Annotated in this window: 44 protein-coding genes (1 of these 44 cut by a window edge); 22 read left to right on the top strand and 22 right to left on the bottom strand. The window is 58.6% G+C overall.

Translation table 11 applies throughout. The features are described 5' to 3' along the window. The 3 genes in view from SA339_04420 to SA339_04410 are tightly spaced (at most 57 nt apart) and all read right to left on the bottom strand, a layout consistent with a single transcriptional unit that may run on beyond the window. Positions 1–255, bottom strand: the 5' portion of a protein-coding gene (locus SA339_04420) for a hypothetical protein (GenBank protein MDW5562451.1). It extends 1,158 nt beyond the left edge of the window; 255 of the gene's 1,413 nt are visible here — the first part of the coding sequence; the start codon lies at positions 253–255; its stop codon lies beyond the left edge, outside the window. Between the two features lie 57 nt (positions 256–312). Then, positions 313–939 (bottom strand): histidine phosphatase family protein, encoded by a 627-nt coding sequence (locus SA339_04415; protein MDW5562450.1) that lies wholly within the window; start codon positions 937–939, stop codon positions 313–315. Next, positions 932–2,134, bottom strand: coding sequence for a hypothetical protein (locus SA339_04410; protein MDW5562449.1), 1,203 nt, complete (start codon positions 2,132–2,134; stop codon positions 932–934). Before SA339_04410 ends, SA339_04415 begins: the two co-directional genes overlap by 8 nt. 232 nt (positions 2,135–2,366) lie before the next feature. Between SA339_04410 and SA339_04405 the strand changes: the two genes are divergently transcribed. The 3 genes from SA339_04405 (at position 2,367) to SA339_04395 (ending at position 5,668) form a co-directional block, all read left to right on the top strand. After that, positions 2,367–3,605, top strand: coding sequence for an ABC transporter ATP-binding protein (locus tag SA339_04405; GenBank protein MDW5562448.1), 1,239 nt, complete (start codon positions 2,367–2,369; stop codon positions 3,603–3,605). Between the two features lie 66 nt (positions 3,606–3,671). After that, complete coding sequence (gene gmd, locus SA339_04400) at positions 3,672–4,727, top strand: GDP-mannose 4,6-dehydratase (protein ID MDW5562447.1); 1,056 nt, start codon at positions 3,672–3,674, stop codon at positions 4,725–4,727. Beyond that, positions 4,727–5,668, top strand: a complete 942-nt coding sequence (locus SA339_04395) for a GDP-L-fucose synthase (protein MDW5562446.1) — start codon at positions 4,727–4,729, stop codon at positions 5,666–5,668. The genes gmd and SA339_04395 overlap by 1 nt, the downstream gene beginning before the upstream one ends. Here the strand turns inward: SA339_04395 and SA339_04390 are convergent. Continuing rightward, on the bottom strand, positions 5,624–6,241 hold the full coding sequence (locus SA339_04390) for a GNAT family N-acetyltransferase (protein ID MDW5562445.1): 618 nt from the start codon (positions 6,239–6,241) through the stop codon (positions 5,624–5,626). The two genes, SA339_04395 and SA339_04390, sit on opposite strands and share 45 nt — an antisense overlap. Before the next feature lie 572 nt (positions 6,242–6,813). On the opposite strand from SA339_04390, the gene SA339_04385 reads away from it, so the two are divergent. Further along, positions 6,814–8,460, top strand: a complete 1,647-nt coding sequence (locus SA339_04385) for a hypothetical protein (GenBank protein MDW5562444.1) — start codon at positions 6,814–6,816, stop codon at positions 8,458–8,460. A 195-nt stretch (positions 8,461–8,655) separates the two neighbouring features. Here SA339_04385 and SA339_04380 read toward each other — a convergent pair whose 3' ends face one another. After that, positions 8,656–10,785 carry a right-handed parallel beta-helix repeat-containing protein gene (locus SA339_04380; GenBank protein MDW5562443.1) on the bottom strand — a complete coding sequence of 710 codons (2,130 nt, stop codon included), beginning with the start codon at positions 10,783–10,785 and terminating at the stop codon, positions 8,656–8,658. A gap of 502 nt (positions 10,786–11,287) precedes the next feature. Then, complete coding sequence (locus tag SA339_04375) at positions 11,288–12,553, bottom strand: hypothetical protein (GenBank protein ID MDW5562442.1); 1,266 nt, start codon at positions 12,551–12,553, stop codon at positions 11,288–11,290. A gap of 566 nt (positions 12,554–13,119) precedes the next feature. On the opposite strand from SA339_04375, the gene SA339_04370 reads away from it, so the two are divergent. Further along, positions 13,120–13,242 carry a hypothetical protein gene (locus SA339_04370; GenBank protein MDW5562441.1) on the top strand — a complete coding sequence of 41 codons (123 nt, stop codon included), beginning with the start codon at positions 13,120–13,122 and terminating at the stop codon, positions 13,240–13,242. A 119-nt stretch (positions 13,243–13,361) separates the two neighbouring features. Here SA339_04370 and SA339_04365 read toward each other — a convergent pair whose 3' ends face one another. The 3 genes from SA339_04365 to SA339_04355 form a co-directional block, all read right to left on the bottom strand. Beyond that, positions 13,362–14,540 carry a glycosyltransferase family 4 protein gene (locus SA339_04365; protein ID MDW5562440.1) on the bottom strand — a complete coding sequence of 393 codons (1,179 nt, stop codon included), beginning with the start codon at positions 14,538–14,540 and terminating at the stop codon, positions 13,362–13,364. 183 nt (positions 14,541–14,723) lie between these two features. After that, positions 14,724–14,966, bottom strand: coding sequence for a hypothetical protein (locus tag SA339_04360; GenBank protein ID MDW5562439.1), 243 nt, complete (start codon positions 14,964–14,966; stop codon positions 14,724–14,726). A gap of 111 nt (positions 14,967–15,077) precedes the next feature. Beyond that, on the bottom strand, positions 15,078–17,549 hold the full coding sequence (locus SA339_04355) for a PAS domain-containing protein (protein ID MDW5562438.1): 2,472 nt from the start codon (positions 17,547–17,549) through the stop codon (positions 15,078–15,080). Between the two features lie 255 nt (positions 17,550–17,804). On the opposite strand from SA339_04355, the gene SA339_04350 reads away from it, so the two are divergent. From SA339_04350 to SA339_04325, 6 genes are all read left to right on the top strand, one after another. Continuing rightward, positions 17,805–19,541: a hypothetical protein gene (locus SA339_04350; GenBank protein ID MDW5562437.1), complete on the top strand. Its 1,737-nt coding sequence runs from the start codon at positions 17,805–17,807 to the stop codon at positions 19,539–19,541. Positions 19,542–19,845: 304 nt separating this feature from the next. Further along, positions 19,846–20,109 carry a ribbon-helix-helix domain-containing protein gene (locus SA339_04345; protein ID MDW5562436.1) on the top strand — a complete coding sequence of 88 codons (264 nt, stop codon included), beginning with the start codon at positions 19,846–19,848 and terminating at the stop codon, positions 20,107–20,109. 243 nt (positions 20,110–20,352) lie between these two features. Continuing rightward, positions 20,353–20,601: a hypothetical protein gene (locus SA339_04340; protein MDW5562435.1), complete on the top strand. Its 249-nt coding sequence runs from the start codon at positions 20,353–20,355 to the stop codon at positions 20,599–20,601. A 104-nt stretch (positions 20,602–20,705) separates the two neighbouring features. Beyond that, the gene (locus tag SA339_04335) at positions 20,706–21,998 is read left to right on the top strand and encodes an MFS transporter (GenBank protein ID MDW5562434.1); all 1,293 of its coding nucleotides are present in this window, start codon (positions 20,706–20,708) and stop codon (positions 21,996–21,998) included. A 79-nt stretch (positions 21,999–22,077) separates the two neighbouring features. Further along, a complete protein-coding gene (locus SA339_04330) occupies positions 22,078–23,880 on the top strand; it encodes an Ig-like domain-containing protein (GenBank protein MDW5562433.1) in 1,803 nt (600 codons plus the stop codon). Between the two features lie 712 nt (positions 23,881–24,592). Continuing rightward, positions 24,593–24,772: a hypothetical protein gene (locus SA339_04325; protein ID MDW5562432.1), complete on the top strand. Its 180-nt coding sequence runs from the start codon at positions 24,593–24,595 to the stop codon at positions 24,770–24,772. Between the two features lie 20 nt (positions 24,773–24,792). Here the strand turns inward: SA339_04325 and SA339_04320 are convergent, their stop codons facing one another. Further along, positions 24,793–25,344 (bottom strand): HD domain-containing protein, encoded by a 552-nt coding sequence (locus SA339_04320; GenBank protein MDW5562431.1) that lies wholly within the window; start codon positions 25,342–25,344, stop codon positions 24,793–24,795. 51 nt (positions 25,345–25,395) lie between these two features. On the opposite strand from SA339_04320, the gene SA339_04315 reads away from it, so the two are divergent. Both SA339_04315 and SA339_04310 read left to right on the top strand, forming a co-directional pair. Next, a complete protein-coding gene (locus SA339_04315; protein MDW5562430.1) occupies positions 25,396–25,962 on the top strand; it encodes a gamma carbonic anhydrase family protein in 567 nt (188 codons plus the stop codon). A gap of 115 nt (positions 25,963–26,077) precedes the next feature. After that, positions 26,078–27,223 (top strand): hypothetical protein, encoded by a 1,146-nt coding sequence (locus SA339_04310; protein ID MDW5562429.1) that lies wholly within the window; start codon positions 26,078–26,080, stop codon positions 27,221–27,223. A 37-nt stretch (positions 27,224–27,260) separates the two neighbouring features. On the opposite strand, the gene SA339_04305 is transcribed toward SA339_04310, so the two are convergent. The 3 genes from SA339_04305 to SA339_04295 all read right to left on the bottom strand — a co-directional run bounded on the left by SA339_04305 (position 27,261) and on the right by SA339_04295 (position 30,807). Beyond that, positions 27,261–28,430, bottom strand: coding sequence for an ABC transporter permease (locus SA339_04305; protein ID MDW5562428.1), 1,170 nt, complete (start codon positions 28,428–28,430; stop codon positions 27,261–27,263). Then, complete coding sequence (locus SA339_04300) at positions 28,390–29,328, bottom strand: ABC transporter ATP-binding protein (GenBank protein MDW5562427.1); 939 nt, start codon at positions 29,326–29,328, stop codon at positions 28,390–28,392. The genes SA339_04305 and SA339_04300 overlap by 41 nt, the downstream gene beginning before the upstream one ends. Positions 29,329–29,514: 186 nt before the next feature. Further along, complete coding sequence (locus SA339_04295) at positions 29,515–30,807, bottom strand: hypothetical protein (GenBank protein ID MDW5562426.1); 1,293 nt, start codon at positions 30,805–30,807, stop codon at positions 29,515–29,517. Between the two features lie 375 nt (positions 30,808–31,182). Between SA339_04295 and SA339_04290 the strand changes: the two genes are divergently transcribed. The 3 genes from SA339_04290 to SA339_04280 all read left to right on the top strand — a co-directional run bounded on the left by SA339_04290 (position 31,183) and on the right by SA339_04280 (position 35,312). Continuing rightward, the gene (locus SA339_04290) at positions 31,183–32,862 is read left to right on the top strand and encodes a hypothetical protein (protein MDW5562425.1); all 1,680 of its coding nucleotides are present in this window, start codon (positions 31,183–31,185) and stop codon (positions 32,860–32,862) included. A gap of 136 nt (positions 32,863–32,998) precedes the next feature. After that, a complete protein-coding gene (locus SA339_04285) occupies positions 32,999–34,048 on the top strand; it encodes a glycosyltransferase family 4 protein (GenBank protein ID MDW5562424.1) in 1,050 nt (349 codons plus the stop codon). 145 nt (positions 34,049–34,193) lie between these two features. Continuing rightward, positions 34,194–35,312 carry a GNAT family N-acetyltransferase gene (locus tag SA339_04280; GenBank protein ID MDW5562423.1) on the top strand — a complete coding sequence of 373 codons (1,119 nt, stop codon included), beginning with the start codon at positions 34,194–34,196 and terminating at the stop codon, positions 35,310–35,312. Positions 35,313–35,316: 4 nt separating this feature from the next. On the opposite strand, the gene SA339_04275 is transcribed toward SA339_04280, so the two are convergent. Continuing rightward, a complete protein-coding gene (locus SA339_04275; protein ID MDW5562422.1) occupies positions 35,317–36,126 on the bottom strand; it encodes a PIG-L deacetylase family protein in 810 nt (269 codons plus the stop codon). Between the two features lie 173 nt (positions 36,127–36,299). On the opposite strand from SA339_04275, the gene SA339_04270 reads away from it, so the two are divergent. Further along, positions 36,300–37,448 (top strand): glycosyltransferase, encoded by a 1,149-nt coding sequence (locus tag SA339_04270; GenBank protein ID MDW5562421.1) that lies wholly within the window; start codon positions 36,300–36,302, stop codon positions 37,446–37,448. Positions 37,449–37,518: 70 nt separating this feature from the next. Here SA339_04270 and SA339_04265 read toward each other — a convergent pair whose 3' ends face one another. The 3 genes from SA339_04265 to SA339_04255 all read right to left on the bottom strand — a co-directional run bounded on the left by SA339_04265 (position 37,519) and on the right by SA339_04255 (position 45,236). Beyond that, positions 37,519–39,681, bottom strand: a complete 2,163-nt coding sequence (locus SA339_04265; protein MDW5562420.1) for a right-handed parallel beta-helix repeat-containing protein — start codon at positions 39,679–39,681, stop codon at positions 37,519–37,521. A 307-nt stretch (positions 39,682–39,988) separates the two neighbouring features. After that, a complete protein-coding gene (locus SA339_04260; protein ID MDW5562419.1) occupies positions 39,989–41,248 on the bottom strand; it encodes an oligosaccharide flippase family protein in 1,260 nt (419 codons plus the stop codon). A gap of 433 nt (positions 41,249–41,681) precedes the next feature. Continuing rightward, on the bottom strand, positions 41,682–45,236 hold the full coding sequence (locus SA339_04255) for a Ser-Thr-rich GPI-anchored membrane family protein (GenBank protein MDW5562418.1): 3,555 nt from the start codon (positions 45,234–45,236) through the stop codon (positions 41,682–41,684). A gap of 349 nt (positions 45,237–45,585) precedes the next feature. Here SA339_04255 and SA339_04250 point away from each other — a divergent pair, with 349 nt between their 5' ends. Further along, positions 45,586–45,774 carry a hypothetical protein gene (locus SA339_04250; protein MDW5562417.1) on the top strand — a complete coding sequence of 63 codons (189 nt, stop codon included), beginning with the start codon at positions 45,586–45,588 and terminating at the stop codon, positions 45,772–45,774. 119 nt (positions 45,775–45,893) lie between these two features. Here SA339_04250 and SA339_04245 read toward each other — a convergent pair whose 3' ends face one another. The 3 genes from SA339_04245 to SA339_04235 all read right to left on the bottom strand — a co-directional run bounded on the left by SA339_04245 (position 45,894) and on the right by SA339_04235 (position 51,471). Continuing rightward, entirely contained in the window at positions 45,894–48,134 is a 2,241-nt protein-coding gene (locus SA339_04245; protein MDW5562416.1) for a PAS domain S-box protein, read from the bottom strand. Between the two features lie 224 nt (positions 48,135–48,358). Beyond that, the gene (locus SA339_04240) at positions 48,359–48,688 is read right to left on the bottom strand and encodes a DUF6506 family protein (protein ID MDW5562415.1); all 330 of its coding nucleotides are present in this window, start codon (positions 48,686–48,688) and stop codon (positions 48,359–48,361) included. 47 nt (positions 48,689–48,735) lie between these two features. Continuing rightward, the gene (locus tag SA339_04235) at positions 48,736–51,471 is read right to left on the bottom strand and encodes a PKD domain-containing protein (protein ID MDW5562414.1); all 2,736 of its coding nucleotides are present in this window, start codon (positions 51,469–51,471) and stop codon (positions 48,736–48,738) included. A 359-nt stretch (positions 51,472–51,830) separates the two neighbouring features. Between SA339_04235 and budA the strand changes: the two genes are divergently transcribed. Continuing rightward, positions 51,831–52,562: an acetolactate decarboxylase gene (budA, locus tag SA339_04230; protein ID MDW5562413.1), complete on the top strand. Its 732-nt coding sequence runs from the start codon at positions 51,831–51,833 to the stop codon at positions 52,560–52,562. 34 nt (positions 52,563–52,596) lie between these two features. Here budA and SA339_04225 read toward each other — a convergent pair whose 3' ends face one another. Beyond that, positions 52,597–52,740, bottom strand: a complete 144-nt coding sequence (locus SA339_04225) for a hypothetical protein (protein ID MDW5562412.1) — start codon at positions 52,738–52,740, stop codon at positions 52,597–52,599. A 230-nt stretch (positions 52,741–52,970) separates the two neighbouring features. On the opposite strand from SA339_04225, the gene SA339_04220 reads away from it, so the two are divergent. From SA339_04220 to SA339_04210, 3 genes are all read left to right on the top strand, one after another. Continuing rightward, positions 52,971–55,019, top strand: coding sequence for a hypothetical protein (locus SA339_04220; protein MDW5562411.1), 2,049 nt, complete (start codon positions 52,971–52,973; stop codon positions 55,017–55,019). Positions 55,020–55,161: 142 nt separating this feature from the next. Next, a complete protein-coding gene (locus tag SA339_04215) occupies positions 55,162–56,043 on the top strand; it encodes a polysaccharide pyruvyl transferase family protein (GenBank protein MDW5562410.1) in 882 nt (293 codons plus the stop codon). Further along, positions 56,027–56,665: a hypothetical protein gene (locus tag SA339_04210; protein ID MDW5562409.1), complete on the top strand. Its 639-nt coding sequence runs from the start codon at positions 56,027–56,029 to the stop codon at positions 56,663–56,665. Before SA339_04215 ends, SA339_04210 begins: the two co-directional genes overlap by 17 nt. Before the next feature lie 51 nt (positions 56,666–56,716). On the opposite strand, the gene SA339_04205 is transcribed toward SA339_04210, so the two are convergent. Beyond that, positions 56,717–57,520, bottom strand: coding sequence for a methyltransferase domain-containing protein (locus tag SA339_04205; GenBank protein ID MDW5562408.1), 804 nt, complete (start codon positions 57,518–57,520; stop codon positions 56,717–56,719). Positions 57,521–57,671: the final 151 nt, after the last annotated feature.

Here is a 57,671-nt window from a genome sequence, read left to right as displayed (position 1 = left end):
CCGGTCCCGATAGTAGGGGACGTTCTCGAGGGCGTTCTTCAGCGTCCTGGTCAGGAGGACCTCTTGGGCTGAATGGATGGACGCGGAGGACTCATCATTGATGTCCTCCAGCTCCAGGTACCTCTTGGCCTCGAAGTACCTCTCGGACATGATCAGTGATTCCGGAAGCACCCTGCTGGCCCGAGTATATACGCTCTTGAGATGCGGCTGCACCTTGTTCTGCATCTTAATGTACAGCTCCTTGCTGACAGCCATTTTCCTTCCCCTTCGTTTTTCGGTCATCTGCTGGCAACCATGGTGAACGGTGGGAGCTCAGAACTCGTTCTGGGCTCTGCCCATCAGTCGTCTGCGCTCCTCCGATACCACCCTGTCGCCGTCCATCTCGAACATGGTAAGCTCCAGGTTCCCCACATGGGAGCACAGCGCGTCGATCCAGTCCTGTCCCCTAAGGACCCCGTGGTACTGCTGGAGGAAGACTCCATGGGAGACCACCAGCACCCGCCGGCCCCGGTGGTTGTCGAGCATGTATTGGTGGAACCTTTCGGCACGGGCCCTCAGGTCCTCGAACTTTTCTCCTCCGGGGATATCTACGGAATGATAGTCGTTCCCCACCTTAATGAAATGTATGGGCGGCCTAACGCTCTCCACGTCCGCGCTAGTTCGTCCCTGCAGAACGCCGAAATCACGCTCTCTGGCATGCTCGCAGGTGACGACCCGCACGCTGCCTCCGGTCAGTATCTCGGCCGTCTCCACGGCTCGTTGCAAGGGCGAAGCCACCGACACGTCGAATCCGATTCTCATGATCTCTCCGTAGGCCCGCCTGGCGTCCTCCCGGCCCGCTCCGTTGAGGGGGATGTCCATCGTCCCCGCGTACCGGCTTTGCTTGTTGAAGTCAGTCTCGCCGTGGCGTATGGTGGCAAGATACCAGCGTTCAGCCAATGTTCGCCCCCGTCAGCCGGATCAGCTCGTTCAGTCGGAGCACGGATGAGTAATCGGTGTACAGCGGGCCGATCTTCATGTACCTAACCCCGCCGAACACGGTCAAGGGGGAAAGGAAGGTCGACTCCGTGCTGATGGACCTGTGAGAGGTGATGGTGATCTGCCCATGCTTGTTAGCGACCTCCACCGCGCGCAGGACCGCGGTGACCGTCCCCGCCTGGTTGGGCTTGATGATCTCACCGTGGGTAAGGCCCTCTCTGGCCCCGCTCTCGATCCTGGCAGGGTCGGTGGAGTACAGGTTGTCACCGATTATCTTGCACCGGGACTGACCGCCGGCGAGCGCCTTCCAGGCTTCGTGGTCTAGCTCCCGGAGCGGATCCTCCAGGAATCCCAGCCCGAACTCCTTGATGATGTCCATCCAGTAACTGGTCAGGTCCTCCGACGACCTCACCGACCCGTCGGTGACCGAGAAATTATATCCTTCTTCGGTCCACAGATCCCCCGCCGACGCATCGACCCAAATATCATAACGGTCCCCGAGCCCCAGCCGGTCGAGGGTATCCTGGAGGAAGCGGAAGACCTCTCGGTTGTCAGGAGTGTCGAAGCAGAACACCGGATTGCCGTTGACTATCCTGCGCTTGCACTTCGCCAGCCTCTCCCTGATATCAGTCTGCATGGCCGCATGGTCTTGGATGACCTGCCCGACATCGTCGAAGCGCGGCACATAGAGATACTCCGGGAAGTCGCTGAGGATGGGATTGGTATACGCATGGTTCCCACCGTTGACGACATTAAGGCACAGACGGGGGAACCGGGCCACATCCCGGCCGTCCCTGGACCCCCACAACCGGGAGGGTGGGAACTGGGAGGCGTTGAAGAACGCCAGCGATAGCGCCCAGCAGTTATTGCGGCCGAACCGCTTCATCCTCTGCTCCAGGAAAGCGTCGACGTCCGCTTGGGTCACCGGCCGGTCGAACGACCGATCCGCGCGCATCTCCTCGACGATGCCCCCGGCATCGGAGCGAGTGGTCCGATCCTCGAAAATGCTGATGGTCTCCCCCTGGGGCGACGCTCCGATACCGATATTGCCACTCTCGAGCTCGATGATGAACTCGTTGGTGAAACCCATGTGAGAGTTGAGGACCCGTCTCCAGGAGACGTCCTTAATCTTCTTCGCGGACTCGTCAAGTTGCATATCGGTCGACTTATATTAATACAGGGACTATGTAAATCTTTTCTATCAGCACCAGTGCCGTGCGAACGATATTTATAACGATAAGTGAAGCTTAGAACGACGAACCTTGAGGGCGTGCCATATAGTGTTGGGTGTGCGATACCAGGGCACATCCACTTAATAGTTGAATGTCAATCAGTGACCGAATGGCCAGGAGTATCGAGCGCGTTCGGGAGGTGTTCCTTTGGAGCCCATGATCGAGATTCGGAATGTTTCTAAGCAGTATTTCATAAGTCAGAGCAAAGGCTACTATCATGCCGGGGGCGGGAGGCTGGGCGACAATCTGGCCATGGCGGTCCGCCATCCTATCCGCAGCATCAAGAACGTCCGCCAGCCCAAGGAGTGCTTCTGGGCCCTGCAGGACATCAAATACGACGTACAGAAGGGAGAGAGCGTGGGTATCATCGGTCGTAATGGGGCAGGAAAGAGCACGCTCCTGAAGATCCTCTCCCAGATCACCTACCCTACTGAGGGCGAGGTCGTTCTCCGCGGGTCGGTGGGGTCCCTCCTGGAAGTAGGCACCGGATTCCACCCGGACCTGACCGGCAGGGAGAACATCTTTCTCAACGGAGCCATCCTGGGGATGACCAAGAAGCAGATCGAGGCTCGGTTCGACGCCATCGTACAGTTCGCCGAGGTCGAGAAGTTCCTGGATACGCCCATCAAGAGGTTCTCTTCAGGAATGTACCTCCGCCTGGCGTTCGCCGTGGCCGCGCATCTGGAGCCGGACGTCCTCATCGCCGACGAGGTGCTGGCGGTCGGGGATCAGCAGTTCCAGACCAAGTGCCTGGGCAAGATGAAGGAGGTGTCCGAGGAGGGACGCACGGTCATCTTCGTCTCCCACAACATGCACGCCGTGAAGAACCTGTGCCAGAGCGCCCTGCTCCTCAAGTCGGGAAAGGTCGCGGGGAAGGGCGCGGTCGACGATGTCATCGCCGAGTACTCGCAGTCCCTCGACGCTCAGGACGGCATCTTCCCGGTCAGAGCCCAGGGCATCGAGATTGTGTCCATGGAGATCCTCCAGTCGGGACGGGATGCCATACTCATCGACGGGTCGGAGGAGTTCGACATCATCGTGCGTTTCAACCTGTCGGAGAGGGCGGACAAGCTACGCATGGGAGTGTTCATCAACAATTCTCTGGGCGATGAACTGATCCGCTCGTACTTTACCGACTGGGACAGCCGAAACGACAGCCTGGGGCCTGGCAACTTCGAAGCTCGGCTTACCTTCCCCAAGCGGTTGCTGGTCGCCGGTAACTACACCATCACCATCGGCGCCCATAAGATGGGGGGCTTCGATATGCTGGCCGGACACCGGGTGGAGAGGGCGATCAACGTATCCATGCCCTCGGACTTCAACTCCGGCGGTATGGCTGATCCGCTCCGGTCGCAGATCATCCTGGACCGCCGGTGGGACGTCCGCAAGGGCTGAGCGATCCAGAACGGATCGCGACTGACCTGATAACGGTTATATTCGACCACCCTGATTGACCATGTGGTGGAAGATCTGACGAAGAAAGCGCTCATCACTGGCATTACTGGTCAGGACGGTTCGTACCTTGCGGAGTACCTGCTGTCAAAGGACTACGAGGTCCACGGCATAATCCGAAGGGCGAGCACATTCAACACCTCACGCATCGACGGCATCTATATCGATCCGCACGAGGAGGGGGCCAGGCTCCGCCTGCATTTCGGCGACCTATCTGACTCGGAAGCCATCAACAACATCATCTATAACATATGCCCGGACGAGATCTACAACCTAGGTGCGCAGAGCCATGTGCGCGTCTCGTTCGAGGTGCCGGAGTACACCACCAACGTCGTAGCGACCGGGGTCACCAGGATGCTGGAGTCGATCCGTCGGTCCAAGAAGGCGATCAAGTTCTATCAGGCATCCTCGTCGGAGATGTTCGGGGCTGCGGCGCCCCCGCAATCCGAGACCACCCCGTTCGAGCCCCGTTCACCGTACGCCTGCTCCAAGCTCTATGCTTACTGGCTGACGCGCAACTACCGAGAAGGATACGACATATTTGCCTGCAACGGCATCCTGTTCAATCACGAATCACCCCGCCGGGGGGAGACCTTCGTCACCCGCAAGGTGACCCGCGCCATCGCCGCCATCAGGGCCGGGAAGCAAGACGCACTGTACCTTGGTAACCTTGACGCACGTAGGGACTGGGGGTACGCGCCAGAGTACGTTCAGGTGATGCACGAGCTGCTGCAGATGGAGAAGCCGGACGACTTCGTCATCGGGACGGGGGAGACCCACTCGGTGAGGGAGTTCGTCGAGGAGGCGTTCGAATACGCGGGATTGGACCAGGCCCAGTACGTGAGGATCGATCCCAAGTACTTCCGGCCGACCGAGGTCGAGGCCTTGGTCGCCGATGCATCGAAAGCCAGGAAAGTGCTGAAGTTCGAGCCGAAGATCAAGTTCAGGGAACTGACCAGAATCATGGTCGATGCCGACATGCGCGCCGCCGGGCTGGAGCCCATCGGCGAGGGTGATGCCATTCTGAAGAGTAAGTTCCCCAATCGCTGGTGGGGGGTAGACTGATGTCATTCTGGAATTCCAAGAAGGTGCTCGTCACCGGGGGAGCGGGATTCCTCGGTTCGTTCCTGATCGAGGAACTGAAAAAGGCCGGGGGGTCCCCCTCGGACATCATGGTGCCGCGTTCGAGGCACAAGGACCTGCGGGTGTGGGAGAACTGCCTGGATGTGGTCGAGGGCCAGGATATCGTCATTCACCTGGCGGCATCCGTGGGGGGCATCGGCTTCAACCAGGAGAACCCTGCCACGCTGTTCTACGACAACGCCATCATGGGCATCCAGCTCATGGAGGCGGCGAGGCGGAGCGGCGTGAGGAAGTTCGTGCAGCTGGGCACGATATGCGCGTACCCCAAGTTCACGCCGGTGCCGTTCAAGGAGGAGGATCTGTGGAACGGATATCCGGAGGAGACCAATGCGCCGTACGGACTGGCCAAGAAGATGCTGTTGGTGCAGGCGCAGGCATACCGGCAACAGTACGGATTCAATGCCATATATCTCCTGCCGGTGAACCTTTACGGCCCCCGAGACAACTTTGACCCGAGGTCCTCACACGTCATCCCGGCACTGATCAGGAAATTCGTCGAAGCGAAGAAGAACGGCGCGGACAGCGTCACCCTGTGGGGCACGGGAAGGGCGACCCGAGAATTCCTGTACGTCGAGGATGCGGCAAGAGGGATCCGTCAAGCGGCCGAGAGCTTCGATGGCCCGGAGCCGGTGAACCTGGGAGCGGGATTCGAGATCTCCATCATGGACCTGGCGCTGCTGATCAAGGAGCTAACCGGGTTCGATGGAGAGCTGGTCTGGGATACCTCTAAGCCAGACGGCCAACCCCGCCGCATGCTTGACACTTCTCGAGCTAAGGAGAAATTCGGGTTCGAAGCTCACACCGACTTTCGTGAGGGCTTAAAGCGAACGATCGATTGGTACATCGCCGCCGGAAGAGTTTGAGGGGTACATCCTAACGGGCCGCAGATACCTCCGGGACCGGCTGTTCCTGAACCCCCGCCCCAGGATGTTGATGTACACTATGGGATCCTCTCTGGTGAAGCCACAGCTCTCCATGAGCTTCCTGGACGGAGTGTTGGCGAAGGCCACCATAGCGTACATTCGTTCGCCGGGGTGGGTGCGGAGAGACTCCTCTATAAGCCTCTTGGCATACCCCCGGGACCTCATAGGTTTGACGATACCTAGATTGAACATATACCAGCCGTCGAAGGCCACACAGGTGCGGATGTGATTGACGTAATGAGATTCATTGGTCAGATCGAGGCCGCCGATGCGCTGGCCTCCGTCCCAAATCGATAGCAGCTCCTCGTTCGGTCGTGAGGAGGCGATATCATGGCGTACCGTGATGGCGTCCTCGTCTGCCGGAAGAGGTAGTGCCTGGGCCGGGCTGTGAATGGTGTAGACATGGAACAGGGCAACCTTGACGCCCAGTTTACCCGCTACCACGATCAAGAGGCTGACGAGATCGTTCACACGGGTCAAGAGTGCCTTTTTCAAGATGTCAAGGACGCCCATCGATGATCGCGGATGTATTATGTATCAACATCTTTTTATTAATTTGCCCTGCAATAAAAACCGCTTGCTCGATATCTGGAATGATAACGGCGAGCATCTGCTCACACAATTTTGTTCCTGCCCCGATCTCGGCCGCGTTCCTAGCAACCGCCGCCGCATCGCCCCGCCTGACGTCATCGAATGCTTGAGCCAGGAGGGAGCGGAAGCATCACCATCTGGAGTCATGGGGCGGCCACAATGCCGCCGAGCCCAGTGACCAAAGGCGGTCCCCGGCCTCACGACGTTGTGCTGGGAGCCAATCCCAATGTAGGAAGGCCTCGATCGGGCCAGCACGCCGATCATCCCAAATCGCACCGGTGCCATAATTGACCTTGCCGTCGCACACATCCTCGTCGCTCCCTTTCCATCGCACATATGGTCCAGGCGTCGAAGGCTGACAGAGAAGGAGCATCATGGAGAGTGGAAAAGTAGATATATAGCTTGATTAGAATAATGTCCGAAACTATTATTTCGTTGAAAACTAAAGTGGGGGCCTTCAGATAACGAAGAGCAAGTCGTTCAAGCTCATAACAGTGGTATCGGTGGTCGTCGTGATCGCATTGGTGGCGTCAGCCTTCTATCTGATGCAGTCACCAGTTTCCGCCGATTCGACCGCCAAGGACAAGGGCGTCGTCCTGATGGACCAGGCCTATTCGAGCACGGGCGGAATCCCGAGCAATATTTTCATGGGCAATAATCAAAAGTACAACACCACCACGACCCTGAGCTACGATTCTTCGTCGGGAGCCATCAACTACCGCACCGAGGGAGACCAGAGCGGGGCGGTGTTTGTGGGCATCCAGCCCTTCATCAACGGGAACCTGACCATTCGATTAAAGGTCAGTTCTGACAACTGGAACTCCAACGTGTACATTCTCGGGTCAACTTTCTGGATACAGACCCAGAGCCTCAGTAACGGGGGGGCTCGGGTCATCTCGCTGTACCAAACAAGCGAGGCCAAGTACAAGGAAGCGTCCTACGACGTCCCACCCAGTGCCCTGGAGGGCGGCATCAACACGATCCACATCATGGTGAGCGGGACGAACAGGTCCCTCTACGTCTACTTCGACAGCGAGCATGGGGTGACCACTCCACTGAGCCACTGGTCGGTCCAGAAGCTGCCTTACGAGCCCATGACCCTGCCCACGCTCAGGTTCGAGAACGAAAAGAGCGGTTATGCCACCTACGTCACAACCTCGCTGTATGGTGTCAAAGAGACCATCGCCGGCGGAGTGGTAACCGCGGTGCCGGGGAACGATTATGTGCCCTTCGGCATCGACTATCCGCGGGTAGAGGCGAACCAGAACGGAACGAACCTTATGAAGGCGAAAGGACAGACCGGAGTAGCATGGGCTGACCTGCAGTGGCTAGAGTACGAGCCGGAGCAGAAGGCCTATATCCAGTCCCTGCTTGACGCCGGCTGGGAGCTGGGCATCCACTACAACACCTCCCTAAGCAACCACCCCCTGGCCGAAGCCCAGAAGGTGATGAAGGAGCAGTACGACGCCGTTACCAGCATCTTCGGCCGGACCCCGACATCGTGGTGCTCATACCAGAATGGGGACAATGTCACTCATGCCATCTATGCTTACAATCAACTGCACATGATATGGAGGAACGGCTACTCCGGAATAAGCTACATCTCCAACATAGGGAACCTGGAGGAGAGGTGGTGGAGCAGCTTCTGGTCCTCGACATCGAACGGCCAGATCGTCTACCCAAGTTTCACTCACATGACCGACCAGGTAGAGGCGGAGGACTACTCCATCGACATCGGCAACTTCGCCAAGTGGATTCAAAGCTATTCCGGCAAGCACATTGTCGGTTTCAACGAGTACTACCAAAGGGTAATGAACCAGGTGGATACCAGGGTCCAGTACCTCAACGACACGAACTCCACCTCGCTGAAGTTCTCGGTCCAGACCAACGGCTTCCAGGCGAGGCTAATGATCGCTTTCCCGGACGCCCAGAACGCGACCGTGCTGAAGGATGGACATGCCCTGGTCAAGGATGTGGACTACACCGTGAACGGGCAGTACATCGTACTTTATGCCGGGTCGGGGGCGACCTACGAGGTCATCCCCCCTGTGACCGGCAATCTGAAGGTTTCACAGAGCAACCTCCTGCAGATCCTGCCATCACCGCTCGACGGCATCGCCGCGGCCGTACGCGAACAGTAGTGGTCTGGACCAGGGGAGGTTGGGAGAACGCCCGCCCGTTCGCATTAATAGGTCGGAGAAGGCATCGGTTCTCCCACCTCCCTGACAGCAGAACCAGAGATGAAAATTGGAAAAGGGGAAAAAGGGTCTTGGAAGGGGTTTGAGAGTTCACTTCGTCTGAGCAGGCGGTCGCCCGCTCAGACGGTTACCCGGCGATCAGGTGACGGTGTTACTGGTGACGACGTTGTTCGAGCCGCCATTGTAGATCGCGGGATAGCCCTGCGTGCCGCACTTGCTCAGCTGGTTGCCGGATATCGTGTTCCCGGACCCGGTGCAGGAGATGCCCGCTTCCCCGGTCCCGGAAATAGTGTTCCCGGTGCATTGACCATTATCGACCCCGAACTCGATGCCCGCTCCGGACAGGCCGGCGGGACAGGAGATGACGTTGTTGCGGACGATCGTCCCCTTACCATTGGAGGAGAACCCGACATTGATGGCCGGGTGGTCCCCATCCGTCCCGCAGTCGACCAGCGTGTTGTTCTCGATGAGGCCGCCGGAGACGATGTCCTCGGCCCCACGGGGGCTAAGCGACAGCCCGGAGGTCAGAGTGCGCTCCACGCGGTTGTTCCGCATTATGTTGTTGTCGATGTGCTGAACTATGCCGTCGTCTTCGCAGTAGAAGTAGCAGCCGCCCTGCAGGATGTCGTGGATGTAGCAACCCTCGATCAGCGAGTTCGAGCACCACGCCATCATGAAGGAGTCCCAGTCGGAGTGGTCGCTCTCGACGTTGCGGATGACGATGTTGTTGCCGCCCAGGAACTCAATGTTGTCATACGGCCCGTTGGTCACCCGAAGGTTGGCGATAACCACATTATAGCAGTTCTCGAAGTTCATGGGGTTCGAGGAAGACGTAGTGGAGCGGACGTCGCGCTTGCCGTCCCAGGTACCTCCCTGGACCTCGAAGTCGTGTGCCCCGCTGGCGGCGAGCATGTAGCCGGTGCCGGTGTTGCCCCAGGACACGGTGCCGTTAAGCACCAGGACACTATAGTTGGGTATGGTGATCGCCTTGGTTATGGAGAAGGTCCCCTGGAGCAGTACCGCTTGCTTGGCTGTCCGGCCCGAGGTCAACGAGCTGAGAGCGGTCTGGATGGCGGTCGCAGCGTTGGTCCCCGAGTACACCGAGGTCCCTGAGGCACTCTTCGTCGTGTAGGTGGAACCGGAAGCGGTCACCGTGTAGGCGTAGGTGTATGAAGTCGGGGTGGTGGTGGACGGCGGGGTGGTGGTAGTGGCAGCCTTCACGGTGAAGGTCACGGTCACCGAAGAGGCATCATACTGCCCATTGCCGCCATAGGTCGCCGTGAACTTGTAGGTGCCGGCCGTGGTAGGAGAGTAGTCCATGGAGAACCCGCCGGACCCGTTAGTCACCGCTGAAGACCCCTGAGTGGGGTTAACGGTGCTGCCGTCAGGCAGGGTCACCTTGAGGCTGACCGTGGCTCCAGATATGCCCGCCGTCGTCTTCAGCAATCCGCTGGCATGCATGGTGGAGCCCGTCTCAACGCTTGTCGATGTCGGTGTCAGGACCATGGAGGTCGCGGTGAGCGTGGTCGGCAGTGTCGAAGACACCTTGAAAGACGCACTGGTGATTGACGGACCGATGGTGGCGCCTCCTAGGTAGGACGCGGTCAGGCTGTAGTTGCCGATAACCGGCGGCGTGTAGTCGACGCTGAACGCACCGTTACTGTCGGTGACCTTGGAACTCGACAGTGTCGTCACCGTTCCGTTCGGCAGGGTCACATTGACCATCACGGCCGCGCCGGAGACCGCGGTGCCTGCCGAGGATAGCTTACCTTCGGCGTGGATGCTGTTGCCGAGCACGATGCTCGGGGAGGTGATGTTAAGGGCCATGGCGGAGACGGACGTCCCGGTGCCAGTGTTGGTGCTGGACGAAGGTCCCTGCACAGAAACCACCTTCTTCGCTGATGCCGAATATTGGCTTGAGTTGTAGGAAGCGGTGAAGGTGTAGTTACCGGCCACGCGCGGGACGAAGTCCATGGAGAAGCTGCCATCCCTAGCCGTGCTCGTCGTCTTACCCTGAGTGGGATAAGCTACTGAGCCATTGGGCAAGGTAACCGTCAGCGAGATCCTGACATCCGACCTGGTCGAGATCCCCGAGAGGATGCCCGACACGTGGACGTTCTTGCCGACCTGGAGATCGGTAGTGGTGACGTTCAACGTGATAGTAGCGCTCTTCTTCATCAACACAAAACCAGTGCTGGACTGATCCAGGGCCATAGGCGCCAGGACTGCCACCAACAGCAATGTGGCGATAACCGGGATCGCTACCAATTTGTATCTCGGTTTGGTCGTCATAAATTCCTTAAGTCTGTTCATCTCGGATCGCCCCGTGGTCGTTAACCGGCCGGATCGGTCCGCCGCAATGGCGGTTCAACATTCTGTAATTAATATAATTACGAATGTCCGGAAATATTCAACATTTTTTTACTAGTAGAGGCGACGTCTACAACGTTTATAATGTCTGTCGCCTCAGTATCAAGGCCAGGAAATGGGAGCTTATAATTCTGAGACTCGATAACGATGGCGATAGACATCATAGTGTATTTCATTTCTGATAATAAGTTAAATGTAAATTTATAATTAATTTTTCACAATTTGATGTAACCCAATATATTATTATAAAAAATGGAACAATAGCTTGTCCAGCCTGGAAGGGCCCTTTTGGGCGCGCCGAACGGCCCCTTTAGCCGAGGACGTGAAGTTGTGAACCTGGAGCTAATTGATCGATCGTCGAGGGGCCTTTTTCTAGGCTCGAACGCTTCACGGCCGCCTTTTAACTACGGTCCTCGTCGGCTAGGGGTCCATCACGCGAGCTGGGGGCGTTCTTGCGGGATAGGTGCCGCAGGGAACGGCCCACCAGGGTCTGCAGGGCCTCCGTCGCTTGGATCACCGTCACCAGCCAATCCCCGCTCCCCAGCTCCTCGAACACCACCCTGTCGGCCTTGATGTCATTGCGCCACTGGCCTAACGACCGCTTCCATTCGGGGTTGTTCCTTCGACTGTAGATCAGACAGTTGGGCAGATCGTAGAACAGGCGAACGTATCTCACCGTCCCCTTGAACGGGACAACGGCCGCTGGATCGTAACTTCCGGTGAGATCCTGATATGCGATGAGGGGCAGGTCCGCCCCGCAGGCGGGAGCCAAACCACACCACGCCCAGGCCCTCGGGTTCACCTCGATGAGCTTGAACTCACCGCTGTCGGCATCTTGCTTGTATTCGAACTCGACCAGTCCGGTGATGCCCTGCTCATGGATAATCCGCATGACATTGCTTACCAGCTTCTCGGGCAGCACACAGCTCTCGCCAAGGTTGCAGTCGCCATGGTTGCTCAGACAGCCCCTGATCTTGTGCCCGCTCACCGAAGCCAGGACCTTACCGGAGCGATCAATATACGCTCCGAAATCGTAGAGATTGCTAGACGGCCCTCTCACGTATTCTTGGAAGAATAGATGGTCCAGCCATCTCTCTTCACGGGAAAGGAAGCCGTTGAGCTCGACCCTGTTCCGCAACACCGTGAAGCGCAGTCGCAGCATCTGGCGCTGAAGGACCCGCTGGTCTTCGTTGCTCGACCAACGGTGGAGGCGGGGCTTGGCCACGATGGGGAATACCTCGTCCTTGACATCGGCCACGTCCTCATGGGTCCAACACCTCGGGGCCATGTAACCCCGCTCCTGACCCAGCCGGCAGAACGCTCTCTTGTCCATCAGCCGTTCTGCCGCCTGGCGGCCGGCAACACAGGGCGCACACACTTCCCCCATCCGATCACGATGCCTGGAGAGGGCCATCACCCACTGGTCGGACACCGGGATGACGACGGGGCGATCGGCCATCTTCTGGCATCGGTCGTACAGGAACTCGATGGCCCGGTCTTCGTGCAGCGCCGGGTTCACGCACCGGACGTACTTAGCGAACCGGGAGTAGGTCGACGGAGGCCTGTTGTGGACCATCACCGTGCAGTCGATGCCTTTCCGTCCCAGCTCATGCACGACGCTCAGATTGTTGCCCAGTACAATTGCCCCACGTTCGAGATCACTCACTTGAGTTCAACCCCTGGCCGCTGCTGCGGTCTAGCCTCTCGGTCCCTCTCACCAATCAGGGCAGTTATTATGATGATATTTAATATTAAGTCTTTCTGAATAATTTGAACCGTAAGGCACTTCTCATCGCCCGACGATCGATCATTATGTCCGGACCACGCATTGGCTCATGACCCTCGGTCCTGGTCACTGATGCGGGTCGGTCGTTGAACGGCGTTGGATGACTTCGTCGCCTTGGCCACATGGGTACATGGCCGAGTTCCGTCACCATTATCTACCCTGGAATCTGAAGGCCCTTTTCGTGGCGAATGGAACAGGAGCACCGGGCTTAGATGTCCTGGTGCTTCGACCGGGAGAGATGGTAAGAAAGGAGATACTGCCTTTGGAATCCTTCTCGTCGATGGGCGAGGGCGCTCTTCGAAGGGAGCGATTATCTCCCGTGATGGCAGATCATAGGGCGGAGGTCGAGAATGGATCTGGTAGGACATGGTCTGGAATATATTATCGATTGTCTCCAATCACACTTCTGGTTTACCTTGCTTTCGGGCTTGTTGGGGTATTGCCTGATGTGGACCATCTGCTCCCGGGTATGGCCCGGGCAGGACACCTTCCGCTCGCCGTTCTGGGCGGGGGTGTTCTTTGCCTTGCTTTCGCACTGGATCATCGACACGTACACGGACATCGCCTGAAGGACCAAGGAAGACATTGACGCTTGGTCTCGATCATGGCCCTTGTTCCGACAGGCCAGCTAAGAAATCGTACTCATGATCGGACCGCCGTAGGCGATGATGGCCATTCCCATACTCAGTCATTTTCCGATGGGCATGAGCGCGTCATCGTCATTGTACTCGTGAGGTTTGATCACATCCGGCTTTGAACGCTGTGAATCGCTCAAGAGGGACTCGTAGATACTGATCATCCGGTGCGTCACCGCCCCATAGCTGAAGTTGTTAACGATGTGATCCCTGCCGTAAGCCCCCATCTCATGGCACAGCGATTCGTCCTCGATAAGCTGCACAACGCTGTCGGCGATCCTATCCACGTCCCCCGGCGAGTGTATGAACCCAGACTTACCATCCTTCACTATCTCCTTGGTGTCCCCAACGTCGGTTGCGACCACTGGTACCTTGCAGGACGAGGCCTCCATGCAAGTCGTCGGCGCCCCCTCCATGTATGACGGCAATATCATGACGGCAGATCGGCCATAGATGTTGGGCATTTCCTCATGAGGTATGTAACCGATGGTTTCGATGGGCAGGTTGGTGTTGCTGATCGCTTCCGCCAGGCTCCCTCTCCCTACGATCTTGAACTTGACATCAGGGTGAAGCTCGTGAACTTTCCTGAATATCTTGACAAGGTCGTCCGCACCCTTCCATCTCTCCAGCTTCCCAACGTAGACCACTTCCTTTTTGTGCTCCTGATCATAGTTGAACATGTCCGTCGACACGGCGTTGGGCACGTACTCGGCCTCGACCCCGAACTTGTCCTCGATGATGGGCATATCTTTCTTGCATACGGTGATAACCTTATCGGCCAGCCTGACCGTCTGCCGACCGATGGTGCTGTCATATATCTTGTCTTTCAGCCAAAAGCGGAAGGAGCACCGGCTGTCAGGGGAGTTCTCGTGATCGACCCCTCCGTGGATGGTCAGGACATACTTGAAATCCCTGAAGGCCCGGGCCATGGCGGCCGAGTTGGACATGAAGAAGACATACGAGTGTACGTGAACGACATCATAGTCCGAGCGGACCAGCTTGAAGAACACATTTGAAACGGGGTTCATGTCCATTACGAAACCGTGGCTTTTCAGACGATGTAGATCGAAGTCCGCCGAATATGACTCATCATTGAAGATGCCAGTGTCGGAAGTATAGGCATCGACCCTGTGGCCATGACGCGCCATGAGCTTCGAGAGCTCGAACGCATAGATACCAGACCCGGTCGGGTAAGCTGGCCCCCAGAGGGCAGATATCGTTGCGATTCTCATCCACTTATCCTCTCCTCAAAGGGAGGTGAAAACCCGGATTATATAAGGATTATCGGAAATAGGAATGATGACATAATTAAAGCACGGTCGAAATAACCCGGGCGACATGCGGCAACTGGCCTGGGCGAGGTGGGATCGTGCGACGATGCGCCTTGCCCCTCGCTCATTTTCCGAGAGGCAGCCTCACATCCTGCGGTCCCGGGCGAATCCCCAAAGGTATAGGTAAAGGAACATGCTGGCCGAGCTCAGTATGAAAGTGAGCGCCCCCAGTTCGCCGAAGGATAACCAGGGAACGGCGTAAACGAACGGATCAAAGACGATGTAGTCATAGCTCACGATCCTCGCCGCGACGTACAGCCAGGTGAGAAGACTGTAGAACCAGGTGGTGAGGATGAGTGCCCTGAGGAACCGGGATTCCCTAATCAACTATGCACCGGGCAATGAACGAGCCTCCGGGATATAAATCTAACAGAGCCATTTATAAAAATCTTTACGCATATAAATAATCCTGGACCATGCTTTCGAGCCCATGCGCCGTCACATCCCGGGCGGTACAGCCTCCGCCTGGTCCATGGGGGTGGCCAATGCCGGCAGGTGGATGATGAACCTTGTCCCCTGGGAGAAGTCGCCGGGAACGCGGTCCTCCACCCATATCTTGCCGCCATGCTCCTCCACCAACCGCTTGGTGAGATACAACCCCAGGCCGCTCCCCTGGGCCTTGGTCCTGCCCCGGTACTTGCGTAGGAATACCTTGGGCTTCACATCATCCGGGATGCCTGGGCCGTCGTCCTCGATGATGAATTTGTGATACTCCCGCCCTCCGTCGTAGATGTGGTTCTGCCTGATCTTGATGTGGATATCGCCCTCTGAATGCTTGACGCAATTGATCAGTATGTTCCAGAACGCCTCCTTGATCATGGAGGAGGCCATGGTATAACTGTCCGGTTGGGTGTGCTTCTCGATGTGTATGCGCTCCCCGCCCACCACATGGACGTCGGAGATAACGTCCTCCAGCATGGTTGAAAGTTCGATCTGACCGTGCGCCGAATCATGCATCTCCACCATCTGGATCTTTCTCATGGTGTCGATCAGATCGCTGGAGGCGGTAATGGCGTCCAAGGCCTTCTGCAGCTCGTCCCTCTTCTTGGTGTGCTTGTCCTTGACCATGGCCAGCTGTATGTATCCAGAGATGGCCGCATTGTGCCCCTGGATGTCGTGGGTGAGGAGGTCCAGATACATCTCCGCTCGCTCTTTGGCTTCCAGGGCCTCGTGCTCCAGCTGCCTCTGGTCGGTCACGTCCTGCACGATTCCCACCGCCCCGATGCGCTTGCCGTTGCTGTCATGGATGGGCGCGGCGGAGATCATTTCCGTTCCGCGCCTCCCGTCGGCGCGGACGACATCGATCATCTCGCCCCTGATGAACTCCCCGTTCTTCAACGCCCGGGAGATGGGCCAGCCATCCTTGGTCACCGGCATTCCATTATTGGACCACTTGGCCCTGATGCTGCGCACCTGGTCGATGATGTTGTCCTTGGTCGCATTGTTGCCCCATATCTCCACCCGCCTGTGATTGGCCTCGAGGACCTTGCCGTTGGCATCGACGAGGACTACCCCGACCGGCAGATTGTCGATTATTGCTCTGAGCCGCACCCGCTCAGCGTCGACCCTGGCAGCGTACTCTTCCACCTGTTTTCGAGCGTTCACCAGCTCAGTGGTATTGATCCCCACCAGGAGGAAGGACACCGGGTCGCGGGAGATGGGGGCGATCATCACCTGGGCCGGATATTCGACCTCTCCCAGGCTGTGCATGTGATCCTGGCTTATCTGGACCGTCCAGGCCGTTAGGGCTTCCCCCACCATCTTCTTGATCCTCTCGACCTCCAAGGGCGTGGCCAGCTCCTCACAGCGTTTGCCCTCAAGGGGACGGGGGACGGCATGAAGGATTCGATTACGGAACAAGGTATTGCACAGCGTCAGACGGAAGTCGGTCCCTTCGTTTTCGAACAGGCCGATGGCCACCGGCATGGCATCCAGTATGCTGATCAGTTTCTCGCTTTCCTTGGCCAGGATGTTGATCAGGGATTGCCTCTCGTCGTTGGCTTTTCGCAGTTCCTGAAGGATCAGCTGCTCGTTGACTGCCACCGCGACCGATGATGCTATCTTCTCCCCCAGGTCGATCTCGTATTGTTTATACGGGAGGACCTTGAACCGCACGAACAGGAGTACGATCCTGACCCTATCGCTGATCCGCACCGGGACGACAAGGATCGATCTGCCCGGGTACCTCGACAGGACATCGCAGTTGCCCCTGGGATCCCTGGTCACGTCAAGAATGGCCTCGCTGCGATCGCTGTTGATCAGTTTGGAGGCCAAGCTGACGATCTCATCGGCCAGTTTCTTGGCCTCATCAGGATCGATACGCAGAGAATGGTTGGCCCTCCATTCTCCTCCATTGTTGATCACCAAAGCGAAGGCATCATCGTCCAACGCTCCGGTCACCGCGCAGATGGTCTTGGATACCAGCTCGTCCGGATCGGGCGAGGACCTCACGTGATCATTGACGCGGGCGATGGCTTCCAGGGCCTTCTGCTCCCTCACCTGCGAGGTGCGGTCGAATACAAGAGCCAGTATGGCCTCTGGTTCCGTCCCTCCGGCGAAGATCGGGGTCGAGTCGAACTCGAACTGCTCCATGCCCCGGACATTGGTCGTGAAGATGCCACGGATGGTCCGTCTGCCTTCCAGGGTGGCGTTGACGAGGCCTTTGATCGCCTCATATATGTCATCGGGTATGCCGACCTGATCGGGAGTCTTGCCGATGATTTTCTCCGCCCTCAGGCCCAGGGACTGGGCGGCGGTGGAGCTGACATACCGGAACCGATACTGGCGATCGATAAGGTAGATGAACATACCGGAGCGTTCCAGACCTTCCTCCATCTGCTCCTGGACCGCGTCCAGGAGCGAGTTGTCTGTCGTCGTCCCCTGCTCCGGTTCGATCTTATCGTCCGCCATGCACTCCCCCATCGAGTAATGTCCTTTAGGTCAAGATACCTTTCTATCTCTCGTAATATGTTGCTTGCATCCCTGGGATCAGTGCACACCGAACGACGGGCGGCGATCAATGAGAACTGGCGTTTGAGTTAACGGTGTTCACCGAAATGAAAAAACGATGCATCGTCTGGATAATCGTCCTCCATTGGTTGTTAAACCCCCCATCGTATGAATCCGATAGCAAGTTATTTACCTGGAAATAATTAATCGCCCGCCGTGAAAGGCTCCAGGTTCAGCATAGCTGTCGCTATGCTTGTATGTGTAGCATTATTGGTCACCGTCATCCCGACCGGGGTGAAGGCGGCCCTCCCCTCGGAGCAAACGTTCATTTCCGAGGGTGCTGAGGAATCGACCTATGCTTTGTGGGATCAACAGTTCACGCGGTTCGACGCCAACAACGCCGACAGCCAAGACTGGTGGTGCCGGACCATGCATGAGGTGCACAGCGGATCACATTCCATCTACTGCGCCAAGAACGGGTATAACTCCCATTACTACTCGAACGGGACACAGTGCGAGGATGTGAACATCACTCACGCCCAGGACCCAAGCCAGCAAAGCGACGTTCTTAGGTACGACACCAATCAGGATTCCATCATGTGGAAGGCCCTGGACACGTCGGCCCGCTACTACGGCACGGTCACGGTCACCTTCTGGTTCTGGTCCGACACCGGCATCTCGGACGCCAAACAGCCGTCCGATAGTGCCAGCGTCGGCTATGACTTCCTGAACCTCATTTATTACACCGGAACCGGCTCCACTCTCACCAAGCATGTGGCGTGGACCGATACTCAGGCCCAGGCGATGGCCAAGACCTGGACCCAGGTGTCCATTGTCATCCCCAGCAACTCCACCAGGGTTGGGTTCGAGTTCGTTTCCGGGACCACTGCACCTCAGGGCGGCGACGCTTCTAGCCCCGCCTCCTGGGTCAATATCGTGAATGGAGGAATGAAGGAGGGCGTGTTCCTCGATGACATCACTGTGATCGGTAGCGACAAGCTGCCGGCCCAGGCGCTGTCGACCGCGGTCGACCCTCTCCCCGATTACGAGAACAGCTTGACCTTCAACGTAAGCTATTCCACCAACGACCCTGAGCTGGGCATGAAGTGGATAGACCTCTTCTACCGCGTTGACGGAACCGGGGACTGGAAGAAGTACGAGACCTCGCTGAGGCCGGACGGTAAGTTCCCCAACAGCACTACGGCCATAGAGTTCACTGCTCCCAAGGAAGGGACCTATGAGTTCTTTACCCGGGGCACTGACAACCTGGACGTGATGGAGGGGGCCAAGACTGTAGCAGAAGCCTCGACGACCATCGACCTGAGCGGCCCGACCTCGACCATCAAGTTCTCCGGAAAAGGGGACGGCTCCGCCTACGAGGGCGCGGTCTCCTTCAGCATCACCGGAACCGACGCGGTCTCGGGCATCGACTCGATCCACTACCGCATCAACGGCGGGAACTGGATGGAATACTCCTCCGCGGTTGGCCTGGCCAAGAACGGACAGTATAAGATCGACTACTACGCCACTGACAAAGCAGGTAACAACGAGAGCGTCAAGAGCTCGACGATAACTCTGTCCAAGGCCTCCCCCGGCATTGTGTTCGAGAATCCGGTCATCTCCTCGAACGGGGATGTCACGGTGAACTTCACCGTGGCCCTCAACGGGACGACGGTCAAGGCGCTGCAGTATCAGCTGGACGATGGTGCGTTGACTAACCTGGACCCCGCCAACACCTCGGTGTCCTTCACCGGGCTGAAGGAGGGGGACCACACCCTGACCATCAGAGCGACCGACTCCAATGGTGAGGTGTTGGTCGGCGAGACCACCTTCTCCGTCAAGAGCAGCGGCTTCGGCTCCTGGTTCAGCGACCCGCTGGTCCTCATCGGCATCATCGCCGTGGTGATCGTTGCCGTGGCTGGTGTGTTCTGGTTCGTCCGGCGCAAGAAGTGAACGAACGGGGCTTCGCCCCCCTTCCCTTTTTATTATATTTTCTTAAGACCCATATGGCTCGCTAGCGCACATTTTCCCGACAGTCGGTGGTTGAGACGCCGTTTATGGGGATCGGGACCCCTGCGACGAGGACCCCGATACACCTGTTAATCTCACACGTAATGAATGAAAGAATGCATAAACCAGAGCCTACTGTTCAAATTTCGATGTTTACGCCATTTTACTATCAATTTAAATATCAGGCCGGGCTGATCGCCCCACATATTTTTATATACCGTTGTATTACCTTGGTAACCAGATAATAATGACAGAGAACTCAGATGAAGCTGCCACGATCGCGCCCTTTTACAAGAGAAGAGGCACGACCATCATCAACGTCAGGGTACCTCAGGCTCTAGTCACCAACATGGACATGTGGGTCGAGAACGGGGAGTTCAAATCCCGTTCGGAGTTCGTCGTCACGGCAATAAGGCAATACTTGGACTACCTGCCGACGAGAAGGACGGCCCGCGATGTCAAGGCTTCTTTCGATGAGGAGGAAAGGCCGTCGGTCCCACTCAAGAAGTAGCTGGGGGACAATCCCCCAGATTCTTTTGCTAACCGTGGCCGCCCGATCAAGCCTGGTTTCTATGGACGTTCATACCACGGCATGTTCGCCTGCCGCATGACGGAGAGATCACGACGATCCAAATTACCGGAACCTGTTGCCCCTCGCCGCCAGAGGCGCATGTTAAAGGGCAGCCCAGGTTGGCTATCAAGAGGATAAATTTACATCATATTACATTTATACTAATAATTAATTCTAAATCCCGTGATTCTCAGAATTACCTCTCCCTCCAGGGACATGTCCACCAAGACCATGTACGAGAAGTTCATGGCCGGAGAGAGTGTATCATACTGCCTTGATGATCACCCAGTGGGCGCGGTCATGGGAGCAAGGGAGGAGGAGGACGGATATGTCCTCACGGTCAACATCACCAACCAGACCGCCTTCGAGCATTATCTGGACATGAGGAGCAGACGGGTAGGGCACTCGGGCGCCTATGCCGCTCTGGTCTGAGCCAACCTGTGGCCATACTTTTCATCGATGTTCTCTGCCTCGGCGACTCAGGACCGAACGGCTAATATCTAAGTTAATAATGCGTCGGCGGTTCAGGGGATGGGATCACCTTTGGGTATCGACATCAACACACTACATGGAAGCTCAACTCTCATGAGCTCGACGCATTCAAGTTAGTCTTTCTCATAGGGGCGATCTCCCTGTTTGCGGACATGACCGCGGACGGGTACTACAGCGTGGTCGGCACCTATCTCGGTTCACTGGGGGCCACCGCGGCGCTGGTGACCCTGATCACCGGGATCGCTGGCCTGGTCACTTACACTCCGCGTCTGGCTTCTGGCTGGTACTGCGACCACACTCATCATTATTGGAGGATGCTGGGGGCCGGACTGCTCATAAACTTCATTGCCGTACCCATGCTCGCCCTCGCCGATCACTGGGAGCTGGCATTCGGCCTCATCGTCTTCCAGCGGGTGGGACAGGCCCTTCGCGCCCCCGCCCGGGACTCCATCATATCTCACGCGGCCAAGGGGATGGGCGGGGTGGGCAGAGCGTTCGGGCTGCACGAGGCGATGAGCGATGTCGGCTCCATGATCGGACCGATCGTCGTCGCCCTGATCCTGCAGGCGAACATGGGATATGGGGCGGCGTTCAGCATCACGGTCGTCCCTGCGATCCTGGCCATCATCATCCTGTTCCTGTCGAGGCGGTGGTACCCCCACCCCATGGGCCTGGAGGTGCCCCACGCGACCAAGCATAGGATGGAGAAAGGCAAACTGCCCCGTCTGTTCTGGATATATCTCCTGGGGGCCGGCCTCCTGGCGGCGGCGTACATCGACTTCCCGCTAATCTCCTATCACCTGAGTTCGAACGATCACCTGCAGGACTTCTGGATCCCGGTGCTCTACGCTGTGGCGATGGGGCTGGATGCCATCAGCGCATTGGTCCTCGGCCACTTCTTCGACCGGCTGGGCATGACCGCCATCGTCGCGGTGTTCGCCCTTTCCTCTCTTTTCGTGCCCCTGGTGTTCGCGAGCGACCTTGGCCTCATGGTCCTGGGCATCATGCTGTGGGGAGTGGGACAGGGAGCGATGGGTTCGATCCTCAGGGGGGCGGTCTCCAATCTGGTCCCCGCCGACCGCCGGGGAGCGGGTTTTGGCACATTCTCCACCATCTTCGGGATCATGTGGTTCCTGGGCAACGCCCTGGCCGGGTTGCTGTACTCCATCAGCCTTCCCCTGATGATCGCCGCATCAGTGAGCGTGCAGCTGCTGGCGGTGATCATCTTCGCCTGGATCGACAGGGAGGCGGGGATGAAGCACAAGGGTGCCGGAATCAGGCCGGAGAAGAAGGAATGGACGGCAAGAAGTAGGATGCTGAGGAAAAATATCAGTTAAACTTAAATAATTCAAGCTCGACTTAATTCAATCCGTGGGCCAAATACGGGGCATAACCTCAGCGGTGCTCTTGACCGCCATGCTACTCATCGTGCTAGTACCAGTAAGTGTAACTCAGGCCGCCACGCCAGCAGTGGTTTTTGAGACCAATTTCGACGGCAACGGGGACTTCATCGTGGAATGGGAGTCCTTGGGGTGGTCCCGTGGAGACTACGCCGCAGGCCATGACGACGACCTGTGGTGCCGGGCCAATTCCACATGGTTCGGCAACCTGTCCCGGGCGGTGGGATATACCATCAGTCCGCACACCGAATACACGGCGCTCTATTGTGCCAAGCTGGGCAATGGTCCCAACGGCGAGAAGAACATCGATAACGGCTACCCCGACCCGGGCATGGACTCGTGGGTGAGATACACGGTATCCAACCCCACCCGCCTCGAGGGACTGACCCTCAGCTTCTATTACTGGGCCAAGACGTCGGATACCGCCTCGAACTACCTGTGCGTCAACGCCAATAACGGGACGGCGACGACAATGGTCTGGAAGCAGCCCTCGGCCGACAGCGGCGGATGGCAGCTGGCGACGGTCTCCCTGCCGGCGGGAACGACTTGGCTGGAGTGGGAGTTCAAGTCCAGCGCCGCGGCCGGTACCAAAGACTACCCCGGTGCGCTCATCGATGATATGAGCCTGAACGCGGCCAACGTGCTCGCCGATCCGCCCGCCTCTCATATCGGCAGCGGGATCAGCGATTACTACAGTAGCCGGACCGTACAGGTGCCGGTGACCTGGACCAACGCCGACCGTGTCTCTCTCTACTACCGCATCAACGGGGGAGGGTGGACCCATTACGTCGACGCCACCCACACTGACGGCCTGTTCAGCACCTCTCCCATCACATTCATCGCTCCCAGTGATGGACAGTACCAGTTATTCAGCCTCGCCAGCAACTCGACCAATACCGAGACCATGAAGACGGTGGCCGAGGCGTCGTTTACCGTGGACATGGTCTCTCCCACGGTGAACATAACGACCCCTGCCCAGCAATCGACACACAGCACGGGCATGGTCACCATCGGGTGGAATGCCGACGACAAAGGCACCTGGGTGATAAGGGCACAGGTCTCCATGGACAACGGGACGTGGGCCGATACTACCGGCGAGTCGATGGCCTTCACCTCCCTTTCCGAGGGATCGCATACCGCCTGGGTGCAGGTGTTTGACGCGGCCGGCAACTCGGCCAAGACATCGGTCACCTTCAGCGTGAACCTGCATGCTCCCTCGATGACCTTTACTCCCACTGGCAGCGACGTGAAGAACGACACTGCCATCGTCGTCTCGTTCACTGACCCTGTGGACAAGGGATCCATCAGCCTCACCGTCAAGGGCGTCACCGGCACGCTGTCGTGGAACGGTGACAATGTCACCTTCACTCCGTCCTCGACCCTCAGCCCGGAAACCACCTACGAGGCCACCGTCTCCGGCAAGACCGCTAAGGGAGATTCTTTCAACGTGAGCTGGTCGTTCACCACCATCAGCGACCATGGCAGCATCTCGGGCGTTATCAGGGATGCCAATGGGAAAGCGGTCGCCAATGCCGTGGTCAAGCTCAGCAACGGCATGACCACGACCACTGACGCCAATGGCCGTTTCTTCTTCGACAAACTCGGGGTCGGCCACTTCACCATCACCGTGAGCAAGGACGGCTACCGGGTGGCGACCATGAGCGTCGATGTCGCAGCCTCTGGCACCAAGGACATCGGAGCGCTTAGCCTTGAGAGCGCCGACGGCCAGTCCCTGGACCTCGTTCCGATAGCGGCGGTATTGATCGTCGCGGTGATCGGGGTCGGTTTCGTTGTGTACATGGTGCGCAGAAGGAAGTAGGGCGGTGGGGCGAGCGGGACGAAGCCGCCCCACCCCCACCGCAGCCTTTTTTTGTTACCTCCCGGCCGATAGAGCCAACGGAGGAAACCTGGGCGACAATCGAAGGACTTGAAGCCCTGCCAGCCGGGAGAACAAACAACCGCTTGTGCTCACATATACTCTTTGTAAATCTTAGCACGCGAAGGACCTTCTCGGTCGTCAATCCTACATAAGTGACCATTGGTGTCTCCAGGGGAACAGCGGTCGACGACCGAGAACATTCTAGGCCGGTGCCGGGCTCGAGATCAGAGGAACTGGCTCCCATCTGGTTGACCGCGCAGATATGCCGTAGAGCCATCGCCTCGCCCATTATATCGAAGGTGATACTGGTGGGGGTGGGTTTTATAACGTCATTCGATTCTCTTGAGGAGGCAGCGGGTGACCTGGCCGGGAAATACTTCCCGATCGTCACACCATGCCGGGGTGCCAGAGCATCAATGGAGTGGACCGCAAGTCCGCGTTCGAAGGTGCAACTCCTTCCCCCGGCCCCACTTGTTCTCAATCACGTGATTCTGTTTGCCGTCGTGCGATATTCGCGTAGATCCCGGCTCAAGCCGACGATCACGTTGTCGTCAACGGCACCATTATTCAAGAGGCCAGGCATGCAGCCTATCGCCGTACCTGCCCCGGCCGGGACGTGTTTTATGTGACCCTCTCTCACATTTAGTGCTCGATGGTGACCATGCCCGAGTATTTCACCAAGAAAGAGGAGCGGCAGTATCAGCACATCAAAGAGTCCGAGGAGGAAAAGGAAGGACGCTCGGAGGAGGATGCCAAGCGCATCGCCGCCGCCACCGTCAACAAGGAGAGGCGGGAGAAGGGAGAGACGAAGGAGCAGAAGGGCGAGCGATGAGCGACCTGATCGCCTGAGCCTCACAAACCAAGCTCGGCGGAGACTTTATTCAGACCGTCCAGGGCAACTTCCAGGAACTCGTCACGAGGCATGCCCAGCTCCTCGCAGCGCATGATGCGCTCCCGACTTACGCCCTTGGCAAAGTCCTTGTTCCCGAACTTCTTCCTCAATGAGGACAACTGGACATCGGCAAGCCTCTTGGATGGCATCACCAGGGCACAGGCGATGACCAGCCCGGAGGCCGCGTCCGCGGCGATGAGGGCGACCTTGAATCGGCTATCGACCGGTATGCCGGTGACCTCGTGGTTGTGGGCCATGATGACCTCCACGAGCCCCTCGTCGACCTTTCCGGCGAGAAGATCCTTCGCCACCAAGGTGTGGTCTCTCATCCCCGAGCACACCTCCATGTCGATGTCGTGGAGTATCCCGGCGAGCTCCCACCGATCGGCGTCCTCGCCCGAGCGGACAGCGATCTCGCGCATGATCGCGCCCACCGCCACCATGTGCTTGATGTTGCTCTCCTTCTTCACGTGCTCGCGCACCAAGGCCAGGGCGGATTCTCTTGAGACCATGCTCGTTCCTCCATCATTATGGCCAGCTGAGTCTTAAATGGCTATGGCACATTGTCAGCTTCTAAGGTCAAGAATAGTATTAGGTGCCTTCCGGCGATACCGTTCCCAGAGGATGGAAGAGTGTGCAGGTACATCGATCCCACCGCGGTGCTCATCGGCAACTACGAGCTGGAGGATGGGGTCAGCATCTGGCCGTATGCAGTGATACGAGCGGACCATGATCGCGTGGTGGTGGGAGAGGGCAGCAACGTGCAGGAGCACGCCGTACTGCACGTGGACACGGGATTCCCGACGATCATCGGAAGGAACGTCACCGTCGGCCATGGGGCGATCATCAACAGGGCGAAGGTCGGCGACCATTGCATCATTGGGATGAACGCGACGGTGGTAGAGGGAGCGATCATCAGCGACGACTGCATCATAGGCGCCAATGCGGTCGTCACCGGCAAAATGGTCATCCCTTCGGGCTCGATCGTCGTCGGCGTGCCCGGAAGGATAGTGAGGTCCAACGACCCCACCGTCCACGACCGGGCGGAGAACAACGCCCGTGCCTACCATGCGCTCAGAGACGAGCATCTGGCGGGGCGGTACGCTCGCTACAAGGCCGCACAGCCGTGAGGTGCTCGCTCTCGGCCCTAGGGTTTTATTGGATCCAAAGACATCAGAGCAATATTCTTAGGGGCGGCGGTCGGTTATTTGGTGGTGTCGGCCATACTGGCGTTAGGGGGGCTAGATGAGCAGGACTGACGACGCGGGGATGGCGGAGATGAGGTCCAGGGTCCAGGCGGACATTGACCGCTACCGGGCGATGCGCCGTGCGGTCCTCTCGCCAGCGAAGTACGACGGGGAGTTCATCGTGCTGACGGCCGCCCTGCTCATCGTCTCCACCCTCATCATGCTCACCTGGTACGAGGCCCTGATCGTGTGGGCCATCGTTACTTTCATCCTCTACTCGTTCAACTACATCGTCTTCTTCCTTCCCCTCACCAGGCACCGCGGCGAGCGGAGGGAGAAAAGACCGCTTATCCCCAAGCGACCCATCAAGGAACCGCTCCTCTTCATGCTGAGATACAGGCGCCGGTTCGCGGTGGAGGTGGGCCTGACCATGTTCCTGGTGGGGATGGTCCCCCTGGCCCGGAGCTTCTTCGTGCTGTTCGGCATAGGATTCGTGTTCACGATAATCCATGGGACCTTGCTCGGAGAGCTCCCAGCGGGGCTGACCCTCAACCTGATCGTCCAGATCCTGGTCATCATGGCTTACTTGCTTCTCGTGGTGATCGTCAGTCCGCAATCGCAGGGCTTCACCAAGATGGCCCGCTCCCTCAAGTATCGCATTCTGACCGCCCGCTCCAAGGGACGGCAGGCATACATCTGGGCGATGGTGTTCGCGGGCAGCATCGTCTTCGTCATCTGCGTCGTGGCGGTCGGGGCGATACTGCTTCCCGGTAAGACCCTGGACCTGCTGATTGGCTTCTTCCAGGGCAACGATATCTCACACATCCTGGCATTGGCGGCCATCCTGGGGGCGGAGTTCCTCATCATGCGCGTGCTGCAGAGCAGGGCCAGCCGCCAGATGGCGCTTGTGCTCATCGACCAGCGGTTGCAGGACCTCGAGCAGGATTGCCTACAGCCTCTCGATGCCCTGATCGATTCCGATGCCACCCGCCCCACGGTCGACGGACGAAGCTACGAGGAGCTCATGTGCACCTACTGCCCGATGGCGGTGTACGATGTGGTGGAGACGAACATCTTCGGATACCTGCCGGTGTTCCTGGTGGTACCGGTCATCGACCTCCTACTAGACGAGGAGGTGCTGAGGTACGTCGGCCTCCCCCGGGACATGGAGGGGAGGCCGATCCTCGACCGGGGCCGCCCGTGATCGAGGAGCCGGAAGCATCCGCTATCGACGGCCTCGCTCAGTCCTCCCTCCATTTGAACAGCTTCACCGCGGCGATGAAGAAGATCGCGGTCAGGACGGCTACGACGGCGATATCGAAGAGCGCTCCGGCCATATTGCCGTAGACCATGACGTTGTTCAGCCCCTCGATGACGTAGTACAGCGGGAGCACGTGGGCTATGGCCTGCAGATAGTCAGGCATGACGCTGATGGGGAAGAAGGTCCCCGCCAGAAACATCATGGGGAAGGTGACGATGTTGCCGACCACGCCGGCGGTCTCGGGGTTCTTGGACACCGTGCCGACCAGCATGCCTATCGACGCGAAGAGCGTGGGGCCCAGGATGAGGAAGGGGATGATTCCCGGGGTCAGGGTGATGTGAGCCCCGAACGCGGCCACTCCCACCAGCACCATGAGGATGAAGGAGGCTGACGAGAGCACGATGTACCACATCACCTTCGACGCCAGCCATTCCATCTTGGTCAGGGGGGTGAGGCTCAGCTGCTTGAACAGCTTGTTCTTCTTGTACTCCGAGGAAATGTTGACCAGCGAGAACATGGGGCTGACCAGGATGGAGAAGCCGATCAGTCCGGGGATGAGGAAGTCGATGTACTGGGTCTGCTGGGAGTTGACCGTGGCCTGATCGACGCCGATGACGCTCGTCCCGTTGAACCGATGGAGGTTGAACCCGTTGGCTATCCCGTTGACCGTGCCGGAGACGATACTGCTGGTGCTGGAAGAGGGATTACCGTACACGGTGACGTTGATGGGCTGAGCGGCCTGATAGTCCGCGGAGAAGTTGGCCGGGATGATGATGCCGTCCGATGAGGAGTGATCGGCGAGGTACCTCGAGAAGTCCTCGGAGGGGTCCACCATGACCACGGTGACGGTTCCCGAGCTGTTCAGCGCGCCGATGAACTGGCTGGCGACATCCATCTGCGGGTTGGGGAAGGGGCCGGTGTCCTGGTTCTGGACGTACACGGTCACCGTCCCCGACGACGTCCCGGAGAAGATAGCGCCGAAGATGAGGATGAGGATGATCGGGAAGACGAGGCCAAAGAAGAGTCCCACCCGGTTCCGCATGTAGCCGCGGCTGTAGACCCTGAAGTCGGCCATGACCCGGCGACCGCTGAACCTGCTGCGAGGACGCTTATCCACTGCGGCCACCCCCCACGAACTCTCCGCTATCATCTACCTGTCCCCGCACCAGCTTCACGAACACGTCGTCCAGACTGTCCCGCCGGGTGCGGATGTCGCCCCACTCCATCTTAGAGCGGTCGGCCGCCTCCAGCGCGGCCAGGGCATCGTTCTTGTGCTTCATGGCGATGCTGACGACGTTGTCGTGGGCCTCGACCTCCAGCCCTGTGCTCGTCCGGATGTAGTCAGCAAGCTCCTTGCTCCCCTGGATCTCTAACCTCTCTCCAGAGCCATGCTGGCTAATGATCTCCTCGGTGGTGCCCAGGGCCACGATATGCCCATGGTTCATGATGGCCACGCGGTCGGAGAGCTGCTGAGCCTCGTCCAGATAGTGGGTGGTGAGGATGATCGTCTTACCCTTGGCCTTGAGGCCCTTGATGACCTCCCAGATCGCCCGCCGGGCGTTGGGGTCGAGACCGGTGGTCGGCTCGTCCAGGAACAGCAGGTCCGGTGAGTTGACTAGGGACAAAGCGAGCCCGGTCTTCTGTTTTTGCCCTCCCGATAGGTTCTCGAACCCGTTGTTGGCGGAGTCGTCGAGAAGCACCGACCTCAGGATCTCGTCCGGATCCACCTTGACCCCGAAGAGGCTGGCATAGTAGATGACGGCCTCCCGCGGGGTGGTCTTCTCGAAGAAGTTGAACTCCTGGGGGATGACCCCGATCTTGTTGTGGAGGGCGTTGCCCTCGTCCCAGGGGTCCAGACCCAGGACGCGCGCCTCGCCGCCGTCCTTCCTCCGGAGACCTTCCAGGATCTCGATGGTCGTGGTCTTCCCGGCGCCGTTCGGTCCCAGCAGTCCGAAGACCTCTCCCTCCCTCACGGTGAAGGATATGCCGTCGACCGCCTTGATCTCGCCGTAGTTCTTCCGTAGTTCGGCCACCTCAATGGGCATCATCGGTGAACACCTGCCTTGATGGGACGCTGTACGCTCCTCGTGCTAGTTTCCCCCAACCGGTTTATTGTCCAACGTATAATTAAAACTTGTAAATCGGCTGGCGTACGAGAATGTGTCTCGATGTCCGATAGAGTCCTATAGATGATGTGAAAAAATTGAGAAAGAGAGGCCGGTGAGCAATCCCAGTTAAGGCCCTAGCCGTCTCTTCAGGATCAGGATCGCTCCCGCCGTGGCGATCACAGCGAGTCCGGCCATTTCCAGGCCGCCAATCAAGGGATGGGCAGAGGTGGTGCTGGGGCTGTCGAAGGTCGCCCCCTCTTCGGTGACTGCGGGATCAGCTGCCTGCTCGGTGGCAGTGGACGTCTCGGCGGCCTTGGTTTGCTTTACTTCAGCGTACCGCAGGTGATCCCCGGAGGCGTCCGTGGCGATATAGCACATGTGGACGTTGCCCTCTCTGTCGACAGCGATGGAGGCGCAGGCGCTCGATGCGGCGGTATTATCGATCGTCCTCGTTGTCCACTCCCCGCCGGCGTTGGTGGCGTACTTCAGGCTGCCGTCGGTGGCCGACCGGTAGGCGATGTGCACTGCCTCATTGCCGTCGACGGCGATGGAGTTGCTCCACACATACCCTCCGGACTCGATCGCCTGGGGCTCCCAGGAGCTCTCGGAGAGGAGAACGTGCTTCAGATCGACCTGGCCGATCTTGTCGCTGGTGGAGATGGCGGCGTGAGGGCGGCCGAGGGAGTCAGTGGCGATCGAGCAGTAGCTTCCGATCCACACGCTGTCCTCGACGTTCTGGGTGCTCCAGGACCCTCCGGCGTTGGTGCTGTACTTAAGGGGCATCCCGCCGATCCCGGCATAGGACAGGATGTGGGCGTTGCCGTTGAGGTCCACGGCGAGGGCGTTGTAGTAGCCGGAGATGCCGGTGTCGACAACCTCGGTGCTCCACTTCCCGTCGGCATTGGTGGCGTACATCAGATCATCGTTGCTGGCCTCATGCCCGGTGTGGTAGCTGATGCAGACCCTGTCCTTCGGGTCGATGGCGATCGAAGTAGACCCCAGCACATATCCGGGATCGATCACCCGGCTCTCCCACGATCCGTTGCGTTCAGCTGCGTAAATGAGGTCGCCATAGCCGTCGTTGATGTTGCCGACGAAGGATACGTGAGCGATGCCGTTGGAATCCACGGCGATCGAGCAGTCCCTGCCTGCCTCTCCCCGATCGGCGATGGTCTGGATGGCCCACTCCCCGCCGGCGTTGGTCGCATACATCAGCTTCCCGTCGTCCTCGTTGAAATAGCAGAGGTGGGCGTTGCCGTTGAGGTCCACGGCGATGTGACAGCCCGAGACGTTCCCTTGGACCGCCACGCTCTGCACCGATGTCGTAGCCTCCGGGCTCGCCGCCGCCCCTTGGATGGCGACGAACGGGATGGCGAGGACCATGAACGACAGGAGGACTATGAGAGGGTAGCGAGCCATCATACCAGCATCACCTTCCCTGCATCCAGATGTTCGAAAGTCCATCCTCCGAAACTGCTTCCCCCCTTAATAGCCCTCGTGTTTGATTCCCCCGCTTATTATATTTTACCGACACCTAATTTATAAATCTAAGATAATAAAGTAGAGCTGGTCCTATTTAATCTTCTCGGAGGGGGGCTCGCGGGAGACAAAGGTTTCGTATCGGCCGCCGATCGCGGTCCGGCTCGCACCATATGGATTCTTTTCTAATAATTTTGATACATGATATATAATTAGGCGGACGACATTCTTGTGCCGCCGAGTTGAAGATCAACGGCTGGGGAGATTGACAATACGGAGTGGAGTCAGAGCAAGGTCCGGCGGCGCCTCGCCCTATTGGCAGCGTTCTCGTTCGTCCTGATGACGTTAGCCATCATCTCGGTGTACAACGCTCCGATGGGCAAGTATGAATATTCTGTATATCAGAGCACTCCTGCCATCTTTTGGATCGCGATCATCCTGGGAATCGTTTCCGGTATCGCCACCCTAATCTTCAGCTACGGAAAAAGCCGATTCTTCTTCAGCGTGGGGCTATTCCAGCTCCTTATCACCAACTTCGTTCTTATCACACTCTACCTCTACAGGGGTTTCATCTACCTCGAGCGCTTCGATTCTCAGACCTACGTCGGCTTTGGGAAGGACATAGTCCAGCTGGGCTCGATCCCCGATTACAACTTCTATCCCATCGGATCACTGATCATGGCCATGACTGGGATGGTCACCGGACAGAGCGTTGTCATGATGTCGCAACTGTTCCCTGCCCTTTTCTTCACCGCCTACACTCTGGGCATCCTGTGCTGGGCAAGGGCCATATCGACCAAGCCGTTGTTCGTGACATCGATGATGATGGCAGCCATTCCCATCTTCTTCGCGTGGTACATCCCCACGATATACCACGAGACCTGGTGCGTGCTCATGCTCCCCTTCTTCTTTTTCATCCTGCAACGATGCACCACGGGAAAGGCGAGCTACAAGGCACTTGCAGGGTTGATGGTCCTCTTCTTCGTGTTCGGGCACCCCCTGGTCGCCGTTGGGGCCCTCCTCGTCATGTTCATCACCCTCTTGACTCAAGATCTGTCCAGAACGAAGGTAAGGTCCATCTCTCCTTCATTCCTTCTCTTCTGCGTCGTCATCTTGTTCGGCTGGATCGTCTTCAACGCGGGATTGGTTCGGGACCTTCAGAACATTGTGGAGCAGCTGATGGGATTGGCTGTGGGGGCCAGTACCCTGGGGACCGCTCAGGGGCAATCCTCCCAGATGGGAATTCTGTCGATAGTCCAATCGATACTCGTGGTGACAGTGGATGATCTGATCTACATCCTCCTGTCCCTTTGGGTGGGGATAATAATCCTCAAGAACGGATGGAGGACGCATCCGATGACCGTTACCATGGCCTGCTTCCTGGGCGGAGCGGCATTCCTTGCGGTGATGGTCGTGTTCACCTATACTCACAATCCCTTCCGGATGATCAATCTCAACTTCACCATGATCTTCACCATACCTCTGGTTGGTTACCTTCTATACACTTTCAGGAAGGATAAGAAGAGGTACCGGTCCCAGGCGCTGGCCGCCCTCATCGTGGTCTGCATGGTCGCCACCGTATTCACGATGTACCAGGATCCGTTGGAGGTCTATCCCAACGGAGCTTTGGCCAAGTCCGAGGTCGTCGGCAACAACTGGCTGATCACGGAGCAGGAGAACGGCTCGATGACCTACGTCGTCCTGACCAATCCCATCCGCTTCACCAGCCTGTCCCATGACGAGATCGCCGTCAGGCAGAACAGCAATTTGTGGAACATCACAGAAGCGTCCCCCCATCTCGATCCGTTCTTGAACGCCAACAGGACGGAAAGCATGCAATATCTGATCTTCTCCGACTACGACGTCCTCGCCTACACCAGGACCTGGGCGGCCGCCGACAAGTACAACGCCAGCGACTTCGGCTCGGTCACGTGGTCGACCGAGGTCAACCACGTTTACATGAGCGATTGTCTGACCACCTACACGAGAGCATGAGGGTCCATCGATGGTTGCGCTGATGACAGACGAACCGGTGAACGTTCCCATGACGCGATCTCCAAATCCTCCGATGGGGACGACCGAAACCGAGAGGCAAGTGCGGTCAGGTGCAGCCGGGGTTGGTGGCAAAGAAGTGGCTGTTGTCACCAACTTCTGGAAGGAGAGCGCCGGCGGGGGCATCAAGACATTCCTGGTCGGTTTCACCGATGAACTGCAGGCAGAGGGCATCCCTCATTTCGTGCTATTCAGGGAGGGGAGGGACCCCAAGAACGTCGCTCTGCCCCGCAACAAGCTCCTGTTCATGGCCGGTTCACTGCTCGAGCTGCTCCGATCCAAGCCCAAGGTGACCATCTCCTTGAGCTACTGGTTCTGCCTGATCCCCGGCCTGATGTATAGAAAGGTGAGCGGTACCCGCCTGATCGGTTCGGTCCACACCGTGGCCGACGACCCGTCCTTCCTGAACCGAAGGATGATGAGGTTCCTGTGGGGTCGGTGCGACGTCGTGGCCTTCACCACCGTGTACATGGAGGCGGAGACCAAAAAGATCTATGGCGCGACCTTCAGGAAGAGCATCATCACCTACGCTGGAGTGAATCCACCTTCGATCCCAGAGGAAGAGGTCAAAGTGTTCAGGACGCGGTACGGTCTGACGGACGGCGACATCATGCTGCTTGGACATGGCCTCCTGAACCATCGGCTCAAGTACGAGGGGGTGAAGCTGCTCATGTCGTCCCTGAAACTGCTCCTGGAACGCCATCCCCGTATCGTTCTCGTGCTGACGGGCGAGGGCCGGTACGCCGAGGAACTGAAGTCATATGCTCGACAGGAGGGCATAGCGTCCCACGTCGTATTTACAGGGAACCTGCAGAACCCTTTCTTGGCGGTGAGGGCGTGCGATATCTTCACCCACATCACCCTGAACGAGGCGCTGTCGATGGCCGTGCTGGAGGCGATGTCCCAGGGGAAGCCGGTCGTGGCCTCGGCGGTGGGAGGGATACCCGAGATCATCAACGAGAGCAACGGCCGATTGGTCAGCAACGAGCCGGAAGAGATCGCCGAGTCCATCGAGCGTTTCATCTCCGACCGCGAGGACCGGGAGCGAAAAGGACGCAAGGCCGAGCTGGACGCCCGCCGGTACACCTGGGAACGTACCGTTCGAGCTTATCAAGACAACTTCCGGTGAACTCGCCTAAACCGGGGCGGAGGACGCTGTCCAGGAAGCCCAAGCCGGCGCTGGTGGCGTTGGCCATGGCTGGCCAGGGGTCCGTTGTTGCAGGCGGGACACGAATAGCAAAGATTATTAATAAAAAGATATCTAATAAAATTGAATGGCACCGTTCCATTGCGAGCAGCTGACGAAGGACAACGAACAGGACTGGGAAGCTTTCAATCGTGACTGCCCGGATGGCACTATCTATCATTCGCTAAGATGGAAGCAGGTCATCGAGCGGTCGTTCGGCCATAAAGGCCGATATTTCATCATATATGACAAAGAGAAGCCGGTGGCCATTTGCCCCTTCTTCGAGGTCCCCCTTCATGGACGGAGATCGCTCACCCCTCCCCCGGCCACTGACATCAGGCATATCCTCGTCGACCGAGCGCAGGACATGGCCATCTACGAGGAGGTGGCGAAGGAGTTGACCGCGATGGCGAAGGCAGAGGGATACTCCTTCGCCATAGTCACCGATCCCGATCCCCGGGCCATTGAACGTGTCGATGCCACCCTGAGCCAGAGCCGATTGAAGACCTATCCCCTTCACACCAACGGCTACTTCATGCTCGATCTTAAGCAGAATCCTCCGGACTACATATGGAATACGTTGCTGTCGGGAAAGAGCCGACGCAACCACAGGAAATACGTCCGCCGGTTCGAGCAGTCCGGCTACACCATCCGGGATTCCAGGGACAAGAAGGACCTCGACCTGTTCTACACTTACTACGAGGAGAACCTCAATTACATCGGAGCTTCGCCCTTTGCCAAGTCCCACTTCGAGATTCTTTTCGATCTGTTCTCCAAGGATGAGCTCAGGATGACCTTCCTGGAGAAGGACGATCACCTGGCCGGAGGGGCGATGGGGTTGATCGATACTCAGAGAGGGGCCATCCACCTTCGTTATCTGGCCCTCAATCGAGACATCGGCAAGACCTATCATCCACCTTATGCGCTCTCATGGGAAGAGATCCAATTTGCCTACGCCAACAATATCCACCTGGTCTGCTTCGGCACCAATAACAAGGACCCTATGGACCGAAACTACGCCATGAAGAGGGGGTTCGGGCCCGAATACCATGACTATTACTCGACTGTGGCACCTATGAACTATGGCGCCCGGCTCATTTATTCAGGGTATCAGAAGCTCAAAGAGATCAAGGACCGGGACAAGCCCGTGCATCAGGCTAGCGAGGCCGGCCCCGCAGACGAGGGGACCAAAGGCAACGGAGAGTGACCGATCAGCCGATCTTTCCCTGATCAAGGACGATCTTGATGTACTCCTTCCTGGAGCACCTATAGAAGGCCTCACAGGCTTTGACCTTCTTGCCCCACCCGATGGCCCGGTATGAGTTCAGCCCGAAGACGCACTCCTTGATGTTCTGATGGTCAATCTGCGAGCGGTGGGCGTCCATGGCCTTCATCTTGGCATCGATGGTGTCGGTGATGTCGACGAGCAGGTTGGGAAAGAGGGGAGTCCACACCTCGTAGCAGTAGCAGATCACAGGCTCCCGGTAGTTCTTAAGAGCCTCCGCAAGAGCAATGGCCGACTGGATGTGGTCGGAATGGTTGTCGAAAATGAATGGAACGAAGATTATGTCCGGATGGAACATATCCAGGACCTCCCCGGTGGCGCCTATGGCATTGCGATCGGCGCGCAGGTCGCCATCCTTGTTGTCGAGGAACTGGCTATCGTGACATCCGATGATCTTGAGGCCTTCTTCGGCCTCCTGCCTCCGCATGGTCGCCAACTCCTGACCGCCGAGGTCCGGATTGCCCTCGCTCCCATCGGTGAAGTACAAGGTCTTGATGTGAGCGCCCCTTTCCCCGTACTTCTTAACCGTCCCTCCGCAACCGAGGACCTCGTCGTCGGGGTGGGGAGCGATGACTAGCACTCTCTGGGCCTCCTCCACCGGCCTGATGGGGGGTTGTGGCGAGCATTTTCCCACGGTGATCCGACCAAAAATTTTCACGAACTTCATATATCTCCTCATCTTCCCCCCGATAAGGAGAGGACGGACCCTCTCATCTACCTTGGCTGCACCTACCATGCGTTCCACCCCGCTCGTGTCAGATGATCATTTCCCATTTAAGAATTATCTATCATATATAATGGATAAACTATTGAACCATGCCTAATCGGTTTATTTATATATAAGTTGCAATCATAATATATCTCAGATGATAATCTAGGTCTAAAAGAATTGGAGATGAGGGGCAAGCAATGAACGTTCGGGTTTTCATGGAGGGGCCGCAAGACAAGACCGGTGGCGTCAGCAACCACATGAGGTACTTGAAGAAGGAAATGACCGGCATGCCTGGCCTGCAGCTCATTACCTACGACTCGTCCCTCTCCCGATCAGGAGAGAATATCGACGCCATCATCCACAAGATGTACGGCCGGTTCATCGGGTTCCCCATTCAACTGGTGAAGCGGAGGAAAGAATACGACATCGTTCATACTCAATCCTCGGGCGGGATGCCAGGGTTCATCACTGCCATGGTAGCTTCGGTGTTCACCCGCATCCTGGGAAAGGAGCAGATATTCACATTCCACTACAGCCAGACCGAGCAGTTCGTCTCCTCGCATCATCGGATGATGAAACTTGTGCTCGATTCCTCATCGGCGTGCATACTGGTCTCCAACCGGCAGAAGGAGGCGTTCGGTCAGGCGTTCGGTTCGACCGCTCTGGGCAAGATCCACGTCATCTCCAACGGGTTCAATCCCCAAGCCATCTTCCCGCTGGACAGGGAGGAGTCGAGGGCCAAGCTGGGCATCACCGCTCCGGGCAAGCTGCTGGTGAACATTGCCAACCTGGAGAGATACAAGGCCCACCGGCACCTGATCGAAGCGATGAGGATATTGTGCCAAAAGAGGGACGATGTCCATCTGTGCATCGTCGGCCACGGCTCCCAGGAGCAGGCTATCAGGGATCAGATCGAGAATAGCGGGTTGAGCGACAAGATCTCCCTAATCGTTGACTATCAGACCGCGGAGGGCATCTGCCTGTGGCACAACTCTGCGGACATATTCGTGCTGTCGAGCTGTCACGAGGGGAACCCGACAGTCATGTTCGAGTGCCTGGCCTGCGGGATCCCGTTCGTGGGGACCAAGGTGGGGGGAGTGCCCCAGATCGTATCCTCGGACCGATACGGGCTGCTGTGCGAACGGGGAGACCCGGCCGCACTGGCCGAAGAGCTGCAAAAGGCCCTGGAACGGGAGTGGGACCGGTCAGCCATCAGTACCTACGCGGCGGACTTCCACTGGAGGCGGATCGCCGAGGAGACGGTGAAGGTCTACCAGGGCGTTCTCGAGGCCACTGAGGTCGACAGACCCAAAGCGGCCGGCAATCCTCAGCCCGCGGAGAGCTAGCCCGGAATCGAGCCCATCCAAAAGGATGGGGGCGGGGCTACCCTCACCTCGTTCGGGCCGGGCTATCCGATCAGATGATTGTGTTGTTCAGGATGACGGTTCCCGTTCCGGCATTGGCTATGGAGCCTTTCTTGTAGAACGTGTTGTTCTGGATCACGTTCCCCGTGCTTATGGAATCGGAGATGGATACCCATTCACCGGAGACCCCGTTGATGGTGTTGTGGTCTATGACATTGTTGTTGCATCCGACCTTGGACCCGTCACTGACAACGATCCAAATCCCGGTGCCCTTGAGACCGGTAAGAACGTTATCGTGGAAGTAGGTCGAGCTGGCGTCCCACAGCTCCACTCCTGGGGCGCTGGTCCGGCCGCCGGTGATGGTGTTGCTGTAGACCTCATTGCCCACACCCCTGATGATCATCCCAACGGTGTAGGCATCGTGGATGTAGTTGCCGTAGACCTTGCCTCCCGAATTGCACTTGAAGTCGATGCCCTGGTCGCAGGCATAGGCGCCGGTGGTGTAGATCTCATTGTTGCGCACGATGGCGTTGGTGGCGAACCTGATCTGCACCGAGCCGAAGCCTCCCCAGCCAACCATGATGCCGGGGTGGTCCCCGTCCATCCCGCAGTCGATGCACAGGTTGTTTTCGATCAGATAATTATCGCCGATGTCTTCCAGACCCCTCAGGCTGGGAGCCTCGATGCCGGAGGCCTGGGTGCGGGCGACGGTGTTGCCCCGGATGATCATATCGCTGATGTCCTGCACGATCCCATCATCCTCGGCGTAGCAGTAGATGCCCGAACCCCCATCATGGAAGTTGTTGTTCTCCACCACGCAGTTGTTGCTGTAGACCAGCCCGCAGCATGACCCCACGCCGTTGTAGCTCTCGACGTTGGACACGGTGATCCGGCTGCACGATATGAACTCGATGAGATCGCTGGGGCTGTCATGGACCTTAAGCCCGGATACGGAGACGTCGCTGCAGTACCGGAAGTAGAAGGGAATGCTGGACTTGCCATTGCCGTTCCATTCCCCGCCCACGATGTCAAAGTAGGCCTTGGGCTGATTGGCCTGCCCGTTGGCGGTGAGCATGTGGTTGGAAGAGGTGGCGGTCACCGTCCCCTCGAGCTTGAGGGTGGTGTAGCTGGGAATTGTAATCGCCGAGGTGAGGGTGAAGCTGCCCTGCAGCAGGACTCCTTCCTTGACCGTCCTGCCGGAGGTCAGGGAGTTGAGGGCGGCCTGGATGACCGTGGCCGCGTTGGTGCCCGACGATATGGTCGCGCCGGTGACCGCGTTCTTGGCGTAGTAGGTCCCACCGACGTTGGTAACGATGTACTTGTAGGAGGAGGCCACCGTGGAGTTGGCACCGGTGGTCGTGTTGGTGGTCGTATCGGTCGTGCCCGTGGTGGTGTTGGTTGTCGGATCCGTGGTCGCGGAAGGTTGGGCTGTCGCAACGAACGACACGTTAGCCGAGGAACCGCTGTGGGTGCTGTCCCCGGCGAAGGTGGCAGTCAAAGTGAAAGTACCAGTCGTCGTCGGGACGTAGTCAGCGGTGAAGCTGCCATTGCTGTCAGCGGACACGGAGGATCCCTGCACCGGATAAGCCGTTCCACCGTTGGGCAGGGTCACCTTCAGCTGCACCGCCCCGTTGCTGATGACGGAGGCGCTGCTAAGCTGGCCGTAAGCGTGAATGGTGGCGCCGGTGTAGACGGTCGACGACGAGACTGTCAGGTCGATGGTCGAAGAGCTCTTGGCCACGGTCCCTTGGGAGGAGGTCGAAGATTTCACGATGAATGACTCGGTGTCGGTAGCTGAGGAGTAGTAGCTGTTTCCGTTGAAGGTGGCCACGAATTTGTGGGTACCGGTCATCTTGGGAGTATAGTCCATGGAGAACTTGCCATTGCTGCCCGTGGTTGTGGACGAGCCCTGGGTGGGGTAGGCGGTCAAGCCGTTAGGCTGGATGACCTTGATCGAGACTTTGGCATAAGTGATACCGCTTCCGGCCTTGAGGATGCAATCGGCGTGGACGTTCTTGCCCACGGTCTGGGTCGAAGAGTCGATGGATATGGTGATGGACGAGCTGACTTTGCGTTGTTTGCCGAAGACCGTCGGGTCAGTGCTTCCCGAGGTCAGGGGGACCATGACCGCGACGCTGATGACCATAGCCACAATCGCGACGACCACTACCAGATACTTCAGCTTCCGTCCGAGCTTATTAAAGACTTTTACCATCGAACCACCCCGCGCTTTCGCCCTGTCCTGACATTGTTGGCGTTTGGTTTTTAATATTATTTTATTAATAATACTCGATGATTGACAAAATTACTTGGCCTTCTAAGGCCGGAGATAATTAAAAAGTAGCATTCAAAATATCAAACCTGATTATTTGGCAAGATAGAAGAAACGGCGATCGTTTTTACCCCATGAGGCCGCAAGTTCGCTCTCCGCCATATTGCTGGCATGGCAAGCAAGGATGATCGGCGATTATCGACGACTCCAGGGCCGGGAGGGACGACGCCGGAACGAACCCTGCTCGTGATCAGTCCCGGACCATCACATAACCGACCACCGTGCAGATGGCAAAGGAACCGATCCACGCCATACCGATGCCATCCATTCCGTAAAGGGAGACCAATGCCAGCAGCAGGGCGAAGAACGATATCGCGTTTATCGCGCTGAGGATGATGAGCCCTCTTACCTTTCCCCTTATCTTCAGGGCCGTGCTCTCTGCCAGGTACGGGGCCAGGAACAGGCTGGAGATGACCAGCAGGTCCAGGATGATCGGTCCTTGGGCGGCGTACTCCTCGCCCAGGATCCCCAGGATCCAGGGTCCCAGGCAGATGATGAGCAGGACCAGGGGGATAAGTATGGCGTATATGACCATCAGGGATTTCTTGAATATCTTGCCCAGGCTCTCCCCGTGACTTCCCTCCACGAAAAGGGAGGTGGAGAAGGAAGATGGCACATAGAAGACAATGGCAGTGACGGACAGCGACATGTAGTAGATGGCAGCCTCGCTGGACCCAATCATGCTGTAGATGATGATGGGCGAAACCAGCGTCGGCAGGGAGTACAGGATGTTGCCGACATAGTTGCCGGTGGAGAACCAGAAGGACTCCTTGAAGTAGGCCCAATCGAACTTTCCGAGCCGGATGCCCATGCGGTAGAGGAAGATGGCACATACTCCGAACATCAGGACGTATACCAGGACCAGGGAGGCCAGGACACCCATGCTCCCGAGGGGGACGAAGGGGATCAGCAGGGGGACCCTCAGACCCAGCAACAAGGTCATTATCAGCACATATTTGGCCATCCGTGATCCGATGAAGGAGGTGCTGATGATACCGGACACGCTCATTACGCAGGTCAGCACCACGAACAGAATGCGATAGCTCGGATCGGTCACCAGGTCGGGCATCCATATGGAGGCGCCTAGGACGAAGACCACTCCCAGGACGACGGAGAAGAGAAGGTTAGCCTGCAGGGCCGTCCCGAAGATCCTTGACTTGTCCCGGCTGGGGAAATAGCGGATCATGGCCTGGTCCAGGCCCAACCCGGCGACCGTGGATATCAGGCTCGAGGTCGATATCAGAGTGGAAGCGAGGCCTATATCGCCTATGGAATAGTAGTGAGCGGCGATCACCCAGAACAATAGGCCGAGACAGGAGCCGGCTATCGAGGCCAGGATGATGAACAAGGAGTTGCGATACAGGCGATCCCGGTAGAGATTCAACGGATTGAAGGCGGAGAGGCGCGTCCTTACCGACTCAACGATATGATTCTCGAAGGTACGGGCCATGTCAGATCCTCCTCCGCCATGTTCGAAACAAGCGTCGGGGGATCGCATAAGCCTCCGAGATCGGGGCGGGATCATGGAGATGGCCCGATGGACGACGACCAATTCCAGAGCGGCATGATCTCGAGCCGGCAGGATCGGTCAGTTGAGATCGGCCGCATTCCGGACCATGATGAAGGTGAGAGACCGTGCAAGGCCGTTTAATGTCAGTAGCGTCCATGCTCGGTAGCCGATTAACATCCAACTATTAATATTCGTTCTGGATGGATAATCATACCCAGACCGGATCGGTGCAGCGACCTTTTCTCGAACCGACGAGCACGATGCAGTTAGAGATGATGATCGTCACCATGGAATGGCAACCATCGGCGACGTTCATAACGAGATAGGATAAAAAACGGTTGATGATGAAAAAATAAAGGGGTTTGGGGCGGCATCATCGGACCGTGAAGGTGCCGCTCCAGGCGTAGATGGTCGAATCCGACGTGCTGGTTATCTTGATCTGGTAGGAGCCAGATGCTTGCAGCAGGGGCACGATCCAGGTGTACGCCCCATCGTTGGTAGTGCTGCTCGTGATGACCTTGTTGAGCGCGCCGCTGCGATACAGCTCGATCTTGATCTGACCGATGTTCGCGGATTCCTTGGTCCATTTGATCGCCACGCTGGACAGCCGCCCGTAGCTCGACCCGTCCGTGGGCGAGGTCACGGTCAGCACCGCCTTACGGAGGGTGAACGTGGAGTCGCTCTGGTCGTAGTACTGCGGATAGTCGACGGACGCCACGCGGATGGAGTAGCCCGACCCCGCCGCCAGGGATGTGCTGACCGTCCAGGTGTAGCTTCCCGTATTGGTCGTGCTGGAGACCAGGGTCGCCACCTTGACCCCATCCTTCCACAGGGTGATGGATACTTTGCTCAGCACAGACAGGTCGCCCGTCCACTGGACGCTCACGCTCGCTCCCTGGACCAAGGTCTGCCCGCCGTTGGGACTGGTTATGGTCATCGCCGGAGCCCTGATGGTGAAGAGACCGCTCGTCCCGCTGACCCCGGCATTGGTGGTATCGGTCAGCTTGATCGAGTAATCGCTTCCCGCGGACAGGGTGTAGGGGAGCGTGAAGCTCTGGCTTCCATCGTTGGGAGTGGATGCGGACAGGGTCTGGACCACGACGCCGCCCTTAAGGAGGTCAACCTTGAGGTTGGACACCTTGCCGGCCGTGGTCCAGGTCACCTTGACGGTACTTCCGGCGATCGACGTCGAAGCCGAAGCGGGGGCGGTGACCGTCACCGCAGAGGTGGCGATCTGGACCTTACCCGGGCTTAGGGCGAACTGGCTCTGATCGCTGGCCGTGCTTACCCTGATCTGGTACCCCGATCCCAGGACCTCGGTCGCCGGAACCGTCCAGGAATAGGAACCATCATCGGCCGTGGTGGCAGCGATGGTGTCCACGACCGTCGACCCCTGCATGAGGTCGATGCGGACATCCGCACTGCCGCTGGCGGTCCAGGTGATGGTGTAGGACGAGCCTCTGTACCAGGTCGCGTCGGTGGCCGGAGCGGTCACAGTGATCGCCCTTACCGGGGTAGCGGACTTCTCGTTCGATTGGACGCCGGTGCCGATCGAGTTCACCGCGGCGACCTTGTAGTAGTAGGTGACGCCGTTGGTGACCGCGCTATCGGCGTAGGTCAGGACGTTGCCGACGGTGGTCAGCAGGGTCTCGCCGTTGGTCGAGGTCCCGCGATAGATGGCATATCCGGTGATTGTGCTGCCGCCGTTGCTCGACGGAGCACTCCAGGTCAGGGTCACCTTAGCGTCTCCGGCGGTGGCCGAAGCCAGGGTGGGAGCGGAGGGCACGGCCACTGGCTTGGCCGAGACCTCGCCGGACAGCGCACCTTCCTTCGCCGAGTTTACGGCACTTACCTTGTAGTAATAGGTAACGCCGTTGGTGAGCGAGGCATCGGTATAGGTCGCCACGTTACCCAGGGTGGTCAGCAGGGTCTCGCTGCCCGATGAACTGCCCCGGTAGATCTTGTACCCGGTGATGTCGCTGCCACCATTACTGGCGGGAGCTTTCCAGGTAAGAACGACCTGGCCGTTGCCGGCGGTGGCGACCACGTTCTGAGGTGCCGACGGAGCGGTGATCGCCGCTGTCGGGGCAGCCGAAGATTCGCTGGACTGGGGGCCCTCGTTGACAGCATTCACCGCACTAACCTTGTAGTAGTAGGTGACGCCGTTAGTGACCGCGGTGTCAGTGTAGGTCAGGACGTTGCCGACGGTGGTCAGCAGGGTCTCGCTGCCCGATGAACTGCCCCGGTAGATCTTGTAGCCAGTTATCGTGCTGCCGCCGTTGCTCGACGGAGCGCTCCAGGTCAGGGTCACCTTGGAATCCCCTCCCACGGCGCCTATGTTCTGCGGAGCACCAGGGGTGGCCCCCTGGGTCTTGACCTCGATGACATCGTTGGACCGCGCGAACAACACGATCTGGTTGCCTGCGACGGTATAGTCGGTGCCCTTGGCCAATAGGTTTCCGTTCTTCAGCACCAGTGCCGAACTGGCAGTGGAGAAGCTTATCGTGAGCCTGGACGGGAAGCCGTTGCACTCGACCGAGAACTTGACGTCCTGGTCGGGAGAGTAGGTCTGATAGTGTATCTTGGTGTCGACCTGGTTCGCGATGCGATAATAGTACTCGTTGAATCCGATGATGTGCTTACCTTCGTAGTTGTCCACCCAATTCACGAAGTTACTGTAGCTGATGGAATAGTCGTCCGCCACCGTCTGATCGGTGTTGTGGGTGAAGCAGGGGTAGACCATCTGAGCATCGGATACTTTGGACCAGAACTCCGACCACCGCTCATCGTCCAGGTTACCGATGTTCGCAAGGTACCCGGTGCCGGAGCTACCGGTCCTCCATAGCATATGGAGAGAGTTGTAAGCGTAGACCGCGTTGTCAACGGTATCGCTGTTATACAGCGAGCACCAGGTGGTCGGTGCTTGACCGAAGATCTGGGTTATCTGGTTGTACTCGCTGAGCATCAGGGCTTGAGCATCCTTGGCTGACAGGGTGTTCAAGGCCTTACTGAAGTGTATGCCCAGCTCCCAGCCCTTTGCCAGCAGATCCTTGGCGTAGGTGATCTGCTCGGGGTACTGTTGCAGCCAGACTACATCTACCCAGGCGACGCCCACATCGCCTTGGGCATACATGTACGAGGTCCCCTGGGCATTTATCTGCACCTTGGGGGCATCGATGCCGAACGACAGGTAATCGTTACCCGGAACCGCGGTGACGACACCGCCGCTGACCGTCTCCTTGACGCCGTATAGGAGCACGGACGCCCAGGTCGCATAAGAGCCTAATTCGTTGTCGAACCGCAGCATGGGCAGGGTCAAGGGGTCGTAGGGAAGGGCCTGGATGGACCAGCTGCTCATGGGGGTGGTGATCTTGTACTCGTCGTTGTAGAAGATGGTGAGGCTCTTGGTCGTCCCGACCGCCATTATGTGGATGGTGTTGATGCCATCGCTCAGCGCGCTGGCCGGGACATCGTAATACTGGTACGCATAGTCACTGGCGGACGTTGCATAATACGATATGACCCTGGCACCTCCCTCGGGGAGGGAGAGGGTCTGTATCACGAACGTCGAGCCGGTGATATAGGTGCTCGATTTCCAATGATCCGAAGTCACCTTCAGATCAATCGTGATGTTACCATTCACGAAGGGCTCGATACCGACGTACATCGAACCGACCTGTCCGCTGGCAGTCTTGTATTCCACAGCTCCCTCGCCCGTATTATAGCTCAGGGTCGCATCGGTGCTGTACTGCAGATTGTTGCCGAGCACGATGTTCTGTGGTATGGCCGCGTTCTGAGAATAGTCCTGATCGAATATCGTTACTTCCGATGGCGCAGGACCACTGTCCGCGTCAGCGTTGGATGTGAACATCACGAAGAATGAGCACGCCAACAGCATGACTGCGATGGTGATCGAATACGCCGACAATCTTCCAATCTTACTACTATCTTTGATATTTACGCCCCCCATTTTAAATATGAGTTATAATTCCGTGAAAATAATAGTTGATTAAATATTACTTAAATATTTCTGCCATTTGGGATGCCATTTACTGGTATCTTTCCAGATAATGAGTAAAATGGCCGCCTCTTGCGGACGCAGAAAAACGGACCGAATTCTTTCGATCGAAGGTTGCAAATGCACCGGCGACGAGGGTTGAGGGACGAATATTCCCGGCGCCTTTATCGCGAAAGATGGTAAGCCCACCAAGTTCACAAGCGGACCTCACTTTCGGCCACCCCTCCGAAACGAGGATAACCGACCTAGGTCGATAGCTATGCAATCCATGCAAAAGAGCCAACACTACGTCCTGAGAACTGTACTTTGTCCGGGATGCGGACATCCCCAGGTCCTCAAATTCAAGCTCAACGAGGTCCAGGTCACCGAGAGGTGTGAGGCCTGCGGGAAGGTCGCCACCTTCGAGAGGGCCCTCTCAGGGGCCGAAGCATGGAGATCGGTCCGCTGATCTTCTCTCCGATCTTTCACCTGGGGCAGGTGCGGCGGGTGTTTTTGCGCCCCCTAGCTGTTCGCTTGAGATGTGCTCTTCCTGCTTCAGTTCGAGGGACTAATTGGCACGATTTATGACTAATCGCCGACGTTGACCGTCGGGCGGGGCAGAGTAAAGAAGAACGTGGACCCGGCCTTACCGTCGGAGTCCACCCAGATCAATCCTCCATGCCGCTCGATGATCTTCTTGCAGATCGCCAGGCCGATGCCCGTCCCAGGATACTCTTCCTTGGTATGTAGGCGGGAGAACATCTTGAACAGCTTGTCCTGGTACTTGGGGTCGATGCCGATGCCGTTGTCCTTCACAGAGAAGACGCAGATGTCGCCGACAGTGCTCGCTGACACTTCTACCAGGGGCGGCCCAGAGCCGTGGAACTTGATCGCGTTGTTGATGAGATTGGTGAGCAGCTGCTTCATCTGCATTGTGTCCCCGACCACGTTCGGGAGGGTTTCGGACGTTACTCGGCCTCCGTTCTGATCTATGGCCAACGCAAGGTCGCCGATTACCGCCTGGACCACCAGGTTCATGTCCACAGTGGTGAAGTCCTCCTTGTGCGTCTCGATCCGGGAGTACTGCAGGAGGTCGTTCACCAACTGCCTCATCCGATCCGCGCCCTGGCGTGCTATGTTCATGTATTCCCTGGCCTGGGGGCTCAGCTCTTCCCCGTACCGCTTGCCCAGTAGGTCCATGTATAGAGTGACCATGCGCAGCGGCTCCTGTAGGTCGTGCGATGCGACGTAGGCGAACTGCTGCAGCTCATCGTTGGACCGCTCCAACTGCTTGGAGTACTCCTGCAGCTCCCGCTCCGCCCTCTTGCTCTCGGTGATGTCGCGGAATGAGGCCACGATCTCGCTGATCATTCCCTCCGGCCCCCTGACGACCCGGACGTGGGCCGAGCAGTAGATCTCGTGCCCGTCCTTGTGGAAGTAGACGGCATCCCCGTCATAGAAGTTATCCTTCATCGGCCTGCCTGTGGAATCGTCGATCGTGTGGGTGGGCTTCCTGTTTCGCAGGAGGTCCCCGGAATCCCGTCCCATCGCTTCGCTCGCCTTCCATCCGAAGAGGTCCTCGGCCATGCCATTCCAGTAGATGATCCGGAAGTCCTTGTCCAGCGCAACGATGGCATCGTGAACGCTGGACAGCAGATGCGCCTGGAATGCCAGGTCCTGCTCGTTGCGCTTGCGTTCGCTGATGTCGATGAAGGATGCCACGCTTCCGCGGACCCTGCCGCCATTGTCGAACAGCGGTATGGCGTCCCCCAGAAGGGTCCTCCGCCTGCCGCTCGGGAGAAGAACCTCGATTTCGTAGTCCCGGACCTCCACCCCCCTAGCCGTCGACACCTGCATCGGCATCTCCTCCGGGCGGAGCTCCCGCCCGTGGCTGAAGAAGCGCCGGTCCATGTTCAACTCGAGGCCCGACGATGTCCCCGCAGAGACGTTCTCACTGTCCTTGGTCTCGTACATCTGGTCTGCGGCCTTATTGCCGGTGATCAGGCGGCACTCAGGATCATGGGCGATCCATACCGCTGAGGGCACGGCGTCCATGAGGGCCCTGATCTCCTCGGCCTGCTGGCGGGCCATCTCGGCGTTGTCCTCCGACTGGTGCCGGGCCTTGGCCACATTGGTCATGTCCAGCGACGAGAGAATGTACATCTCCGCGCCTACCGGGGCAATGAGGCTGCGCACGTAAGCGTCCAGCTCTTCAAGGTAGAAGTCGAAGGTCACTGGCATGCTTCCGGCCCGCATCTCCCTGAGCAACGACAAGTGTCTGTCCAGCGTATTGGCTCCCAGGACTTCGGCCACCGATCGGCCGATGATCTCCTCCCTCGGTCTCCCCAAGGCCTTGGAGAACAGGGCGTTGATGTCCACGAACACCGACTCGACGACCTCACCCCCCTCATCGAGGACGAAGCGCAGCAGGGCCACCGCCTCGTGGGGGTTGTGGAAAAGGGAGCGGTAGCGGGTGTCGATGATGTCCAGCATCTCCTCCGCCTGCTTGCGGCCGGTGATGTCCTGCAGCGTGACCAGGGTACCATCCCGTCCGCCGTTCGCATCCAGCAACGGGGTGGCGGAAAGAGAGAACCACCTCTCCGAACCGTCCCGTCGGCGCAGGCGCCCTTCATAGCTCTCCACCCTCTCGATCTTGTCCAGCTCTGGAAGCCCGAGCTCGGATGGGAACCGTCCAGTGATGTCCTTTCCCCTGTGGCCGAGGATGGCCGCTCCCCTTTCGTTGATGAGGTCGGTCCTGCCGCTGGCATCCAGGACCCACAGGCCTTCGTCAGCGAGCCGGATGATCTGTTTCAGTCTTTGAGCGGGCATTCCATCGAGCGGAGACATCGGTCACCAGAACAGCATGAGCACTGGTTCAATCAGACTCCCACCTAGATAATCCTTGGTCGCCTGATCGTCTGCCATATCAGTGTGGACGAATAACATACTGGGAAGGTGGTCGTCGGTCTCCAGGCCGCCCGATGGCCGCAGTGCTCGCCCACGCTGTTTGGATCAGGTGGTCAGAGAGCGTCGTCGCTCCCATCACTGGCGCCTCAATGCCTGAAGAACCCCACTTCATTCATGATGCGGTGGGCGATGGCGTTGCTGGGCCCGTCCCCTCTCGCCACGTTGACGGATATGTTACTGCCGACGGCCTCGGCCACCCTGGCCACACCCTGGTTGGTGAACCCGGGGCAGAGTAGGAAGGATTGTATGCCGTCCGCATCGACCAATCTCCTGCACATCACAACCGCCTCGTCCTCGTTCCTCACCAGCACCGTGGTCAACGAGTACATGGGGGTCTCGATGACGCTCCTGTGCTTCATCGGGTCCGCGTCCGGCGTCATGGCCACCATGGCCGCTCTGAACTTCGTCTCGGACATGACCTCATCAACATCCCGGCCGCATATCAACTCATTGGATAGTTAGCCTACTTCACGGTAAAGCTCACCGCCACATCCCTTACATTGCCAACCTTGTCCACTGCCCGTACTGTCACGGTGTGGGTGGCATGCGAAAGGCCACGGAAGGTGTAGCTTGTCGTCGTGGAGCTCAACTGCGTCCATACGCCGTTGTCCAGCTTGACATAGTACGCCGAAAGGCCGGAGTAGGAGTCGCTTCCCGACCATTTCACAGCCACCGAGGTGGTGGTGGAGGTCGAGCCACTGCGGGGGCTGGTGATTGTCAGCGAGGGAGCGGCAGCATCGACGCGGAAGCTCACCGTGGCGTCCTTGTAGTTACCGGCCTTGTCCACCGCCCTCACCGTCACGCTGTGGCTGCCTTGGGACAGCGAACCGGTGGTGTAGCTCGAGGTGCTCGATGATAGCGTGGTCCACGTCCCGCCGTCGACCCTAACGAGATAGGAAGCGATGCCCGAGGTCACGTCGCTTCCTTTCCACCCTACCTTCGGCTGGGCGGACACGTACGACCCACTGGTGGGCGTGGTGACGGTAAGCGACGGGGCGGCAGTGTCAACGACGAAGGTCGCCGTCGCCTCGCTGTAGCTGCCAGCAAGGTCCACGGCCCTAACGGTCACGGTATGGGCGCCCTGGGCCAAGCTGCGGTAGGTGTAGCTCGAGGTGCTCGAGGACAGCGTGGTCCAGGAGCTTCCGTCCATCCGCACCAGGTAGCTGGCGATGCTCGAGGTGGACGAACTGCCGGTCCACTTGACAGTCATCGATGTGCTGGCATAGGCGCCCCCGCTGGTGGGAGCGGCGATCGTTACGGTCGGTGGGGACGACCGGACCACGGTGAAGGTCACCGACGCTTCGGCGAGATTGCCTAGCGCGTCCACCGCCCGGACCGACGCGGTGTGACTTCCTGAGGATAGACCGGTGAAGGCATAGCTCACGGTGGTCGGCGAGAGCGTGGTCCATGCCCCGCCGTCCAGCCGGACGTAGTAGGAGGCTATACCCGAGGTCACGTCGCTCCCTTTCCAGGCCAGGGCGACATCGCCGCCGACGTTAGCGTTCGCGGCCGGAGCGGTGATGATCAGGCCGGGGGAGGTGGTGTCCACGAGGAAGAGAACCGAGTCGTTGGCGTAGATACCGTCCCCATCCTGGCAGCTAACGGCCACGGTGTGCTGGCCGTCGGTGAGGCCGGTAAGGGTGTACGAAGTGGCGGCCGGGGCCATCGAGACCGGCGCTCCGCCGTCCAGTTGAATCGAGCAGACGGCGATATCGGCCCCCGGGTCGGTGCTGTTCCAGTATACCGGCACCGAGGTGGTGTTGAACCTTGCTCCGTCGGATGGAGTGTTGATGATCAGCGATGGGTCGCCTGCCCTCACCGTCACCGTCGTCGAGGTGGAATTGATGGCGCCGATCGAGTTCATCACCTGCATGCGGATGGTGTAGACACCGCTCCTGGCGTACGAGGTGGAGGCAGTCTTGGACAAATTCCACGCCGTGTCGTAGGACCCGTCATCGTTCCAGTCCCACCTGACCTGAAGCTCGGACGAAGCATCCTGCTTGTCGGTGCAGGCCGACGCGTCGACCGTGAACACGGTAGTGGCGTTCCCCGAGGTCGGGGTCACGGAGAACGATGCGTTGGGCGCGGTGCTAGCGCCGAGCGGATAGCCAGCAGTGCCGGTCAGCACCATCGAGGTTATGGCCTGACCACCGGCGGACCAGATGGAGCTCTCACCGAAGGCATAGCGTACCAGGGGGTACACGCCGTTGTTGGCTATCTCGCCCCAGTACAGGGGCTTGCCGTCCGCCCTGGCCCACGCCTCCGGAGTACTGAACAGGTAGGCGTTCGAGGAACCGGTGGCCGATGCATAGTAGTGGCGGGAAGCGATCTCGAACGGTACCGTTCCGGTGCAGACATCGAAATCAGACCGCCCCCAGCCGAACATGTTCCCTAGGCCGGCCACACCCATAGTGCGGGGGTGGGAGGACGCGTACCGAGTGTCGTTCGCTACCGAGCAGGCCCAGGCGTGGAAGGCGCTCTTCCCACCGCTCGTCTTCCAGAATGAGGCATATACCGCGTTGTGGTCGGGTTCGTTGAACATGTCGAACCACGCGATGCCCTTCAGACCGTCCAACGAGGCCATGACCTCGGTGCTGTAATTGATGTAATTGCTGTAGGCCGAGGAGGAGTTGTCGAATACCGTTCCGGACCCGCCAAAGGTGCAGGCGGGGTACTCGGTGGAGCCGGCGAGGACGAGGACTATCCATATATTGTGGGCCTCGGCCGCGGCTTCCATGGTTCTGAGCAACGATATGAAAGCGTCGTGATGGTTGGCCCACGCATCATACTGGATCTTGGTGGCCCAGGTATCGCCGGCCCCGATGCGCACCGTGTTGCAGTGGTAGTAGGCGAGAAGAGCGAAATACCGATCGAAGAAGTGGGCCGCGGTATCGGAGGGCGAGACCGCGCTGTAGCTGCCGGTGTCCGGTCCGTTGAACACCGAGCTCTTGCCCGCGTACTGGGTCTGGCCTTCGATGTAGGCCAGGGTAGCGAAGGCCAGGGCGGTGGTGTCCACCACTCCGAAGAACTTATCTGCGGGTGCCTGGCCGTCTACGAGGATCGTGGTCCCTTGTACGCTCACCACGCCATAGGTAGGGGCGGCGGAGGCCGAAGGGAGGTCCGAGATTATGAGAACGCCAGGCAGCATGAGGGCCATGACGGATAAGAACGCCATCAACCTGCTACATCGCTTCTTCATCCCATCACCTCCGCGATCCGCGAACGATGACCGTGGACGCCTCGAATATAGGGAAGAAGTGACAGGGAATTGCGAAGTTATGTGATAGCAACACGGCCCGGACATTCGTTATCATCGTAGATAAAATTAATGGAAATTTATAATCCGCCGATGAGAAAGGAACGCTGCCAGGAGCGAGCGATGATGTCTGGATGCTCGTGGTGACCGATTCTCAGCAACTGTTGCGCGGCCGAGCTGGACAGGATCGAAGACAATACCTAGTACAGAAACGCTCATACTGAACGTCATCCGGTAGGTGTTCTTGACTCCTGCCAGTCAGGAGTCCGCCTTTATAAACGGCCCCGACGATGGGCGGGACCATGGACCGTCCCGTCCGGCCGCTAGCGATGGCCCTCGTGATCATTGTCGCCATTGTGATCGTAGGCGCAGGGTTGTTCACCCTCGCCTCGCCCCCCCAGGAGAGAGACACCTTGTACCAAATCGGCAGCCTGGACGACCTGGTGGATGGGCGATTGGACGGCACTGCGAGCGTAGGGTCGATGCTCGATCACGGCGATATCGGACTGGGAACGTTCAACGGGCTCGATGGCGAGATGATCGTCATCGACGGACGGTGCTACCGCGCTGCCGCCGATGGATCGGTGAGCGAGATGCCTTCCGGACAACTCACTCCGTTCGCCCAGATCAGTAGGTTCGACCGGGACGGGAGCGTGAGCATAACCGAGGGGATGAACTACAGCGGGGTCAAGTCCCTGTTGGAGACGTCACTGCCCTCGCTGACGGTGTTCTACCTTCTGCGCATCGACGGGACCTTCAATGTGACGGTACGGTCGGTGCCGGGACAGACCGCGCCGTATCCTCCGCTCGAGGACGTGATAGCCAACCAGACGGTGTTCCAGTACCAAGATGTCGCTGGCACGCTGGTGGGCCTATGGTCCCCCGACAGCTCGGCCGGCCTGAGCTCATCGGGGTTCCACTTCCACTTCATCAGCCAGGATAGGAGCAAGGGCGGGCACGTTCTGGACCTGCAGCTCGAGGATGTGACCGCCTACTGGGACAGCACCGCCAGCTACGACGTCGACCTCAACTAGGCTCTTTGAAAAGAAGCGATAATAGGCCGTCCGATTATTCCTTTTTCTCCTCCGGCTTTCCCATCTTCTTGGGACGCAGGAGGTCCTCATGTCGTCGGACGTCCTCTGGTTCGTTAGTCTTCTCTCCGACCCTCTTTTCCTTCTTCTTGACCTCCTCGACGTTCTTCTCGGGTATCATCAAGCTCCCTCCGGGTCAAACCCACCTCATCGAGGTCTCGGGGAGGTATTAGTGGGTTTGTCGCTGACCGATCGGGCTCGGGGCACCCGTCACGCTGTTACGTCATACATATAGCTGACAAAGCCAGGCAAGTGAAATTATCAAAGTTTCTATAAATAAAAAACAATCACAACAATAACTAAGTCCAACATAGGTGCTTGGCAGGGTTCATGCGTCGGGATGCGCTCGTGATGACTTTCGTTCTGCTGCTGATGGCAGCGATGATCGTCACCGTACTGCCAATGAAGGCCCTGGCAGATTCCACTCCCGTGACCCTTGTGCACGAGGATGCGGAGGAAGCCACCTATGATGAGTGGAACGCGAGATGGGAGCGGTTCGATGCGAACAGCACCGGCCTCGCCGACCAAGACTACTGGTGTCGCCTCGCCCATAACAACCATGGTGGTTCCCACGCCATCTATGCTTCGAGGGTGGGCTACAACAGCCACTATCTCATACCCGTGACCATGGCCGATGGGGAGATCGGATACACTCAAGCCTGGAACGTCAACGCTACTGGCTTGCCCGGGACCACATCTCAATCCCAGTGGGTTCCCCGGTATGATACCGGTCAGGATTCCATCATGCGCAAGACGGTGGTGGGTGCGTCCGATTATAGCACCGTGACCCTGACCTTCTGGTTCTGGTCCGACACCGGGGTCTCCGATGCCAAGCAGCCGCTCGACGGCAGCACCATAGGCTACGACTTCCTCAATGTCGTCTACTGGACCGGTACCGGGGACGGAATGGTGAAGCACGTGCTGTGGACCGACAACTACGCCCAGGCCATCGCCAAGACCTGGATCAAGGTCACTCTGACCGTTCCGAACGATCTCACCAAGATCGGCTTCGAGTTCGTGTCCGGTTCCGTGTCTCCAAGCGGGGGGGACTCCAATAATGCCTACGATTCCCAGGGTATCAAGATACAGAACGGAGGGATGAAGGAGGGGGTGTACCTTGACGACATTGATCTGGTCGGTTCGGACGCCAGCGTCTCGAACGTCCCGGTGGAGACGAGCGTGGACGACCTGGCGCAGGTGCAGAACAGCCACACCTTCACCGTCGGCTACGCCGCCAACAGCCCCACCGCCGGCTTCTCCCATGTCAACCTCTACTACCGGGCCGGCAGCACTGGCGACTGGACCAAGTACGGCGGCGAGTACACCACGAGCCCCATCACCTTCACCGCCCCGAGCGATGGCATTTATGAGTTCTTCACTCAGGGCTTCGATGATGCCGGCGGGAACGAGACGCTGAAGAACGCGCCCGAAGCGTCGACCGTCGTGGACACCGTGGCCCCGAGCACGAGCATCGAGGTCACGGGCACGAGCGTCTCGACGAACACCTACAGCGGATCGGCCACCTTCACCCTGAGCGCCGCCGAGTCCGGCTCGGGGATCAATGCCACATACTATCGGGTGGACTCCAGCTCCTGGATCAGGTACACCGGGCCGGTGACCCTGACCAACGGGGGCACTCACCTGGTGCAGTACTACTCCCAGGACATGGCCGGGAACGTCGAGCAGAGTAAAGCGCTGTCCCTGGCCATCCAGACCACCAACCCCGTGATCACCTTCCCCAACCCCGAGCAGGCGTTCACCTCCAGCACCGTGACCGTCAGGTTCGTGGTGTCCGCGTCATCGGCGATCAATCAGATCCGTGCCTCGCTGGACGGGGGAACGAACTCCACCATCGACGCCAACCTCAACTCGGTGACCTTCACCGGCCTCACCTCGGGGACGCACCGGGTCACCATATGGGCCATGGACGCCGACGGCCGATGGGGGCAGAACATGACCCGGTTCAGCGTGGAGGTCAGCGGCAACTCGACGACCCCCTCGCAGACGGACAGCGGGACGACCCTAAGCCTGGGTAGTCTCAGCGCCAGCTATTCGGTCGGCGATATCGTTCACCTGACCTGGAGTTGCACCACCAACCACACCATCGACCACTATACCATCCTGGTGGACGGCAGCACGGTGGCGACGCTCCTAGCCAACTCCACGAGCTACGACCTCGCCGGCCTGAGCGCGGGGAACCACGCGATCACCGTGATGGCCGTCGACAGCAGTGGCAACACCGCCCTGCAGAGCGCCACGGTGACCGTCAAGGCCGGGGCGACCAGCGGTGCCGGCGACGGCGGCATCGCAGCCGATGTGCTCATCGTGGGCGGGATCGCATTGGTCGGCGTGCTGGTGGCATTGATGCTGGTCTTCCTGCGCTCCAGGAAGATGTACTGAAACCCCTTCTCCTACCTTTTTTTAATTTTCACACTCAGATCCTTCATCTGTTCGGACCTCAGCAGGGCGACAGGAGATCGACCTGCCCCGGGAGCGGATAAAGCTAATAAACCGGGGGGACCGAACCGGGCCAGGGGATGCCATGGATCGGCCGAGGTTCTTGGAGCTGGGGCGCACGGCAAGCACTTATGATCCGGCAGGCATGGTCAACATCTACGGTCCAGTGCTCCGCGACGAGTACATCCGTGTGGACTGGTTCACGGGGGTGAGGAACTGGGGGGACCGGACCAGCCCGATCATCGTCCAGCACCTTTCCGGAAGGAGGCCGGTGCTGGGCCGACGCGTCTCCAATCCTCATGACTCGCCGGTGCATATGGTTGTGGGAAGTTTACTCCAGGTCTGCAGGGACGAGAACACGGTGGTGTGGGGCACCGGCCTCATCTCGGCGAACAGCGCGGTGCCGGTCCGCCCCCGGGCCATCCGCGCGGTCAGAGGCCCCCTAACCCGTGAGCGGTTGCTGAGGCAGGGCATCGATTGCCCTCCCATCTACGGGGATCCAGTGCTCCTCTTTCCTCGGATATACCGGCCTGAAGTGACCAAGCGCTACAAGCTAGGTATCGTGCCCCATTACTTCGACGCCTCCTCGCCCCATCTGGAACAGTTCCAAGGGAGCAGGGAGGTCAAGGTGCTCGACGTCGGGAGCGGCGTAGGGACCTTCGTCGACGACCTGTGCAGCTGCCGAGCCATAGCCTCCAGCTCCCTGCACGGGTGCATCGCCGCCGACGCCTATCGCATTCCGTCCCTGTGGATCGAGCTCTCCTCGAAGGTCGAGGGTCGAGGGTTCAAGTTCCGCGACTACTACGAGAGCATCGGGGAAAGCAACGTCCAGCCGCAGCCGGTCCGCGGAGAGATCGATGCAGACCTGCTAATTGCCGCCTGCTCCCGGAGGACCATGGAGATCGACCTCAACGAGCTGCTGGAGGCGTGCCCGTTCCTGCCCGGGGATGATGCAACGCTCCCATAGCTTCATGGGCGCGGGGCTCACATTGGCAGACTGCGGGAGCGGGGACACGATGATGCGAGAGACCGGACCGGAAGCGAACTCCGATAGCTGGAAACGGTTCATGGGGAGGCACTGGAGGGCGTTCGCCCTGTTCGTTGTGGCGGCAGCCTTGGCGTTCGTGGGCATGATCCTTGTGCTCCTGTGGTTCGTGGGTCAGGCGCAGATCGATGGCCTGGTTCCTTCGACGCTGGACCTGTGGACGATGGGCAACCTGGTGACCTTCATCCTGAACCTGCTGTTCTGGGAATTGCTGCTCATCGGCATCCCCGTGGCCGTGGCCGCCGTGGCGGCCTGGCTGTGGTGGAGGCGGCTGCCGTTGGATGAACGGAGGGAGTATCGCTTCTTCCGTAACCGTTCCCGCCGCTCGGATGGAAGTGGTGCCTTCTCCCTGCTGGTCTCCCTCGCCTTCCTGCTCAAGGTGTACCTCGATGGCCGATGGAACGTTCCCTTCGCCACCTGGACCTTTGATTACCTCGTGTACACGTGGATCACCGCCCTGGTCTGGGTGCTCCTAATCTTCGCCATTCCCGCGGCTGTGGTGCTCATCTGGTGGGTGGCCCGGGGAAGGCGGCGCCAGGGCTAGCTACTGAAATGACCTCCGCTCGTCGTAGAGGGAGACACGTCCGGCGTCGTCTCACTTCCGCTCCCTCATCTGCTCCAGCTTGGCCTTCCGCACGATGGCTTCCATGTCCGAGACCGTCCGGGTGGGCATGCTCAAGCGGTTCCAGGTATCGGCGACCGGGCTTGGGAGCCTACCGATGAGCTTCAGCTTGCCCTGGTCCAGCCGCCTGGAGACCAGCAACTGGACCGGCCCGCACTGGTAGTAGTTCAGCCCATGCTCGCGGGCGATGTATTCCATCGTCCTTCGGGAATAGAAGGCGACGTGCTGCCCGTGCTCGAGGCCGTAGTACCACCACTCCTCGGGGCCAGGGATGGCGTCGGGGAGCAGTTCGGTGGAGAATAGCAGGGAGTCTGATATCTTCAGTATCCTGTCGATCTCCGCCCTTGGCTCGGCGAAGTGCTCGAAGGTCTCGAACGAGCTGACCGCCTCCACCCTCCCGTTGCCGTCGTACTCGAAGCCCTGGGCCATCAGGTTCTCACCGTAGGGGTCCATCCAGTAGTAATCGAACCCCCGGTCTCGCATCAGCCGGGTGAAAAGCCCGAGACCGCCCCCGTAGTCAACGAAACGGGCGCCCCGGTCGAAGAACGCCAGGATTATGGAGCTCACCACCCTCGAATGGACGATGGGCCTCACCACCAGATGGGTGTCCGAGGGATTGACCGTCGCGGAGTAGGATTCATTCAGCCAGAACGGCCTTTCCGTCTGCAGGAGCCCGCAGGTCCCGCACAGCCGATACTCGATCGGGTGCCTGCCCATCATCAATGCAGTGAATACCTTCGTTGTGTCGTGGCCACAAAGCCGGCACTCAGAGTCCATACACTCGGATGTGCCGGTGGCACTATTTGTTGATAAGGCTGGCCTCGGCAGGGGTCGAATCGGTGGCGAAGGGACTCGGCGATAATTCGCTTATGGGCTCTTTCATTCTCCCGATGATGGCGACGAGATAACGGTGTCCGATCCTCGAACC

It is taken from the genome of Methanomassiliicoccus sp. (assembly GCA_033485155.1).
In the GTDB taxonomy this organism is placed as follows: domain Archaea; phylum Thermoplasmatota; class Thermoplasmata; order Methanomassiliicoccales; family Methanomassiliicoccaceae; genus UBA6.
The sequence above is the reverse complement of the archived record's forward strand: the minus strand, read 5'-3'. Positions and strand labels throughout refer to the sequence as shown.

What these genes read in the sequence shown, in the direction of transcription:
- SA339_04235 (MDW5562414.1), bottom strand. Translation starts at nt 51,471, where the DNA reads ATGAAGAAGCGATGTAGCAGGTTGATGGCGTTCTTATCCGTCATGGCC.
- SA339_04210 (MDW5562409.1), top strand. Translation starts at nt 56,027, where the DNA reads ATGCAACGCTCCCATAGCTTCATGGGCGCGGGGCTCACATTGGCAGAC.
- SA339_04270 (MDW5562421.1), top strand. Translation starts at nt 36,300, where the DNA reads ATGAACGTTCGGGTTTTCATGGAGGGGCCGCAAGACAAGACCGGTGGC.
- SA339_04265 (MDW5562420.1), bottom strand. Translation starts at nt 39,681, where the DNA reads ATGGTAAAAGTCTTTAATAAGCTCGGACGGAAGCTGAAGTATCTGGTA.
- SA339_04405 (MDW5562448.1), top strand. Translation starts at nt 2,367, where the DNA reads ATGATCGAGATTCGGAATGTTTCTAAGCAGTATTTCATAAGTCAGAGC.
- SA339_04330 (MDW5562433.1), top strand. Translation starts at nt 22,078, where the DNA reads ATGCTACTCATCGTGCTAGTACCAGTAAGTGTAACTCAGGCCGCCACG.
- SA339_04320 (MDW5562431.1), bottom strand. Translation starts at nt 25,344, where the DNA reads ATGGTCTCAAGAGAATCCGCCCTGGCCTTGGTGCGCGAGCACGTGAAG.
- SA339_04215 (MDW5562410.1), top strand. Translation starts at nt 55,162, where the DNA reads ATGGATCGGCCGAGGTTCTTGGAGCTGGGGCGCACGGCAAGCACTTAT.
- SA339_04395 (MDW5562446.1), top strand. Translation starts at nt 4,727, where the DNA reads ATGTCATTCTGGAATTCCAAGAAGGTGCTCGTCACCGGGGGAGCGGGA.
- SA339_04365 (MDW5562440.1), bottom strand. Translation starts at nt 14,540, where the DNA reads ATGAGAATCGCAACGATATCTGCCCTCTGGGGGCCAGCTTACCCGACC.
- SA339_04260 (MDW5562419.1), bottom strand. Translation starts at nt 41,248, where the DNA reads ATGGCCCGTACCTTCGAGAATCATATCGTTGAGTCGGTAAGGACGCGC.
- SA339_04245 (MDW5562416.1), bottom strand. Translation starts at nt 48,134, where the DNA reads ATGCCCGCTCAAAGACTGAAACAGATCATCCGGCTCGCTGACGAAGGC.
- SA339_04250 (MDW5562417.1), top strand. Translation starts at nt 45,586, where the DNA reads ATGCAATCCATGCAAAAGAGCCAACACTACGTCCTGAGAACTGTACTT.
- SA339_04295 (MDW5562426.1), bottom strand. Translation starts at nt 30,807, where the DNA reads ATGGCTCGCTACCCTCTCATAGTCCTCCTGTCGTTCATGGTCCTCGCC.
- SA339_04300 (MDW5562427.1), bottom strand. Translation starts at nt 29,328, where the DNA reads ATGATGCCCATTGAGGTGGCCGAACTACGGAAGAACTACGGCGAGATC.
- SA339_04390 (MDW5562445.1), bottom strand. Translation starts at nt 6,241, where the DNA reads ATGGGCGTCCTTGACATCTTGAAAAAGGCACTCTTGACCCGTGTGAAC.
- SA339_04355 (MDW5562438.1), bottom strand. Translation starts at nt 17,549, where the DNA reads ATGGCGGACGATAAGATCGAACCGGAGCAGGGGACGACGACAGACAAC.
- SA339_04410 (MDW5562449.1), bottom strand. Translation starts at nt 2,134, where the DNA reads ATGCAACTTGACGAGTCCGCGAAGAAGATTAAGGACGTCTCCTGGAGA.
- SA339_04325 (MDW5562432.1), top strand. Translation starts at nt 24,593, where the DNA reads ATGGTGACCATGCCCGAGTATTTCACCAAGAAAGAGGAGCGGCAGTAT.
- SA339_04305 (MDW5562428.1), bottom strand. Translation starts at nt 28,430, where the DNA reads ATGATAGCGGAGAGTTCGTGGGGGGTGGCCGCAGTGGATAAGCGTCCT.
- SA339_04220 (MDW5562411.1), top strand. Translation starts at nt 52,971, where the DNA reads ATGACTTTCGTTCTGCTGCTGATGGCAGCGATGATCGTCACCGTACTG.
- budA (MDW5562413.1), top strand. Translation starts at nt 51,831, where the DNA reads ATGGACCGTCCCGTCCGGCCGCTAGCGATGGCCCTCGTGATCATTGTC.
- SA339_04370 (MDW5562441.1), top strand. Translation starts at nt 13,120, where the DNA reads ATGTGGACCATCTGCTCCCGGGTATGGCCCGGGCAGGACACCTTCCGC.
- SA339_04205 (MDW5562408.1), bottom strand. Translation starts at nt 57,520, where the DNA reads ATGGACTCTGAGTGCCGGCTTTGTGGCCACGACACAACGAAGGTATTC.
- SA339_04310 (MDW5562429.1), top strand. Translation starts at nt 26,078, where the DNA reads ATGAGCAGGACTGACGACGCGGGGATGGCGGAGATGAGGTCCAGGGTC.
- SA339_04240 (MDW5562415.1), bottom strand. Translation starts at nt 48,688, where the DNA reads ATGTCCGAGACGAAGTTCAGAGCGGCCATGGTGGCCATGACGCCGGAC.
- SA339_04225 (MDW5562412.1), bottom strand. Translation starts at nt 52,740, where the DNA reads ATGATACCCGAGAAGAACGTCGAGGAGGTCAAGAAGAAGGAAAAGAGG.
- SA339_04275 (MDW5562422.1), bottom strand. Translation starts at nt 36,126, where the DNA reads ATGGTAGGTGCAGCCAAGGTAGATGAGAGGGTCCGTCCTCTCCTTATC.
- SA339_04280 (MDW5562423.1), top strand. Translation starts at nt 34,194, where the DNA reads ATGGCACCGTTCCATTGCGAGCAGCTGACGAAGGACAACGAACAGGAC.
- SA339_04345 (MDW5562436.1), top strand. Translation starts at nt 19,846, where the DNA reads ATGACAGAGAACTCAGATGAAGCTGCCACGATCGCGCCCTTTTACAAG.